The organism is Vibrio sp. 10N.222.52.B7, from assembly GCF_041474275.1.
Classification (GTDB): Bacteria; Pseudomonadota; Gammaproteobacteria; order Enterobacterales; family Vibrionaceae; genus Vibrio; species Vibrio crassostreae_C.
Genome location: NZ_JBFRTU010000010.1, coordinates 1 through 54,621 on the forward strand (window position 1 = coordinate 1; position 54,621 = coordinate 54,621).

At 45.0% G+C, this 54,621-nt stretch carries 41 protein-coding genes, 2 pseudogenes and 1 other annotated feature; of the genes and pseudogenes, 21 read left to right on the plus strand and 22 right to left on the minus strand.

The window, feature by feature from the left end; translation table 11 throughout:
• Positions 1 to 321 precede the first annotated feature (321 nt).
• A complete protein-coding gene (gene mutH / locus AB4512_RS03870) occupies positions 322 to 987 on the plus strand; it encodes a DNA mismatch repair endonuclease MutH (protein WP_048606845.1) in 666 nt (221 codons plus the stop codon).
• Positions 988 to 1,075: 88 nt separating this feature from the next.
• Here mutH and AB4512_RS03875 read toward each other — a convergent pair whose 3' ends face one another.
• From AB4512_RS03875 to xerD, 8 genes are all read right to left on the minus strand, one after another.
• Entirely contained in the window at positions 1,076 to 1,387 is a 312-nt protein-coding gene (locus AB4512_RS03875; RefSeq protein ID WP_004735016.1) for a DUF6482 family protein, read from the minus strand.
• A gap of 204 nt (positions 1,388 to 1,591) precedes the next feature.
• Complete coding sequence (locus tag AB4512_RS03880; protein ID WP_008224444.1) at positions 1,592 to 1,843, minus strand: hypothetical protein; 252 nt, start codon at positions 1,841 to 1,843, stop codon at positions 1,592 to 1,594.
• A 567-nt stretch (positions 1,844 to 2,410) separates the two neighbouring features.
• Positions 2,411 to 3,745, minus strand: coding sequence for a cyclic-di-GMP-binding transcriptional regulator VpsR (gene vpsR, locus AB4512_RS03885; RefSeq protein WP_017062873.1), 1,335 nt, complete (start codon positions 3,743 to 3,745; stop codon positions 2,411 to 2,413).
• 271 nt (positions 3,746 to 4,016) lie between these two features.
• On the minus strand, positions 4,017 to 5,549 hold the full coding sequence (gene lysS, locus AB4512_RS03890) for a lysine--tRNA ligase (protein WP_017059330.1): 1,533 nt from the start codon (positions 5,547 to 5,549) through the stop codon (positions 4,017 to 4,019).
• Positions 5,550 to 5,647: 98 nt separating this feature from the next.
• Positions 5,648 to 6,746, minus strand: a protein-coding gene (gene prfB, locus AB4512_RS03895) for a peptide chain release factor 2 (RefSeq protein ID WP_100208942.1) whose coding sequence is annotated in 2 segments (ribosomal slippage) — positions 5,648 to 6,670 and positions 6,672 to 6,746 — 1,098 coding nt in all. Because the reading frame shifts where the segments join, the coding sequence is not laid out codon by codon here.
• Between the two features lie 235 nt (positions 6,747 to 6,981).
• Complete coding sequence (gene recJ / locus AB4512_RS03900) at positions 6,982 to 8,718, minus strand: single-stranded-DNA-specific exonuclease RecJ (protein WP_017059329.1); 1,737 nt, start codon at positions 8,716 to 8,718, stop codon at positions 6,982 to 6,984.
• 80 nt (positions 8,719 to 8,798) lie between these two features.
• Positions 8,799 to 9,578 carry a thioredoxin fold domain-containing protein gene (locus AB4512_RS03905; RefSeq protein ID WP_017062874.1) on the minus strand — a complete coding sequence of 260 codons (780 nt, stop codon included), beginning with the start codon at positions 9,576 to 9,578 and terminating at the stop codon, positions 8,799 to 8,801.
• A 26-nt stretch (positions 9,579 to 9,604) separates the two neighbouring features.
• Positions 9,605 to 10,519: a site-specific tyrosine recombinase XerD gene (gene xerD, locus AB4512_RS03910; RefSeq protein WP_017059327.1), complete on the minus strand. Its 915-nt coding sequence runs from the start codon at positions 10,517 to 10,519 to the stop codon at positions 9,605 to 9,607.
• A 150-nt stretch (positions 10,520 to 10,669) separates the two neighbouring features.
• On the opposite strand from xerD, the gene fldB reads away from it, so the two are divergent.
• The gene (gene fldB, locus AB4512_RS03915) at positions 10,670 to 11,191 is read left to right on the plus strand and encodes a flavodoxin FldB (RefSeq protein WP_372174468.1); all 522 of its coding nucleotides are present in this window, start codon (positions 10,670 to 10,672) and stop codon (positions 11,189 to 11,191) included.
• A 146-nt stretch (positions 11,192 to 11,337) separates the two neighbouring features.
• Here fldB and brnQ read toward each other — a convergent pair whose 3' ends face one another.
• Entirely contained in the window at positions 11,338 to 12,651 is a 1,314-nt protein-coding gene (gene brnQ / locus AB4512_RS03920) for a branched-chain amino acid transport system II carrier protein (protein ID WP_136973918.1), read from the minus strand.
• Positions 12,652 to 12,965: 314 nt separating this feature from the next.
• On the opposite strand from brnQ, the gene AB4512_RS03925 reads away from it, so the two are divergent.
• Complete coding sequence (locus AB4512_RS03925; RefSeq protein ID WP_017062876.1) at positions 12,966 to 13,694, plus strand: tRNA1(Val) (adenine(37)-N6)-methyltransferase; 729 nt, start codon at positions 12,966 to 12,968, stop codon at positions 13,692 to 13,694.
• Positions 13,695 to 13,801: 107 nt separating this feature from the next.
• The gene (gene srmB, locus AB4512_RS03930) at positions 13,802 to 15,067 is read left to right on the plus strand and encodes an ATP-dependent RNA helicase SrmB (RefSeq protein ID WP_017059323.1); all 1,266 of its coding nucleotides are present in this window, start codon (positions 13,802 to 13,804) and stop codon (positions 15,065 to 15,067) included.
• Positions 15,068 to 15,182: 115 nt separating this feature from the next.
• Here the strand turns inward: srmB and yaaA are convergent, their stop codons facing one another.
• Both yaaA and AB4512_RS03940 read right to left on the minus strand, forming a co-directional pair.
• On the minus strand, positions 15,183 to 15,959 hold the full coding sequence (yaaA, locus tag AB4512_RS03935) for a peroxide stress protein YaaA (RefSeq protein ID WP_017059322.1): 777 nt from the start codon (positions 15,957 to 15,959) through the stop codon (positions 15,183 to 15,185).
• Between the two features lie 208 nt (positions 15,960 to 16,167).
• A complete protein-coding gene (locus AB4512_RS03940) occupies positions 16,168 to 17,595 on the minus strand; it encodes a sodium:alanine symporter family protein (RefSeq protein ID WP_032545312.1) in 1,428 nt (475 codons plus the stop codon).
• Between the two features lie 709 nt (positions 17,596 to 18,304).
• Here AB4512_RS03940 and AB4512_RS03945 point away from each other — a divergent pair.
• Positions 18,305 to 18,493, plus strand: a complete 189-nt coding sequence (locus tag AB4512_RS03945) for a DUF3545 family protein (protein ID WP_017059319.1) — start codon at positions 18,305 to 18,307, stop codon at positions 18,491 to 18,493.
• A gap of 151 nt (positions 18,494 to 18,644) precedes the next feature.
• Here the strand turns inward: AB4512_RS03945 and AB4512_RS03950 are convergent, their stop codons facing one another.
• The 3 genes from AB4512_RS03950 to nfo form a co-directional block, all read right to left on the minus strand.
• Positions 18,645 to 19,196 carry a hemerythrin domain-containing protein gene (locus AB4512_RS03950; protein WP_017070073.1) on the minus strand — a complete coding sequence of 184 codons (552 nt, stop codon included), beginning with the start codon at positions 19,194 to 19,196 and terminating at the stop codon, positions 18,645 to 18,647.
• Positions 19,197 to 19,282: 86 nt separating this feature from the next.
• On the minus strand, positions 19,283 to 19,963 hold the full coding sequence (gene ung, locus AB4512_RS03955; protein WP_102428207.1) for a uracil-DNA glycosylase: 681 nt from the start codon (positions 19,961 to 19,963) through the stop codon (positions 19,283 to 19,285).
• A 397-nt stretch (positions 19,964 to 20,360) separates the two neighbouring features.
• A complete protein-coding gene (nfo, locus tag AB4512_RS03960; protein WP_102319761.1) occupies positions 20,361 to 21,269 on the minus strand; it encodes a deoxyribonuclease IV in 909 nt (302 codons plus the stop codon).
• A gap of 325 nt (positions 21,270 to 21,594) precedes the next feature.
• Here nfo and grcA point away from each other — a divergent pair, with 325 nt between their 5' ends.
• The gene (gene grcA, locus AB4512_RS03965; protein WP_017059315.1) at positions 21,595 to 21,972 is read left to right on the plus strand and encodes an autonomous glycyl radical cofactor GrcA; all 378 of its coding nucleotides are present in this window, start codon (positions 21,595 to 21,597) and stop codon (positions 21,970 to 21,972) included.
• 77 nt (positions 21,973 to 22,049) lie between these two features.
• On the opposite strand, the gene thrC is transcribed toward grcA, so the two are convergent.
• From thrC to thrA, 3 genes are read right to left on the minus strand one after another with little or no spacing between them, the layout of a single operon-like run.
• Positions 22,050 to 23,333, minus strand: a complete 1,284-nt coding sequence (thrC, locus tag AB4512_RS03970; RefSeq protein ID WP_017059314.1) for a threonine synthase — start codon at positions 23,331 to 23,333, stop codon at positions 22,050 to 22,052.
• Positions 23,330 to 24,286 carry a homoserine kinase gene (gene thrB, locus AB4512_RS03975; RefSeq protein ID WP_032545653.1) on the minus strand — a complete coding sequence of 319 codons (957 nt, stop codon included), beginning with the start codon at positions 24,284 to 24,286 and terminating at the stop codon, positions 23,330 to 23,332. Before thrB ends, thrC begins: the two co-directional genes overlap by 4 nt.
• Before the next feature lie 17 nt (positions 24,287 to 24,303).
• Positions 24,304 to 26,763 (minus strand): bifunctional aspartate kinase/homoserine dehydrogenase I, encoded by a 2,460-nt coding sequence (gene thrA / locus AB4512_RS03980; RefSeq protein WP_050648721.1) that lies wholly within the window; start codon positions 26,761 to 26,763, stop codon positions 24,304 to 24,306.
• 29 nt (positions 26,764 to 26,792) lie between these two features.
• Positions 26,793 to 26,911, minus strand: a sequence feature (Thr leader region).
• A gap of 317 nt (positions 26,912 to 27,228) precedes the next feature.
• Here thrA and AB4512_RS03985 point away from each other — a divergent pair.
• Entirely contained in the window at positions 27,229 to 27,687 is a 459-nt protein-coding gene (locus AB4512_RS03985) for a hypothetical protein (protein WP_017070076.1), read from the plus strand.
• A 112-nt stretch (positions 27,688 to 27,799) separates the two neighbouring features.
• Here the strand turns inward: AB4512_RS03985 and AB4512_RS03990 are convergent, their stop codons facing one another.
• A complete protein-coding gene (locus AB4512_RS03990) occupies positions 27,800 to 28,285 on the minus strand; it encodes a putative 4-hydroxy-4-methyl-2-oxoglutarate aldolase (protein WP_017059310.1) in 486 nt (161 codons plus the stop codon).
• Between the two features lie 47 nt (positions 28,286 to 28,332).
• Between AB4512_RS03990 and AB4512_RS03995 the strand changes: the two are divergent.
• Both AB4512_RS03995 and arcA read left to right on the plus strand, forming a co-directional pair.
• Positions 28,333 to 28,434: pseudogene (locus AB4512_RS03995) on the plus strand (ribonuclease activity regulator protein RraA); the annotation flags it as partial.
• Positions 28,435 to 28,863: 429 nt separating this feature from the next.
• Positions 28,864 to 29,580 carry a two-component system response regulator ArcA gene (gene arcA, locus AB4512_RS04000; protein WP_004741534.1) on the plus strand — a complete coding sequence of 239 codons (717 nt, stop codon included), beginning with the start codon at positions 28,864 to 28,866 and terminating at the stop codon, positions 29,578 to 29,580.
• Positions 29,581 to 29,716: 136 nt separating this feature from the next.
• Here the strand turns inward: arcA and AB4512_RS04005 are convergent, their stop codons facing one another.
• The 4 genes from AB4512_RS04005 to AB4512_RS04020 all read right to left on the minus strand — a co-directional run bounded on the left by AB4512_RS04005 (position 29,717) and on the right by AB4512_RS04020 (position 35,508).
• Positions 29,717 to 30,160, minus strand: coding sequence for a hypothetical protein (locus AB4512_RS04005; protein WP_050644351.1), 444 nt, complete (start codon positions 30,158 to 30,160; stop codon positions 29,717 to 29,719).
• A gap of 7 nt (positions 30,161 to 30,167) precedes the next feature.
• Positions 30,168 to 32,537: an aerobic respiration two-component sensor histidine kinase ArcB gene (arcB, locus tag AB4512_RS04010; protein ID WP_017062885.1), complete on the minus strand. Its 2,370-nt coding sequence runs from the start codon at positions 32,535 to 32,537 to the stop codon at positions 30,168 to 30,170.
• Positions 32,538 to 32,711: 174 nt separating this feature from the next.
• Positions 32,712 to 34,463, minus strand: a complete 1,752-nt coding sequence (locus AB4512_RS04015) for a diguanylate cyclase domain-containing protein (RefSeq protein WP_017059307.1) — start codon at positions 34,461 to 34,463, stop codon at positions 32,712 to 32,714.
• Between the two features lie 91 nt (positions 34,464 to 34,554).
• Positions 34,555 to 35,508: a TIGR01212 family radical SAM protein gene (locus AB4512_RS04020; RefSeq protein ID WP_372174469.1), complete on the minus strand. Its 954-nt coding sequence runs from the start codon at positions 35,506 to 35,508 to the stop codon at positions 34,555 to 34,557.
• 530 nt (positions 35,509 to 36,038) lie between these two features.
• On the opposite strand from AB4512_RS04020, the gene gltB (AB4512_RS04025) reads away from it, so the two are divergent.
• The 12 genes and pseudogenes from gltB (AB4512_RS04025) (at position 36,039) to AB4512_RS04080 (ending at position 54,452) form a co-directional block, all read left to right on the plus strand.
• Positions 36,039 to 40,586 carry a glutamate synthase large subunit gene (gene gltB, locus AB4512_RS04025; RefSeq protein ID WP_372174471.1) on the plus strand — a complete coding sequence of 1,516 codons (4,548 nt, stop codon included), beginning with the start codon at positions 36,039 to 36,041 and terminating at the stop codon, positions 40,584 to 40,586.
• Positions 40,586 to 42,055, plus strand: a complete 1,470-nt coding sequence (locus AB4512_RS04030) for a glutamate synthase subunit beta (protein WP_372174473.1) — start codon at positions 40,586 to 40,588, stop codon at positions 42,053 to 42,055. The genes gltB (AB4512_RS04025) and AB4512_RS04030 overlap by 1 nt, the downstream gene beginning before the upstream one ends.
• Before the next feature lie 428 nt (positions 42,056 to 42,483).
• Complete coding sequence (gene gltB, locus AB4512_RS04035; RefSeq protein ID WP_372174475.1) at positions 42,484 to 46,947, plus strand: glutamate synthase large subunit; 4,464 nt, start codon at positions 42,484 to 42,486, stop codon at positions 46,945 to 46,947.
• A 16-nt stretch (positions 46,948 to 46,963) separates the two neighbouring features.
• Positions 46,964 to 48,376, plus strand: a complete 1,413-nt coding sequence (locus AB4512_RS04040) for an FAD-dependent oxidoreductase (protein ID WP_372174476.1) — start codon at positions 46,964 to 46,966, stop codon at positions 48,374 to 48,376.
• Positions 48,377 to 48,547: 171 nt separating this feature from the next.
• A complete protein-coding gene (locus tag AB4512_RS04045) occupies positions 48,548 to 48,976 on the plus strand; it encodes a DUF1499 domain-containing protein (protein ID WP_372174478.1) in 429 nt (142 codons plus the stop codon).
• Between the two features lie 126 nt (positions 48,977 to 49,102).
• Positions 49,103 to 49,798 (plus strand): 5'-methylthioadenosine/S-adenosylhomocysteine nucleosidase, encoded by a 696-nt coding sequence (gene mtnN, locus AB4512_RS04050; protein ID WP_012603226.1) that lies wholly within the window; start codon positions 49,103 to 49,105, stop codon positions 49,796 to 49,798.
• Positions 49,799 to 49,808: 10 nt separating this feature from the next.
• Positions 49,809 to 50,762 (plus strand): cobalamin biosynthesis family protein, encoded by a 954-nt coding sequence (locus tag AB4512_RS04055; protein ID WP_372174480.1) that lies wholly within the window; start codon positions 49,809 to 49,811, stop codon positions 50,760 to 50,762.
• Between the two features lies 1 nt (position 50,763).
• Positions 50,764 to 51,633, plus strand: a complete 870-nt coding sequence (gene btuF / locus AB4512_RS04060; RefSeq protein WP_017066512.1) for a vitamin B12 ABC transporter substrate-binding protein BtuF — start codon at positions 50,764 to 50,766, stop codon at positions 51,631 to 51,633.
• Between the two features lie 74 nt (positions 51,634 to 51,707).
• On the plus strand, positions 51,708 to 52,325 hold the full coding sequence (locus AB4512_RS04065; RefSeq protein WP_017062893.1) for a TRIC cation channel family protein: 618 nt from the start codon (positions 51,708 to 51,710) through the stop codon (positions 52,323 to 52,325).
• A gap of 247 nt (positions 52,326 to 52,572) precedes the next feature.
• A pseudogene (locus AB4512_RS04070) lies at positions 52,573 to 53,082 on the plus strand (IS5/IS1182 family transposase); the annotation flags it as partial.
• Between the two features lie 669 nt (positions 53,083 to 53,751).
• On the plus strand, positions 53,752 to 54,027 hold the full coding sequence (locus tag AB4512_RS04075; protein ID WP_136978401.1) for a hypothetical protein: 276 nt from the start codon (positions 53,752 to 53,754) through the stop codon (positions 54,025 to 54,027).
• A 113-nt stretch (positions 54,028 to 54,140) separates the two neighbouring features.
• Complete coding sequence (locus AB4512_RS04080) at positions 54,141 to 54,452, plus strand: hypothetical protein (RefSeq protein ID WP_372174482.1); 312 nt, start codon at positions 54,141 to 54,143, stop codon at positions 54,450 to 54,452.
• The last annotated feature ends 169 nt before the right edge of the window (positions 54,453 to 54,621 follow it).

Below are 54,621 nucleotides of genomic sequence, written 5' to 3' on the forward strand. Positions count from 1 at the left end.
ATTAAAATAACATTCTAGTTTTAAAAAACATTAGAAGTGTAAAAGATCTTTCAGAAACCTGACATGGTTAAAGATCAACCACTCCGATGTTTATCCACACTACTAAGTGAAAGATTCATTTTGAACCCCATTTGGCAAGCATTTTATCCACCATAAACCCCTGTTTATTTATCCACTAAATTAATATTTCAATTAATTACCTTTATGTCCTGTGGATAACCCTGAGTTTGATCCCTTTTCTCGCAAGGAGATCATTTCTTAACCAGTCGTCATTTGGTGATAACTTCTGATAAAATCATTTTTTTGATCATGCCTTTTATTATGAAACCAGAACCACAAACACAACAAGAGCTGTTAGAGCGCGCGTATGCCATCGCCGGAATGACCTTTAAAGAGCTCGCTGACGAAGCTGAGATGGTGATGCCAAACGACCTTAAGCGTGATAAAGGCTGGGTTGGGCAGCTATTGGAATGGCACTTGGGTGCACCTGCAGGCAGTAAGCCAGAACAAGATTTTGCCAAACTAGGCATCGAGCTAAAAAGCATTCCGATTGGCTACTCTGGCAAGCCACTCGAAACCACCTTTGTGTGTGTTGCTCCTTTGATGGGTGTGCAAGGCATAACTTGGGAAACCAGCCACGTTCGAAACAAGCTGTCTAAGGTGTTGTGGATCCCTGTCGAGGGAGAAAGAGAGATCCCGCTAGCAGAGAGGCATGTAGGATCCCCATTATTATGGACACCTAGCCAAGCTGAAGACGAACTCTTGAAGCGAGATTGGGAAGAGCTGATGGAGTTGATCGTTTTAGGCAATGTTGAACAGATAACAGCAAGACACGGTGAAGCACTGCATTTACGTCCGAAGGCTGCTAACAGTCGTGTGTTAACGGAAGCTTACGGTGCAAGCGGAAAACCTATCAAAACTAAACCACGTGGTTTCTATCTGCGAACTCAATTCACCCATAAATTACTGACAACACATTACGCATAGATCGTTTAATCGAGCCTCGATAGCCAAAACTATCAGTGCGTTAAAAAACAGTCTGGAATTAGAATCAATATCTCGCTACCAACGCCTCTTAATGAGGTTTGAGCGCCAGTTCAATATCACAGTAGCTTTGGCTTGGCTCATTACCAAACTCATCATAGGCGTTGTGTAAGCGAAGATACGCCTTTTCAAAGCCGAGCCGGAGTAACTCCTCTTTCACTTGATCCAAGGATCCAAAGTGAAGCGGCTCGCCGTCTTGCTTTACCGGTTCTAGCTTATGTTTGTACTCCACCGCCAATAGATATTCTGAAATATCAGAACAGCCAATAACGTACACTTTGGGTGTTTGATAAGAGTCTTTGTGCTCTCCATGTAACCACATGTCTAACTGATGCTTTTGCATAACCGGCCTCCCTTGCTCTCTATAGCTTAGTAGAACTCTATTTCTTTACTAGGGCACGTTGATTTTTCTCGATTAAAAAAACAAAAAAGAGAAGCCAATGCTTCTCTTTTTTGTCCAGTTCTAGTTCAAAAGCGCTCACTTTTGACACCTAACTATCACCGTCAATGATTTAGGGGGTTGAAAGGTGCGATCAACCCCGAAAGATTACGTCGGTATTCGCGCGCTAAGAACACGACGAAGATGACGAACGCGACGTTCAATGGTGACAACTTCAGGCTCAGAGAAACCAATTGGACGACCATCGGCTTCAAGGCCAATATCTCTTAGCAAATGAGTGTTGTGCCAAGGTAGGTCTAGTGAACTACGACGTACTTTTCGCTGCCATTCCCGCTCTTCACGACGAAGATCGGCACGGATAAGGACTGTTGCTAATTTTAAATATACTGAGTGACGCATAATAACTCTCCAGTTGTTGAGTCAACTGAGGAAAAATAGCGTGTTAGATAGTATGAGGGCTTCTCACTTAGCTGCTATTTTTCCGCAGCCAAATAAGGATACGGATCTATTAGTTAGGTTTATCTTGGGTGTTTCGATCGGCTATGGCTGATGTGAGTGACATATCAGTCACCATGTCAGTACACGGATCAAACGACGCGCAAATATGCTGTATAAAATCGAAATGTTTCATTTGCGCCTCCAAGCTAACTAAAAAATCCAAAAAAAATGGGGAAGTAAAAGCAGACAAGTCTTTGTTAAATCGTTGCTTTAACGGTTAAAGTCTAACCAAGTGAGTATATTATTCAACCGCTAATTGATTAACATTTTTAAAACAATGCATTCGCCTGAAATATTAGTTGCATATTCATTTACATATAACATATTCACTATGATTATATAAAATCACAGCATATCTCTCTTAGGGTCTAACTAGAAAACAACGGACTACCCTTCAGAAACAAAAAAGCCACGTAGATACATGGCCTTTAATTTACGGTGACTGAATAAAGTCATGTAGAGAAGAGTCTAAACAACACCTTCAGAGATTAGGCTGTGTTTATTCAGCAAGCGGTACATCGTCGCTCGTGATACACCGAGCTCCTTAGCCGCCAATGAAACCTGACCACCGTAAGATTCCAATACAATCAGTAACGCATCGCGCTCTGAGCGCTCTCGAATACTCTTCAAGCTTCGGCGTTCATCATTCTGTTTTGGTAAATCCAGTTGGTGATCCTCAATGATCACAGCATCAGACATCAACACAACACGCTTAATCTGATTCATCAGCTCACGCACATTTCCAGGCCAATGGTATCGATTCATCGAACGGATAGCATCGTCTGAGAAGCTCTTCGCTTGAGCATTAAACTCTTTCGAGTACTCACGCAGAAAATGATTCGCCAGTACTGAAATATCGCTCACACGTTCTTTTAAGCTTGGAACATGAATACGCAGAACATTGATATAGTGATAAAGCTCTTCATTGAAGTCGCCCTCGATCAACGCCTTCTCGATATCAGAGGAGTTCGCGGCCAGAATACGCACATCGACAGATTTAGGTCCATTCGCAGTTTCAATCTTACCTTCTTGTAGAAAGCGCAACAGGTTCAGTTGTTGATTGCGTGGCATCGCTAAAACATCATTAAGCAAGATGGTTCCGCCATCGGCTTCTTCCAACATACAAGGCGCAGTCGCTGACTGTGCTGATATGCCAAACACCTCGGCCTCTATTCTCATTTCAGACAAGGCACGACAGTTAACCGTTAAAAATGGTTTCTGTGCTCGCGACGAATTTTGATGAATCGAGCGTGCAATCGTCTCTTTACCAGCCCCACTCTCGCCATAAATCAAGATACTGACATCAGTCGGCCCAATACGCTTTACTTGGTCTCTCAAGCGCTTCACGGCCACAGAATCGCCTAGCAGTCCCATGTTGTTATTGATGCCGTAGTTTGGCCATACCTTCTGCTCAAGCTTAAGCATACCCAGTTGGTGACCAATGGTACTCAGCAATTGAGCATCTGGGATTGGTGCCGTGAAAAAGTCGATACAGAAGTTGACGATAAACTGGCAGATCGTATCAGAGCTTAATTGAGATTCACGGATAAAGGCGAGCCATCTCACCTGCTTGTTATTGCTCACAAGGTTAGCAATACCGTTGAGACTGAACTCATCATGACTAAGATCGACAATACCAATACATGGGCCAATATCAGCAATCAAGGCATCGGCTTTTCGTAAATCTGCACACTGGGTACACTGCCAACCCACTTGTTCTAACACTGATAACCAGGGTTCGTACGCACCACCAACGACGATAAGAGAACCTGGTAAGGAATCCATCTTAAATTGAGTTCCCATCCTTCTTCCTTATTCTATTTTTATTTAAATCAGACTAATACGAGTCACTGCTTCATCGTTCGACAAAATGCCGCGAGAGCGTATTCAGCGCAGAGACGTATAGTAGTGAGACTATCTTAGATTTTATGTCTCAATAGTAAGACTATGTCAGAAATAACGATTTTTCGAATCAAGAGTGCGGTACAGACTAGGTTTTGAAGCCCCAAAACAGAAAAAGCCACCCGAAGGTGGCTTTTTAATTACATATGCTGTTACGCCCTATAAACGAGAATTACGCCTGTGGACGCATTGCCGGGAACAAGATCACGTCACGGATTGTGTGCGTATTTGTAAATAGCATTGCTAGACGGTCGATACCGATACCTTGACCCGCTGTTGGCGGTAGGCCGTGCTCTAGTGCAGTAATGTAGTCTGCATCGTAGTACATCGCTTCGTCATCACCCGCGTCTTTCGCGTTAACTTGCGCTTTGAAACGCTCGTCTTGGTCTTGTGCATCGTTAAGCTCAGAGAAACCATTCGCAACTTCACGGCCACCGATGAAGAACTCAAAACGGTCTGTGAAGAACGGGTTGTCATCGCTACGACGAGCTAGAGGAGAGATGTCCGCTGGGTAGCCAGTGATGAACGTTGGTTGAATTAGCTGAGGCTCAGCCGTTTCACCAAAGATCTCTTCTAGAAGCTGACCACATGTCCAGAACGTTTCTACGTCTACGTGTACAGATTTTGCGATAGCAACCATCTTTTCACGGTCTTGTAGGTCTGCTTCTGTTAGCGCTTGAATCTCAGCGTGCTCAGGGTTGTAGTGTTTGATTGCATCGAACATGCTCATGCGAGCGTAAGTGCCACCGAACTCAACCGTTTCGTCACCGTAAGGCATAGAAGTAGAACCAAGAACGTCCATTGCTGCCGTGCTTAGCATCTCTTCTGTCAGATCCATAAGGTCTTTGTAGTCAGAGTACGCTTGGTAGAATTCCATCATTGTGAATTCTGGGTTGTGACGTGGAGATAGACCTTCGTTACGGAAGTTACGGTTGATCTCGAATACACGGTCAAAACCACCCACCACTAGACGCTTAAGGTAAAGCTCTGGTGCAACACGTAGGTACATGTCGATGTCTAGTGCATTGTGATGAGTGATGAACGGACGTGCAGTTGCGCCACCCGGGATCACGTGCATCATTGGCGTTTCAACTTCTAGGTAGCCTTTCGCGCTCATGAAGTTACGGATTGAAGATACAAGCTTAGAACGCACGATGAATGCATTACGAGAATCTTCGTTCACGATTAGGTCAACGTAACGCTGACGGTAACGCATCTCTTGGTCAGTTAGACCGTGGAACTTCTCTGGTAGAGGACGAAGTGCTTTAGTCAGCAATTCAAACTCTTCCATGTTCACGTAAAGGTCGCCTTTACCTGATTTGTGAAGCGCACCTTTAACACCGATGATGTCACCGATATCTAGGCCTTGGTACTTCTCTTTCAGTACTTTTTGAACGTCTTTCGCTGCGTATGCTTGGATACGACCAGAAGTTTCTTGAATCGCAAGGAATGGACCACGCTTCGCCATAACACGACCAGCGATCGCAACGATGTGGTTAAGCTCTTCTAGCTCTTCCTTAGTCTTCTCACCGAATTCCGCTTGAAGATCGCCAGCTAGGTGCTCACGACGGAAGTCATTTGGGTGACCGTTAGCTTTGCAGTTTTGGCGGATGTGATCCAGCTTGCTGCGGCGCTCAGCGATTAGTTTGTTCTCTTCAGGTGAAGAAGCTTCTTGTGCGTTTTCGTTTTGAACAGCATCAGTCATTAGAGATGTACCCTGCTTTTAAAATTTGGACCGCTATATTTTTGCAAATATAGGCATTTTTACCAATATTATTGGTAAAGCTTAATAGTTGATAAAGCTTACAGACCTGATTTCAGGCTAGCTTCAATAAACTTGTCTAAGTCACCGTCAAGAACCGCTTGAGTATTACGGTTTTCGATGCCGGTGCGTAAATCTTTGATACGAGAATCATCCAGCACGTAAGAGCGGATTTGACTGCCCCAACCGATGTCTGATTTCGTCTCTTCGCTCGCTTGTTTTTCAGCATTTTGTTTTTGAATCTCAAGTTCAAAAAGCTTAGCACGTAGCTGCTTCATCGCTTGATCTTTGTTCTTATGCTGCGAACGGTCATTCTGACACTGAACCACAGTGTTAGTCGGAACGTGAGTAATACGTACCGCTGATTCCGTGGTGTTTACGTGCTGACCACCAGCGCCAGAGGCACGGTATACGTCAATACGTAGGTCAGAAGGATTAATGTCGATCGTAATGTTGTCATCAATCTCAGGATAGATAAACGCAGATGCAAATGAAGTATGACGACGACCACTTGAATCAAATGGTGACTTACGAACTAGACGGTGAACACCAGTCTCTGTGCGTAGCCAACCGTAAGCATACTCACCAGAAATACGTACCGTTGCGCCTTTAAGGCCAGCAACATCACCATCCGACACTTCGATAACTTCAGTCTTGAAGCCTTTCGAATCTGCCCAACGTAAGTACATGCGCAACATCATTGAAGTCCAGTCTTGAGCTTCTGTACCGCCCGAACCTGACTGTAAATCGATGTAGCAATCTGATGCATCGTGATCACCAGAGAACATACGACGGAATTCCAGCTTCTCTAGCTTAGCTTCAAGCTCGGCCAGTTCTGGTTCAATTTCATCGAACGTTTCTTGATCTTCTTCTTCAACCGCAAGCTCTAATAGGCCATCAACATCCTCAACACCTTGGTCAAGTTGGTCGATCGTTTCTACTACCGCTTCCAATGCAGAACGTTCTTTACCTAGCGCTTGAGCACGCTCAGGTTCGTTCCATACATCCGGTTGTTCTAATTCTGCGTTTACTTCTTCTAGACGCTCTTTCTTAGCGTCATAGTCAAAGATACCCCCTCAGGATATTTGTGCGCTCAGACACATCCTGCAGACGGTTTTTTATAGGATTGATTTCAAACATTTTAGCTCATCATTTATGAGTAGAATTTAACCGAAGAATTGTACTCAAAAGTGTGACGGAGATACAGAATTTTTTAGAGTGGTGAACCAAGATTCAACAACTTAATGGGATATAAAATTGACAGGCATAAAAAACACGTAAATTTTGTAAGGGCAGGAAGGAAAACAAGCCCTGTTTTTGAACAGAGCTTGTTGAATTTGGCACTATATGATGAGCATTATTGAGCCCAAAATCACTATTTGGCTTCGATATGATCAATCATCAGCTGCAACGATTGGTTGCCGCGAAATTCGTTGATATCGAGCTTAAATGCAAGATGAACGGTTTTTACTGATGCATCAGGCCAGCGACGTAGGTCGACGTTAAAGGCAATACCGTCAATCATCACATTGGTTGGGTGGCCTTTGTAGAGCGGCTCAAGCATCAGCTTAAGGTGCTTTTCACCCACCAGCTTTTGGTGCAGCACTTTAAACTCACCATCGAAGATTGGCTCAGGGAAAGCTTGTCCCCATGGGCCACCTGAACGCAGCGTTTCAGCGGTGTGCATCGAGAACTCTTCTGGTAACAGCTCACCATCAGACAAGATAATGCCCTTCAGTGCTGTTTCTCCAAGTTCATTCTTCACCACATCATTGAACAGCTTGCTGAAGCGTTCAAAGTCCTTTTCCATGATGGTTAAACCAGCCGCCATTGCGTGGCCACCAAATTTAAGAATCAAGCCAGGGTTTTGAGTATCAATTCGGTCCAATGCATCACGCATGTGCAGACCCGGAATTGAACGACATGAACCTTTGATACTGCCTTCGCCGCCATCTGCAAACGCAATCACTGGGCGGTGGTATTTGTCTTTGATACGCGAAGCCAAAATACCAATCACACCTTGGTGCCAATCACGTTGGAATAGTGCCAAGCCAGAAGGTAGGTCGTCTTTACCAAATTCAAGGCGCTCACAAAAAGCCATCGCTTCTTGCTTCATACCCTCTTCGATCTCTTTACGTGTTTGGTTCAAGCCATCTAACTCACTCGCCATTCGACGAGCCGCATGGATGTTGTTACTCATTAGCAGCTCAACACCAAAAGACATGTCGTCTAATCGACCAGCTGCATTGATACGAGGACCAAGAGCAAAGCCAAAGTCAGACGCCACCAAACGCTTAGCGTCTCGCTTAGCAATTTCGATCAAGGCTTGAATGCCCGGACGAGCTTTACCCGCACGAATACGTTGCAAACCTTGATGAACTAAAATTCGGTTGTTTTCATCGAGTGGAACCACGTCGGCAACCGTACCCAGCGCCACAAGGTCAATCAGTTCCATCAACTTAGGTTCTGTCATGCCGCGCTCTGCAAACCAACCCAATTTACGCATGTGAACACACAATGCCATCATCAGGTAAAAAGCGACACCAACCCCCGCTAGGGCTTTCGAAGGAAAAGCACAACTTTCAAGGTTTGGGTTAACCATAGCATCGACCATTGGCAGTTCATTGCCCGGCAAGTGATGATCGGTAACCAGAACCTCTAGCCCTTTCTCTTTAGCAAAGCGAACACCTTCAATTGAAGATACACCGTTGTCGACCGTCATGATCACTTCAGCACCAAGCTCGATTGCCTGTTCAACAACCTCAGGGCTCAAGCCATAACCATCTTCAAAACGGTTTGGTACCAGATAGTCGACGTTAGAGCTGCCGAGCATACGTAACGCTAAAACAGACAGCGCCGAGCTGGTCGCGCCATCGGCATCAAAGTCACCAACAATGATGATGCGTTTTTGCTGCTGAATAGCTTTGAACAACAGCTCAACCGCAGCATCAATGCCGCCCAGTTTTTGATAAGAGTGCAAGCCTTTCGCTGCTGTCTCTAGTTGGTCGGCACTGTCGATTCCACGACTCACATAAATGCGCTTTAACAAGTCAGGTAAGTGAGCAGGTAAGACTGAAATGTCGACCTCAGGACGGCGTTGGATCTCTATCATATAAAAATGGGCCCGATATCAATCAGGCCACTCCTTAAATCAAAAACATGGGGGATAAATTGGCAATACAGAAAACGAGATTATTGCTCTAAACGTTGAAGAAGTTGTGCTGGCGGTAAGTAACCACTCACCAACTCACCACTTGCTAGCACGATAGCCGGTGTGCCATTGATGCCAAGCTCACGACCTAATTGGTACTGTTTAGCAATGATCTGCTTTTGCTCTGCTAGATCTTTACCAGACGCTGGCATTTGACGATTTACTTTAGCGTCATGCATCGCTGTTTTTGGATCATCTGAAGCCCAGATTGCTGCCATTTGATCGGCAACTTGCCCTGTCGCACCTTGGCGTGGGTAAGCCATGTAACGAACGGTAATACCCAGATCGTTGTAGCCCTGCATTTGGCTGTGCAGACGAACACAGTAGCCACACGTAATGTCAGTAAATACCGTCACAACATACTTTTCGTTATCGGCTTTGTATTCAATAACCGTATCCGACATCGCCGCGACTTTTTCAGCATTCAGCGGAGCTTGACGCTCAGCCAAAACATCACTGAACTTACCGTTTTCATCTAAAGAGTAAAGTGTACCGGCTAGAAAGTGATCGCCCTCTGGAGAAGAAAATATAATGCCGCTGTTGGTTTGAACTTCTAACAAACCATCGATATCCGAAGGAACAATCTTATCGACCTTAATACCGATTTTTTCAAAACGCTTAGTTAACGCAGCTGTATCAATAGCTTGAGCTGGAGCAGCTTCTACGGCTGTTGATGTTGTTTCTACTTTCGCTTCTGATGCATTACATGCAGTAATCATAAGAGGAAGCGCTAGTAGAGGAAGACGGCGTAATACGCTCATTAAGTTCACCTTAAAAATAAATGGATTTAAGCACGTGGGTGATGCTGCGCATGAATTTGTTTGAGCCTTTCAGTCGCCACGTGAGTATAAATTTGGGTTGTCGATAAGTCACTATGCCCAAGTAACATCTGTACGACCCTGAGATCTGCGCCATAGTTCAGTAAATGCGTCGCAAAAGCGTGTCTCAATACGTGTGGTGACAACAATTCTGTGTCGATACCAGCGACGACCGAGTAGTGCTTAATACGATACCAGAACGTCTGACGGGTCATTTGCTTGGCGCGTTTACTCGGAAAAACCACATCAGAACTGTTTTCGCCAAGTAGATGTGGACGACCCTGTTCAATAAAAGTCTCTATCCAATCCACCGCATTTTCGCCCATTGGTACTAAGCGCTCTTTGCCACCCTTACCAATAACACGCACCACGCCCTGTCTTAGGCTGATGTTTTCCATCGTCAAGCTAACCAGTTCTGTCACACGCAAACCGGTTGCATAGAGTAACTCAAGCATCGCCTTATCGCGAAGCTCAATCGGATCGTTCGGATCTGGCGCATCGAGCAAAGCATCAACCTGTTCTTCGCTCAAATCTTTCGGCAAGCGTTGCGGCAGCTTCGGGCTGATCAACAAGGCACTTGGATCATCGCCTCTGATTTTCTCGCGGTGCAAATATTGGAACAAGCGACGAATCGCCGACAACATACGGGCACGAGAGGTCTGCTTAAAATCGGCGTCGGCTAACCAGCCTTGATAATCCTGTAAACCTGAAAGGCTAATGAAGTCGAGGCGGTAATTGTTCTTTTCCATCCACGCTAATAACTTGGACAAATCGGTACGGTACGAGACAAGCGTATTCTCCGATAATCCTCGCTCCATCCACATAGCATCTAAAAACTGCTCAACGAGACCGTGGTCTGCGCTCTGCCCTTGAGGCGACTGCATAGTGTTACTCACAATATTGGAAACTGTTTTGAGAGTATGCCAGAGCAAATATGAATGCCATAAAAATTACGACTTGAGCGGATAATCGCTGCAATCGAAGTCGATTTATGGTTAGAATTCGCCATCTGAAATTAAAATCGAACGTTTGCTATGAAAATTGGATTATTTTACGGCTCAACCACCTGCTACACAGAAATGGCAGCAGAGAAAATTCGCGGCATTATTGGTGAAGACCTAGTTGATATCCATAACGTGAAAGAAAGCCCTCTTTCATTGATGGCGGACTACGACCTTTTATTGCTGGGCATCTCGACTTGGGACTTCGGTGAAATCCAAGAAGATTGGAATGAACTGTGGGAAGACATCACAACCACGCCTATGAAAGGCAAGGTTGTGGCTCTGTTTGGTTTGGGTGACCAAGAAGGCTACGGCGAATGGTTCCTAGATGCGATGGGTCTATTGCATGATGAACTGAAAACCGCGGGTGCAGAGTTTGTTGGCTTCTGGCCAAACGATGACAGCTACGAGTTCGAAGCGTCTAAAGCGTTAACCGAAGACAAATCTCAATTCGTTGGTTTGGCGCTTGATGAAGATTCACAATACGAGCTAAGCGACGACCGTATCGCAAGCTGGGTTGAGCAAGTACTGGTTGAGTACAGCGAAAAGCTATAACCAAACAGAAGTACTCCCGGCTAAGTAGCTAACCAAGTAACTAGCTGGATATAAAAAGATCACAGAATACAAAAAGGCCTCATTACTGCGAAGTAATGAGGCCTTTTCTATTTCATCTCGAAGGACAATCTAATCTCGACGGAAGATTAAACAGTCTCTTCAGCCATCTCTTGTTCTGTTGACTTGCCAACAAAGAACATACAGATGATTGCAGCCGTTGTTGGAAGCAACCAACCCATACCGATCTCAAACAGTGGCAGCATCTTAAGTGCAGACACGTCTACACCCGCTACTTTAGCTCCATCAATAAGAGCAAACAGCAGTGACACTAATACCACTACGCGGTAAGCCGCTTTTGGATTAGGGAAACGGCTACGTAAGAATGTCAGAGCAACCAACGCGATAGCGACTGGGTACAGTGCAAACAGTACTGGAACAGACAGAGAAATCAGTTGAGAAAGACCAACGTTCGCAACGGTTGCACAAGCTACACCATTGATGATTACCCAAGTCTTGTAAGACAGAGGCGTTAGCGAGCTGAAGTAATCAGAACATGCTGACACAAGGCCAATCGCCGTAGTTAGACATGCTAATAGTACGATCACAGAAAGCACTAGCTGACCAGAAGGACCAAACAACGATTGAACGTATAGGCTTAAAATAGCACCGCCATTGTCTGCACCAGCTGCGACTGTTGCACTTGTTGCGCCTAGGAAAAATAGAGAGATGTAAACAAACGCCAGACCCGCTGCGGCAATACAACCCGCGCTAATTAGGTACTTAGTCGTCGCTGCACGGTCAGTAATGCCCTTGCTACGAATCGCATCAACAATCAGCATACCAAACATCAAAGAAGCAAAAGTATCCATGGTGTTGTAGCCTTCAAGGAAACCTTTGGTCAGTGGTTGAGTGATGTACTCACCGTGAGCCGCAAGAACGTCGCCTTGAGGGTTAACGAATACAGCGATCGCCAGTACAACCAAACCAACGAACAGTGCAGGTGTTAGTACCTTACCAATGACGTCAATAAGCTTACCTTGCGACCATGAGAAGAACATCGCTACTACAAAAAATGCAATCGAAAAGAGAGTTAGGTGAGCTTGAGAGGCATCGATGAAGAACGGTTTCACCGCCATCTCATAGGCAACAAGGCCAGTACGCGGTGCAGCAAATGCAGGACCGATAATAATAAAGATCAGTACAGCCATGATGGTTGCTGCTTTCTTAGGAAGATCTTTAGTTAAGTGACCCCAAGAGCCACCAGCCACTGCGACCGCGACGATAGTGATTAAGGGCAGACCAACGGCAGTCAGCAGAAAACCAGACATCGCTGGAAGGAAGTGATCACCGGCTAATTGGCCAGCTAGAGGTGGGAAGATGATGTTACCCGCACCCAAGAAAAACGCAAAAAGCATAAAGCCCAATGCCATTATATCTGTTAGTTTTAGACTCTGTTTCACAGATAATCCTTAATTATATTTATGAATTTATGTTGTGCTTACATGAATGTTACAGCTCAAAGCTGCCAATCAATCTATAAAATAGTCGCGCATAATGACGAAACAACTGGCTAGCTGCAAGTCACCACACAAAAACACCATATAAATTTGCATATGAGAACAAAAAGCAGTGGATTCCACTAGCTATAGAAAAATAGCCACAATTATAAACTAACCATAATGCACAACAATATTTTTTCAAGCAGAACATTGACTCATACAAGCGGTTAACATTAGAGCTAATCACTTAAAATATCTCGATACTCAGAACATTAATGAAAGACAAAACAGTGCAAACTAAAAGCTTCAATTTTAAGCAATTCTCAATTTACGGCGGGAAAAGCGGTATGCCAGTCAGTACCGATGGCGTATTACTTGGCGCTTGGGTAAGCCTGCCACAAAGATCATGTGTACTCGATATTGGAACCGGGACAGGTCTGCTGGCTTTGATGGCTGCGCAGCGTTTTGAAGATGCTTCAATCTCTGCGATAGATATTGATCAACACGCTATTGATGCTGCCACTGTCAATATTGAGCAGTCGCCTTGGCAAAATCGTATCTCCCTTGATCACGGCAGCGTGTTAACAACCGACTTTCCACAAAGGTTTGATGCGATCATCTGTAACCCGCCCTACTTCAACTCTGGAGAACAGGCGCAGCAAAGCCAAAGAGCCACCGCCAGGCACACCGACAGCTTGGATCATTTAGCGCTTGCCCAGCGTTGTTTCGAGATAACAACCGACGCCGCGACTGCCAGTTTCATCCTACCGACGCCTGAGGGGGAAGGTTTTATCAAGCTTGCCGAGCAATGTGGTTGGTATCTAGCAAAACGCCTTGATGTAAAAACAACAGATAAAAAGCCAGCTAGCCGAATTTTATTCGAGTTATCTAAAGATCCTGCTTGCGAGCAAGATTTGCAGCGCGAATCGCTTACAATTCACCATCAAGGTGGTTATAGCGAAGCATTTATTGCGCTCACTAAAGATTTTTATCTCAAGATGTAGCAAATACCATGTGATCCTAATCACTAATGCTTCTATAATGTCCGACTACTCTTTTTTATCGTCTGCTTTTTGAGGCAGAAACATTTATTGCTTGTGGAGAAACAACAGTGATCAGAACCTTTGCAGAACTCGATCTAAACCAAGAGCTGCTTAAAGCAATTGACGAAATGGGCTACGAACGTCCAACACAGATACAAGCTGAAGCAATCCCACAAGCGTTAGATGGAAGAGACGTTTTGGCTTCTGCGCCAACAGGTACTGGTAAAACAGCATCATTTGTATTGCCAGCACTGCAATACCTACTGGATTTCCCACGTAAGAAATCTGGCCCTGCACGAATGCTTATCCTGACGCCAACGCGTGAGCTAGCAATGCAGATCACCGAACAAGCACGTGAGCTTGCTAAATACACCAGCCTAAATATCTTCACGATCACGGGCGGTGTTATGTACCAAGAGCACGCAGATATCTTAAGTACAACTCAAGATATCGTAGTAGCAACACCTGGCCGTTTGATGGAATACATTGAAGGCGAGCGTTTTGACTGTCGTGCGATTGAATGGCTGGTTCTAGATGAAGCCGACCGCATGCTAGACATGGGCTTTGGTCCTGTTGTTGACCGTCTGTCTGCAGAGTGTCGCTGGCGTAAACAAACTTTACTGTTCTCAGCAACGCTAGAAGGTAAAGGCATTGAAGGCTTCACTGAAGATCTACTGAAAAACCCAGCGGAGATCGATGCGAAATCATCACTTCGTGAGCGTAAGAAGATCACTCAGTGGTACCACCGTGCAGACACAGCAGAGCACAAGCTGAACATCCTAAAGCACGTCATCACAGAGCAAGCTGAGCGCAGCATCGTATTCTTGAAGACGCGTGATCGTCTAGGTGATCTACGAGCTCAACTTGAAAGCGCGCAAATTCCATGTGCGTGGATCCAAGGTGAAATGCCTCAAGATCGTCGTAACAACGCGATTGCTCGTTTCCGTGACGGCTCTGTAAACGTACTACTAGCGACTGACGTTGCTGCTCGTGGTATCGACCTTCCAGACGTAAGCCACGTAATCAACTACGACATGCCACGTACTGCTGACGTATACCTACACCGTATTGGCCGTACTGCTCGTGCTGGTAAAAAAGGTAACGCGGTTTCTATCATTGAAGCGCACGATCAACTAATGATTGAGCGTGTGGCTCGTTACACAGACGAACCAATCAAAGAACGCTTTATTGAAGGCATGCGCCCTACGCATAAGAAAGCGGCCGTGACTAAGAAGAAGAAGCCGAAGAAAGAAGATAAGAAAGCGGTAGAGAAACAAAAAATCGCGAAGAAGAAAAAAATCGCGAAGAAAAAGAAAGCAGCAAAGAAGAAGTAATCTACCAGCTTCAACGATTCAATAAAAAAGCCCCATGCAGTTCGCTGCATGGGGCTTTTCTCTATCTGGTCTGTTATCAGGCTAAAACCGAGAGCTACTCGTTAGCCAAGGACTACTAGTTTTGCTCTTCGCGCTTAAAGACAAGCTCTTTCGCGTTCGACTCTTCTTCAACGAAGTAGTAGCCCGCCGTATCAAACTGGGTCAGCGCCTCAACCGAGTCGATCTTGTTCTCGATGATGTAGCGAGCCATCATGCCACGCGCTTTCTTCGCGTAGAAACTGATCACCTTGTACTGACCGTTCTTGCAGTCTTTGAATACAGGGGTAATCACTTGGCCATCCAAGTTCTTCGGCTTCACGGCTTTAAAGTATTCGTTAGACGCCAAGTTGATCAACACATTGTCGCCTTGAGCATTCAACGCTTCATTCAGCTTGTCTGTGATGATGTTGCCCCAGAACTGGTACAAGTTAGTACCACGAGCATTGGCTAAGCGTGTACCCATCTCTAGGCGGTATGGCTGCATCAAATCCAACGGCTTAAGCAAGCCATATAACCCAGAAAGCATGCGCAGGTGGTCTTGTGCGTAGTCAAAATCTTCATCCGATAGCGTTTCAGCGTCTAGGCCAGTGTATACATCGCCTTTAAAGGCTAGGATTGCTTGGCGTGCGTTGTCTTGGGTAAAGGTCTCGCTCCACTGCTCAAAGCGCGCTACGTTCAACCCTGCGATTTTATCGCTGACTTTCATCAGTGCAGAAATATCTACTGGCGTCAGTTTGCGGCACTCTTCAATCAGCTCAGCAGAGTGTTCAACAAACTCAGGCTGACTAAAGCGTTCCGTCGCTAATGGTGATTCGTAATCAAGTGTTTTGGCTGGAGAAACGACAACTAACATAACTTTACCCTAATCGGTTATCTAACTGGATGCTGCTAGAGTATAGAAAAAACATCAACTTGTCTTTATGACTCTTCCTATTACTTCGATAGGGAGAATGAGCTTCGATAGACAGAATGAGACAAATGACAGGCAAACAAAAAGGCTAAGGTCGAAACCTTAGCCTTTCTAATCACTTTAGGATGAGCCGTTTATCGCTCCAACAAGATTACTTCTTGTTGTTGTCCCAAATACCGTCTTCCAGCTGAGACTTAAGCTCTGGGAAGTCATTCGAATCGAATGTTGGTACTTTACCCGCGTCTAGTTGGCGGTTGTAGTCTTTCGCTAGCTTAATCACAATACCTGATAGCAGGATAATCGCCACCAAGTTAACAATCGCCATTAGGCCCATCGATACGTCAGCCAGTGCCCATACCGTTGGTAACGTCGCTAGAGAACCGAACATAACCATACCCAGAACAACGATACGGAACAGCACTAGGCCCTTCTTGTTGTTGTGCTCAAGGAAGATAAGGTTCGTTTCAGCGTACGAGTAGTTTGCAATGATTGAAGTGAAAGCGAAGAAGAAAATCGCTACCGCTACAAAAATGCCGCCCCATTCGCCCACTTGTGCTGTTAGTGCACGTTGCGTTAGTTCGATACCCGTTACTTCACCGTGTGGTACATACTCACCAGACATCAGGATGATTGCGACTGTTGCTGAACAGATAACAATGGTATCCATGAACACGCCTAGCATTTGCACGTAACCTTGTGATGCTGGGTGCGGTGGGTAAGGCGTAGCAGAAGCTGCTGCGTTTGGCGCAGAACCCATACCCGCTTCGTTCGAGAACAAACCACGTTTGATGCCGTTAATCATCGCTTGTGCGATTGCGTAACCTAGGCCACCCGCTGCTGCTTCTTGCAGACCGAATGCACTCTTGAAGATAAGAGCCAGTACTTCAGGCACTTTCTCGATGTTCGCGAACATCACGTACATAGCGATCGCTAGGTAAGCCAATGCCATGATTGGAACGATGATTTCTGCTGTGCGTGCAATCTTACGGATACCACCGAAGATAACGAACGCAGAGATGATTACGATACCAACACCAACGTAGCTACGCTCAAGGTCGAATGCCGTATTCATTGCGCTTGCAATCGCGTTCGCTTGAACCGCGTTGAATACAAGACCAAATGCAATGATGAGGAAGATAGAGAATAGAACCCCCATCCAACGCATGCCTAGGCCTTTCTCCATGTAGTATGCAGGGCCGCCGCGGTAGTTACCGTCGTTATCACGCGTTTTGTATAGCTGTGCCAGTGTGCTTTCTGCAAACGATGTTGCCATACCTAGCATTGCGATTAGCCACATCCAGAAGATAGCACCAGGGCCACCAGCGGTTAGTGCTACAGCAACACCTGCCATGTTACCCGTACCTACACGAGCAGCGAGACTAGTACAAAGAGCTTGGAAAGAAGAGATACCAGCACTGTCTGCTTTACGGCTGTTTCTAAGAACAGAGAACATGTGGCCGAAATGGCGGAATTGAATGAAGCCTAGTCGTACAGTGAAGTAGATACCCACACCAACCAGTAAGTAAACTAAGATAGATCCCCAAAGGAGATCGTTCATCAAATTGATTAAGTCTGTCACGTGAACCTCGTAATTGAGTTTAAGCACCGATCATGCTTCCTAGCCTTCCTCTTAATCGCCTATGCCTCTGTCAATGTTGTGTCGGCACTCTTGTTATATTCTTGCGGCGATTGAGACTGTAAATGTCGCTTCATGCATCCATTTTACGTATCAGTGTATTTTTTGACGGGCGGATAATGCAGCGAGACGGCCTAAAAATCAATATGCAAATACACTTATATTAAAATGACATTTCACTAATAACACACCTTTTGTTAACACAACTTTCAACAATGCAGCCCAATAAAAGTCACATTATCGGGACATAATATCAACAACAGCCACGGCACTACCCCAACAAGAACACCATCCTATAAAAATGACGTCAGCCTAGGTTTTACAAGGTATAGTGAAGATCTTCGTTTTTTTCTAGGCCAATGAGATCCCTATACCGCACGGTACTATGTGCACTTCAATGCATTGTAGTCAAAACGCTATTCCATTCGCACAATGAATTAACATTCAATAACCCCCAATTTAATCGTTTACTTAGGTTTGTTTGCCTGTTTTTTATACATAATAATTCTCACAATGTGTGAGCATGCATAAGAAAATAGAACAAAAGCTTCATGGATTTGAAACAAATGAGAAACAAATCAAAGTTATTGTGAACCTAAATATGATATTTATTGGTTCGTAAGAACTAGTCCCACGGAAGGAGATATGGCTTATGGATAGCTTTCAATTCGATGAAGTATCAGAACTAGAAATGCCTCGTGTAACTCAAAAATCACGCTCGAAACCACTCAAGCGTAAGTGGCGTGAAATCGAAGCCATCAACGATCGTAGGCAGCTTGAGAAAGAGCTGAGAGAGATGAACCTAGGTCTTGATTTTAGCCTTGACGATATAAAACTTTAATCAGCACGATAAGAAATCAGATAGCAAAAGGCACCTATATAGGTGCCTTTTTTATTTTTTGAGGTAGTTAATCCGCTCAAAGCGCCATTTGGAAACCAACCCTCTAATATAGAGGACACCTAAAATAGGTGCACCTCAACATTACAACGGGCTAAACACACTCTTGTTCATTTTGTCGAACCCGAGCCGCGAGTTGGCGATATTGATCGGCGATGGTCTCTCCAAAAACAGGGTCATCTTCCGGTTGAAGCCATTGAGACTCCACTTCTTGCCAATCTTTCACCGTGAACGCCTCAACAATCATGGGTAGCACATGCTTCTCTTCATATTCCATGTGCTTTCGCTGAGCCTTAACAAACGCTTCAAGCTGCTCAATAAAGACTTGCTGAGGAACCACCGCATCTTGAAGGATCATATCGACCAAACCTAAAAAGTCCGCCGTTTTCTCAGAAAGCAATTGATGCTCTAACTCCAAGTCTTCAATCGCTTGCTCGCTGCCATATTGCTTAAGATAGTAGCGATAAATGACGTCTTCTTTAGGGTGATGCACTTTGTCTGAATGGTTCATAAGGTAATGAACCACCTCTGCGATCAGGCTATAGTTTATTTCTCGCTCCTGTTTCAGAAACTCTAACTTACTGTTGAGTATCGCGAGTAAACGAGCCATATAGCCATGCTCTCGTCTTATCCTTTCAATCATCATAGTATTGCACTCCATTACACCTACTATTTATAAGTGTATACGAATATGCTGATTTATGATTTGACCCTGCTCAGAAAACCACCAACCTACACTTCTGTTGGTAAACGCCAGTCAATAGGTTGTTGATCCATAGAAGAAAGCAGCTTGTTGGTTGTAGAGAAATGCTGACAACCGAAGAATCCACGGCGTGCCGATAATGGCGATGGGTGAGGTGCAACCAACACATGATGCTTGTCGTCATCAATCGCTTGACCTTTCTTCTGGGCGTGTGCGCCCCACAACAAAAAGATGATCGGTTCAGAGCGCTGATTGAGCTCAGCAATAATGGCATCGGTAAAGGTTTCCCAGCCACACTTAGCATGTGAGTGTGCTTTTGCCTCTTCGACTGTAAGGACTGTGTTCAACATCAACACCCCTTGCGATGCCCAAGAATCGAGATAACCATGACTAGGAATCTCAAAGCCCTCTATATCTTGTGCAAGCTCTTTGTACATATTGCGTAGAGAAGGTGGGATTTTCACACCAGGAAGCACTGAGAATGCTAAGCCGTGAGCTTGGTTAGCACCGTGATAAGGATCTTGCCCTAAGATAACCACTCGCACGGATTCGAAAGGCGTCATATCAAAGGCACTGAACACCTGTTCTTGTGGCGGGTAGACGGTTTTACCACTATTACGTTGCTGTTCAACAAACGCGAGGACACTCTGAAAGTACTCTTTATCACGTTCATCATTAATAATTGATTCCCAAGTCTTTGGTGCGCTCATCGTTTTACTTCCCAATCATCAAGGTTTCTAGCGGCTTTCGCCAGACAAAAAAATAGCTGTATCGGCTAACTGTCCTAAATAAGGCTCTAGTTATACCTCATACAGCTATCAATAAACATGATGTGTAGGGTTCACTTGTTGATGAATCATAATAATCAGTTCAAGTTGTGCTTATCTCGATTAACCACTTTTCTGCTGTGTACGATGGTGGCCGTGGTTATGCACGTGACGGTTTGGTGTAGGTAAACGGCGTGCGACAGCAATAGTTGAAGTTTGGGTGATTGAATACATAAAGGCACCTCCTCTAAGACATCGTGAACTACATATTCACTTTAATACTATGAAAGAAAGGTGCCAATTTTTAGAAATAGACGGAAATAAATTTCCCCCTCTATTATTACGCTTGTTCGCTCGCTAGCGTTGCTGAGCGATGAAACATTCTAAGTTGTTGAATTTCCTCTTTCCAGATCGTCGAATCAATGGTTTCCAAGATAAGAGGGATACCATTAAAGCGAGAATCAGAGGCAATATACTCAAAACAATCCCAGCCAATTTCGCCTTTTCCTAAAGAATGGTGTCGATCGACTCGGCTCGCGAACTCAGCTTTTGAATCATTGATGTGCATTGCTCTTAGATAGTGCATACCCACGATGCGGTCGAACTCAGCAAAAGTATGCTCACACGCCTCTTTTGTACGTAAGTCATAGCCAGCAGTAAACGTATGGCAGGTGTCTAAGCACACACCCACACGTGACTTATCTTCTACCTGCTCGATAATCTCGGCTAGATGTTCAAACTTCCAACCCAGATTAGTGCCCTGCCCAGACGTATTCTCGATCACTGCGATTACGTCAGGTACCGCTTGATGAGCTAGGTTGATCGATTCAGCGATCTTCGCCAAACATTCGCTTTCTGAGATTTTCTTTAAATGACTCCCAGGATGAAAATTCAAAAGCGTTAGTCCAAGTTGATTACAACGCTCCATTTCATCAATAAAAGCCGCGCGTGATTTCTCTAGCTTCTCTTCTTCTGGCGCTCCTAGGTTAATCAGGTAGGAGTCATGAGGAAGAATGTGCTCAGCACCGTAGCCCAACATTTTGCAATTGGCTTTAAAGGCACTAATGGTTTTCGCTTCTAGTGGTTTTGCCGCCCACTGTCTCTGGTTCTTGGTAAACAGTGCAAACGCATTGGCACCTATTTCACGTGCACGCATAGGCGCCTGATCAACACCACCAGCAGCCGACACATGAGCGCCAATAAACTTAATATTTGTTTCCGGTTTTGAGGATGAATTATTGTTTGTCATTAAATCACTTTACACTTTCAGAATGCTTAATAAATAAAGGGTCGTATCGGTTGTAGTTCAATAAAAACACAATAAATGTAGTAAACTTACAACAAATATGCTGTTAAATATTTTTTATACTTTAAAATATTTTGTAATTACTTTGTTTTCAAAGGTTTTATTGATTTACCTCAATATAATCACCTTTGTAAAAATATGGTTTTTGGTTGTTTTTTGACTTAAATCAATGTTAACCTTACTAATATTAGGTATACATTACCCAGCTCAATAAAAATCGAAAGTTAACACCATAATCAAACCACATTCAGTGGACTAGGAGATAGTTATGATCCAAGGTATTCAAATTACTAAAGCAGCAAACGATGACCTACTAAACTCAATCTGGCTACTAGATAGCGAGAAGAATGAAGCTCGTTGTGTTGTTGCTACTGCAGGTTTCGAAGCTGACCAAGTTATCTCAGCTGCAGACCTAGGCGAGTACGAAAGCCGTGAAGTTGCAATCGAAGCAGCACCACGCATCGAAGGTGGTCAACACCTAAACGTTAACGTTCTTAAGCGTGAAACGCTAGAAGACGCAGTTGCTCACCCAGAGAACTACCCACAGCTAACTATCCGTGTATCGGGTTACGCTGTACGTTTCAACTCTCTAACAACTGAACAGCAACGTGACGTTATCGCACGTACGTTCACTGAGTCTCTATAATTTTTAGAGCTTAAATTAGAATACAAAAACGGCGCTCATTGAGCGCCGTTTTTATTTGTTCGAAAAACAAATGGACGTTACGGTTGAACTCGACGAAGCACAGCTTTTAGCGCTTCAAAATCGTTATCAAGATCTTCAGACAACAATTCCATCGCCGCGTGTTTTGCTAGCGGGCCAGGCAGTTCGATATCAGAACCTAGGATGTCATCAACCACTTCTTTGAATTTCGCTGGGTGTGCTGTACACAGGAACAAGCCAGTTTCGTTCTCTTGCAGTTGCTCTTCCAGTAGACGGTAAGCAATCGCACCATGTGGTTCACATAGGTAACCTTGTGCTTTTAGGTCGCGAACTGACTCAGCGCTCTGCTCGTCAGATACTTTACCTTTGCCTAGTGTATCTAAGCCCCAACCTTTCAGTTGGCAAAGCTCTTCGATACGAGGCCAGTTGTTTGGTTGGCTTACGTCCATCGCGTTCGATGTTGTCGCAACAGTCGGTTTTGGATCCCATTGACCTGTTTCTAGGTAACGAGGAACAGTGTCATTTTCGTTAGTTGCTGCGATAAAACGCTTAACAGGTAGACCTAGCGCTTTAGCCAATAGACCAGCCGTTAGGTTACCAAAGTTACCACTTGGTACAGAGATAACGAGGTTTTCACGTTGCTCTTTAGTCAGCTGAGAAGCCGCCTCAAAGTAGTAACAGATCTGAGCCATTAAACGGCTGATGTTGATCGAGTTTGCCGAATTAAGACCGATCTCTTTACGCAGTTCAGCGTCATCAAATGAGTCTTTAACTAGAGCCTGACACGCATCAAAGTCACCATCAATCGCCACAGTGTGGATGTTCTTGCCAAGCGTACAGAACAGCTTCTCTTGCAGTGGGCTGATCTTGCCTTTCGGGTAAAGAATCACAACATTGATGTCTTCCATGCCGTAGAAAGCATGCGCAACCGCCGCACCAGTATCACCTGATGTTGCCGTTAAGATAGTGATTTGACCACCATCAGAAACAGCTGCTAAAGATTGAGCCATAAAGCGGCCACCGAAATCTTTAAACGCCAGTGTTGGACCGTGGAAAAGCTCAAGCGCGTAAACGCCGTCTTTTACTTGGTTGATTGGTGCAGGGAATTGGAACGCTGCATCCACCATTTGGTCGATCTGTTCTTTTGGTAATTCATCACCAATCAATGCTGACAGAATCTTTGAGCTACGAGGGACAAAGTCCTCTGCTAGCAGCGCATCGATATCATCAAACTTTGGCAGTTCAGATGGGAAAAATAGACCTTGATTACGGCCTAAGCCTTGACGAACGGCTTGGCCAAAAGAGACTTGTTCATCATTTTCTTTGATGTTGTACAGTTTCATAACTCACTTCCTGTAACGATCGAACCCTGCTTATCTAGGCGACAAACGTGAACGAATCCTTCTTCATTTTGTACGTAATTTTGTTCTAACCAGCGTGCAACACGCTCGGCGACATCTTGTTCTTTGCAAATGCTAAATAGAGTTGGACCACTACCAGAAATACCAGTAGCCAGTGCCCCAGCTGACAGCGCGTATTTACGAGCATCAGCAAACCCTGGAAGCAGTTTCTCACGATATGGTTCAGCGATCACGTCTTTGATCATCTTCGCCGCCAGTTCAGGTTGACCTGAATGACACGCGTGGATAAAGCCCGCTAAGTGACGACCATGAGCAATAATATCCTGACGACGATATTGAGATGGTAGGATCTCTCTCGCTTCAGCCGTTGAAACCTTAATACCCGGATAAGCCATTACCCAGTACCAGTCGTCAAAACACGGTACTTCTTGGCTGATGATGCCTAGCTCTTCAAGCATGAGCTGCACACCACCAAGGTAACATGGCGCAACGTTATCGTAGTGGATACCACCTGAAATCTTGCCTTCCATTTCACCCATCAGAGCAAGCAGTTCAGTTTCATTCAGGGGCTGACCGTGAAAACGGTTTAGCGCATCCAGTGCCGCGACGATTGAACATGCACTAGAACCCAAACCTGAACCGATAGGCATGTTCTTTTCTAGTGTCATTTCTAAAGGCTTTAGCGTAACGCCTTTTTTATCAAGCTCTCTCGAGAACACCACCCAGCAGTCGTAAACGATGTTTTCTTTTGCTTCAGTTGGCAGCTTAGAAACAAAGCTGCCTGCAGTTTTAAGTGAGAATGGTTCATCACCGGCTTTAACCATAACTCGGTCACCTAGCAGCGTGCCATCCACTGGAGACACAGCGGCCCCCAACACATCAAACCCTACACTGACATTACCGATTGATGCAGGAGCATAAACGACAACATCCATATCACTTGAACTCATTCTTAAACTCCTAATTTCCAACCAAGAGTACGCATCACATCAGAGAATACGCCAGCAGCTGTTACTTCAGTACCCGCGCCGTAGCCACGCAGTACTAGAGGGATTGGTTGGTAGTAACGGCTGTAGAATGCTAATGCGTTCTCGCCATCTTTAATCTTGAACATTGGGTCGTCGCCATCAACAGCAGCGATACGAACCTTACACTTACCTTCAGCGATTTCACCCACATAACGAAGTACTTTACCTTCTTCTGCTGCGATAGCTGACTGCTCTTTGAAGTAAGCATCCGCTTCTGGTAGGCGAGCCATGAACTCTTCAACCGTACCTGAATCATCAAAACCCGGTGGCAGAGCTTGGTCTACTTCAACATCTTCAAGTTCAAGCGCCATGCCTGCTTCACGAGCAAGAATAAGCAACTTACGCGCCACATCCATACCAGATAGATCATCTCGAGGATCCGGTTCAGTGAAGCCGTTATCTTTTGCAATATTGGTTGCCTGGCTCAGTGTCATACCTTCATCAAGCTTGCCGAAGATGTAAGACAGTGAACCTGAAAGAATGCCGTTGAACTTCTCAAGTTCATCACCTGCAGAGATAAGGTTCTGTAGGTTTTCGATTACTGGTAGACCTGCACCTACGGTTGTTTCGTACATCAGCTTACGACGTGAGTTACGTGCAACTTCACGAAGCTGATGGTAGTAAGCCATGCTTGCTGTGTTTGCTTTCTTGTTTGGTGTTACCACGTGGAAACCAGCCGCTAGGAAATCAGCGTACTGCGCAGCAATACCTTCGCTAGACGTACAGTCAACTAATACTGGGTTGATGATGTGGTTACGTTGAACAAGAGCCGCTAAGCGAGCTAGGCTGAATTCTTCAGTCGCACTCGACATACGGTCACGCCACTGCTCTAACGGTAGACCATCGCTGTCTAGCAACAAACCTTTACTGTTTGCTAAACCACATACGCGAATCACGATGCCTTTTTCAGCCAATTTACCTTGCTGACGTTGGATCTGATCAACAAGTTCGCCACCAACGCCGCCGACACCCACAACGAATACGTCTAGGAAGTGCTTAGAGTTAAATAGGTTCTCGTGACACGCTTTGATTGCTTCAGAGATTTTATCTTCAGGGATAACCGCTGAAATAGCGCGCTCTGAAGAACCTTGAGCAATAGCAACAATGTTGACGTTCACTTCAGCTAAAGAAGAGAAGAACTGAGATGCTACGCCACGTGAAGTGCGCATACCGTCACCCACCAGCGTTACAATCGCAACGTCATCCATGAACTCAACCGGCTCTAACAGGCCATCTTTAAGTTCAAGTTCAAACGCGTCTGACAACACTTGTTTCGCTTTCACCTTATCAGCCGATTCAATACAGAAGCTGATGCTGTACTCAGAAGAAGATTGAGTAATAAGGACAATAGAAACGCCAGCAGAAGACATCGCGCCGAATACACGACTCGCCATACCTACCATGCCCTTCATGCCTGGGCCTGATACGTTAACCATGGTTAGGTCACTTAGCGTCGTAATACCTTTGATTGCTAGGTTATCTTCGCCAGTGTCTTGGCCAATCAAAGTACCTGCGCCTTGTGGGTTGAAGCTGTTTTTGATCAGACAAGGAATGTGGAATTGCGCAATAGGAGCAATGGTTTTCGGGTGTAGAACCGAAGCACCAAAGTAAGAAAGCTCCATCGCCTCTTGGTAGCTAAGAGACTTAAGAAGACGAGCATCATCCACTAAACGCGGGTCACAGTTGTAAACGCCGTCTACATCTGTCCAGATCTCACAGCAATCAGCACGTAGACATGCCGCTAGAACTGCAGCTGAATAATCAGAGCCGTTACGGCCAAGTGTGACTAGCTCACCTTTATCGTTACCTGCTGTAAAGCCCGGCATGATATTTACGTGACCTTTAGGCAGTGGCGACTGACGGAAGTTCTGAGTTGAAACGTCCACATCGACCATAGCTTCAAGGTGATCACCTTTAGCGTATAGGTATTGAACTGGGTCAATCAGGCTTGCTGGTTGGCCTTTCGCTTCAAGTACCGCTTTCATCAACTGGATTGAGATTCGCTCACCTTTACTGATGATGCGAGCATTAACATGGTTCGGGCACATACCCAATAGGTTAATGCCGTTTACGAACTGTTTTAGCTGAGCAAGAGAAGTATCAACCTGCTCTTGGAACGCAGAACCATCAATAGAAGGAACAACAGTTTGAATATCTGCAAACAGTGCAGCGAATGAGGATTCGATCTCTGTAATCTGTGCGTCTGCTTCACCATTTTTAAGTGCAGCTTCAATTACAGCAACCAACTTATTGGTTGTTTTTCCTGGAGCCGATAGTACAACGGCTAGCTCTTCTTGCTGGGCATTATTAGCGATGATATCAGCCGCTCGTAAAAAACGATCTGCATCAGCTAATGATGAACCTCCAAACTTTAAAACGCGCATCCCTTTCTCCATAAGTCATAAAAATGGTACAAAAAAAGGCCTGTATCTTGTTGGATACAGGCCTTTTTTTTAAAATCCGTTACTTAGCAGCCTGCCCCAACAATGTTAATGTCGGTAATAATAATGGTTGTGGTCATTACTAGGTGGCTTACGTGCTGCATATCAAATTCTCTGCTTGTGCTTTACTCTACGTGTATCAATTTTTACCACTGGACGTCAATGAAAAGTTGCGTTTTTTTTACATTCGCACCGTTTTTCAGAGCAAACCGTCATTTAAGGGATAAAACACCCTGCATAAACCTTCACTTAAGATACTGGATTTACTCATTGAACAGGCAAGAGTAATCAATTGCATATATAGTCATAACAAAATGCTATATCGATTGTGCAGCGAACGTACAAGTTCTGTGCTTTAATTGAACGATAACGTTCGAAGAACAATAATAATGACATCAGGGGTGGCAAATGAAGAGATTACTTATTCTTTTGGCTTTTGCTATGCCTGTTGTTTGTTCAGCGAATAGCTTGCCTCTACTACCCAGCCAGATCGATAGTTCTTCTCATAAATTCTTTATCTCCACACAAAACGCGTCGAGTGAAAGCTTCGATACTTGGAAGATAGACAGTGGCTACTCTTATAGCTTGTTTTCAGATGTGGATCTTTACGTCGGTACACGTATCAATAGTGCGGCACTGAAACAGGAAAGTGGATTCTTGAGTGGTGTCAGTTATCAGTTCTCAGAAAGAGTCTCTTTTAACAGTTCTCTACACACCTATAAAGACGAGACCGAAGACAATGAGAAATCGGTAGCCGCAGAGGTTTCCAGCCGAGTGCAACTAACAGATAACCTAGATTTGCATGCCACCCTTGATTATGAAGAGTGGCAGCAAGGTGTTGAAGTGGGACTAGGGTTTCGCTTTTAGTCTCTTTAGCTTGTTCTTTATTAACAGATTAGTGCGGATTGAGATCCAAACTTTTAGTACATCACAAACCATTCCCCGTTCTAATCTATCAACGGCATTCAATTTGAGTCAGTTACGATTCAATTAACAGCTCAGATGAAATTAACACGCCATTCCAATCGGCATAAATATAGTCACCAGGCTGAATCAGTTGATTATGTATAGAGAGTGTCACATTCACTTGGCCGACACCGCGTTTCTCTGTTTTGAATGGCGATGCACCTAACGCCTGAACGCCAAGGTCCATTTGCGACATCATGCCTACATCACGCACCGCACCGTTTACAATCACGCCTTCCCAACCGTTTTCTATCGCGAGAATAGCGAGTTGATCGCCAAGCAGCGCCTTCTGGCATGAGCCATTTCCGTCAACGACAAGCACTTTGCCACAGCCGTCGGTCTCTAAAACCTCGCGAACCTTGGAATTATCGTGATAACAACGAACTGTTACAATTTTTCCAAAGAACGCACCACGTTGGCCGAAGTTCTGCAATGGCATGTTCAGTAGGGTGACTTCGCTTTCAAACTCATCACACAAGTCGGGTGTTATATCGTGCATATATCCTCCGTGAGTAAGGCGTTACCAGTTATGTCAGGCTAGCCTCTATGCTTTTATATGTTATTAAAATTAATCCTTTGTTTTCATTGTTCTATGCTCAATTTATTACTCAATAAAGGTTGATTGAGCATATTTATCTACTAGACTCTTAAGACAGCTTTCAGCTTCCTTGGTTCATAATCCGGTCTTTAGCAGGCAAGATGTGCGAAGCATCTCGAATAATCATTCTTGTTTTGGTGCTAAATAGTCACCATAACATTGGTTAAGTTGTAGCCATACTATTAAAGTTTGTTGCGATACGGCAATTGATGTAAATCAACAAAGTGAATGGAATTAACATTCTCGCGTTGTTAGCATGCTGTTAACATTATAGAATCCACTCCAATCACTAAAAGAATGATTGAAAGGCGTACTGGATCTACGTTATTGGGCAATACTTCAAGGAAGGCAGATAGCTGGAAGTAAGTGTTTTTTTGAAAACTTTAAGTTATCATCAAAAATACATTACCTGTATGTTATGTTTTTGCCTAGAATTTATTCTATTAGCACAGTTTCGTCACAAATTTAGGTACCGCCAAATGCAAACCCCGCAGATTCTTATCGTTGAAGATGAGCAAGTAACTCGTAACACTCTAAAGAGTATTTTTGAAGCAGAGGGATATGCTGTTTTTGAGGCTAGCGACGGTGAAGAGATGCACCAAGTGCTATCTGACAACCAAGTTAACCTTGTAATTATGGACATCAACCTTCCAGGTAAGAATGGCCTACTACTTGCACGTGAACTACGTGAGCAAGCAAACGTAGCGCTTATGTTCTTAACTGGTCGCGATAATGAAGTTGATAAGATCCTTGGCCTAGAGATCGGCGCTGATGACTACATCACTAAGCCTTTCAACCCTCGTGAACTGACTATCCGTGCACGCAACCTTCTGAACCGTTCTATGAGCACAAGCTCTGTTCAAGAAGAGAAGCGTAGCGTTGAGAAGTACGAGTTCAACGGTTGGGTACTAGATATCAACAGTCGTTCTCTGGTTAGCCCAGATGGCGAAGGCTACAAGCTACCTCGTTCAGAGTTCCGTGCTCTACTTCACTTCTGTGAGAACCCAGGTAAGATCCAAACACGTGCAGACCTTCTTAAGAAGATGACTGGCCGTGAGCTTAAGCCACACGATCGTACTGTAGACGTAACAATCCGTCGTATTCGTAAGCACTTTGAATCTGTTTCTGGTACGCCAGAAATCATCGCAACGATTCACGGTGAAGGCTACCGCTTTTGTGGTGACCTAGAAGACTAATTCGATTCGCGCTTCTTACCATTTAGCACTACTCACCAGTAAGTGTTATTAACAATAGAAGCGTCATCAATAGTTATTAAAAAGGGAGAATGCCAACGCATTCTCCCTTTTTTATTGTTCTTAATTGGATAAGGTTTTAGTAAACCGTATCCACCTTAACGTCTTTCTCTACTAACCACTTCACGGTTTCGCCATCTTTAAGTTCAACCGCTACATCAACAGGCTTGTCGCTGTCGATCTCTAGCTGCCATACAAACGCGACTTCCCATTGAGTTTCACTGTGTGTTCTTAAATCAAGATCGTCAGCCGTTACCAACAAGGTGTCTGCACCCTGTTTAACCGTAACACTCTCAACCGCAAGCGTTGCTGGCAGTTGTGAATCTGACTCTAGGTAGATAGAACCATGCAGGGTCTTATCTTGAGTCTCGCCAATCGTTGGCATCTTGTTGTGCCAAAGGTTGCTTTTCATGGTAACTGTTACTGCAGATACTTCGACTTGATTATCTTGCTGCCATTCTACTTGTGGCGCAGAACAACCCGCTAATGCCACTACACATGCGGCGAATGCTAATTTTTTCATTATTCTTCTACCTTTGATTTAACCAACTCTTTAAAACTTCAATGTCATTCTGGTATTCGTTATTTATCTCATCAACCCAATCTGAAATGTTCTCCCACCACGCAGGCAAATCTGGAGATTGAGCTTTCTGGGCAACTTGTTGGATGCGTTTCAGACCAATAGAACCTGCAGCACCTTTAATCTTATGTGCCTCAGAAACGATACTGGCTTTATCTTTCGCGACCATGTTGGAGTTCAATATTTCCATATACTCCGGCATCATATCTTCGAACATCGCGATGCTATCCAAAACCGGTTTCGGTCCAACAATATCAACATAAGACTCTAGCATATCAATATCAAGCAAAGTGGTATCAATTTCTGAAAGAACAGGCTTACTCGCGTCGACTTTATCAATGCTCTCAACCTTATCGGTGCCCGCTACCTTCTCAATTACCTCTGGTGCATCTTCGATAAGTTCACTGATGACATCTTGGATAGCTCGAACCGACAAAGGTTTACTGATCGCTTCGTCCATGCCTTTCTGGAAGTACTCTTGCTTGTTGTTTAATACGTTCGCAGTTAACGCCACCAAAGGCGGTAGCTGGCTGTATTTCTCGCGGTAGTATTGAGCAATATCGAAACCCGTCATATCTGGCAGTTGGATATCCAACAACACCAAATCATAGTCTTCAGGATTGAAAGCAATTTGCGCCTCTTTACCCGTCATCACGACTGTCACTTCATGGCCAAGGCTTTCAAGTAGAGAGCGAGCCACTGTGATATTGAGTTCAATGTCTTCGACCATAAAGATCTTAAGATTCGACTGTTTTCTTGGCGTTTTGATCAGAGCCTGAGTATCGTGATTCACTGGAACTCGAATCGAAACCGTAAAGGTACTGCCAAAGCCCTCTTCACTGATGACTTCAATGTGGCCATCCATCATATTAATTAGCTGTTGAGAGACAGCGAGACCAATACCCGTGCCGACAGCGTGCAAGTTGTCCGTGCCCGATTTCACCTGATAGTACATCGCGAAGATCTTCTCGATTTCACTTTCAGGGATACCAATACCAGTATCTTCCACTTCCATCGTAATGTTGGCAAAGTCACCATCAATGTCGGCGCTGACTGTCATCACCACTCCACCATCTTTGGTGAACTTCATCGCGTTACTAACAAGGTTCCACAGTACCTGTCTAAGACGAGTACCATCCACCTCAACAGCAGCTGGAAGATCAGACAATCTTTCTAGATCGAACCTTAACCCTTTCTGCTCAGCCATCAACGCAGAGATACTTTCGATCTCGACAACGAAATCTTCAAAGTTAATAGGCGTAGGGAAGAGTTCAAGCTTACGGCGGTCGAACTTATCCATATCAATAATATCGTTGAAGATATTACCCAGTGTCACCGCGCTCACCTTGATGGTTTGCATCTGCTTGCGCTGTTCGGTGGTCAGTTGGCTATCAAGCAGCATGCGGCTCAAGCCAATGATGCCGTTGAGCGGCGTTCTTAACTCGTGGCTAATAGTTGAGATAAAGGTGGTCTTATCGCGGCTGGCTTTTTCTAACGACTCTTGATGCTCTTTACGTTCAGTAATATCGCGGCCAAAACCAACCAAGCCCAAGTGACGACCATCTTTGCTGTAGAAAGGCACTTTACGCAGTTCGAAGTAACTCTTGCGGCCATCTGGGTATTCAAGCCATTGGTCATAAGTCAGTGCTTGGTTGTCAGCAAATACTTTCTTATCGGTTTCAACAACTTGCTGAGCGACCTCTTTACTGTAAACATCCCAAGGAGTTAAACCAACTAGCTCTTTTTCTGTTTTACCAGTGAGCTCTTCAACCGCACGGTTACAACCAGAGAACACACCATCTTCATTACGGTAGTAAATAAGGTCAGGCGAGGCATCGATAAACGAGCGTAACAGTGCAGTACGTTCTGCGAGTTCAAGCTGAGTACGCTCGCGCTGGAACACCTCGTTTTCGAGATCTTGCATTGCTTCTGCGCGCGCTTCTTCCGCTTTTTCACGCTCTTCAATTTCTTGATTAAGCTTCTCGATATTGAGCTGCATTTTATTGTTGAGTTCTTGGTCTCGCTCACGCATGTCGCCAAGTTTAGAGACCAATTTCGCTAACCTTTGACGTGATTCTTCCAACTGGTCCACGACCACTGACAGAAAATAAACCGCCCAAGGCGTGATCACTAAACCGAAGAAAACTGAACGGACAATGTCGATGTCATCAACATTGCCTTTGAGTGCAAGGGTGATACCGACTTGCACAACAACAGCGAGGGCAACAAGCGCTAGGGCGAGTAAGATAGAAAAGCGGACAATCCCCAGTTTTACGAGTAGATCCACGTAATACTGGGCAAGATTTTTCATGGGTTTCATTTAGCGCTCCATGCGATAAGACTAGCAACATTCTACCTTGTTTGAAGATGGGAGGTAAGCTAGCTACATCACACGCAGCAAGTGTTCAGCGGTAATTTCGAAGGTTAATTAACCAATACAAATACTAACTAAGCAAAAATAGCCGGGGATAATCAAATTGCCAATTTTATAGCGTTAGCGAATTGAGTATGGATGCACCATTGAACGGTTGCGACCGTCTGATTTCGCTTGATACAACGCACTATCAGCCAAGGCAACAGCCGATTCCATTTCATCATCAGGTGTAGGAATGTAAGAGATAATACCAATACTCACCGTGATGAATTCAGAGACTGTCGACTTCTCATGCGCAAGTTCCAATTTTAGGACTTCATCATGAATACGCTGCGCCACCAGCTGAGCACCTTCGGTCGTTGTATTTGGCAGAATAAAGCCGAACTCTTCACCACCATAACGAGCCACACAATCAGATGAACGATTCAACACCTGCTTAAATGCCTGAGAAACCTGAATCAAAGCATCATCGCCTTGTTGGTGTCCGTAAAAGTCGTTGTAGCCTTTAAAGAAGTCGATATCACATAGCATGATCGTCAGTGGCAGCTTCTCACGCACATGATAATGCCACAGTGTAGAGAGCTGTTCATCGAAACGACGTCGGTTAGACACTTTAGTCAGGCTATCCATAAAGCTGAGGCGTTCAAGTTCAAGGTTGGCTTCTTCAAGCTTTTGTTCTGCTAGATAACGCTCTGTAATATCACGCGCCATGATCAACACACCATTAGTGCTCGATGCTGGATCTCTAAACGGTGATTTGACTACATCATACCAAGTAAATGTTCCATCACTTGAGACCACTTTGTCGATATAACGCAGTGATTTACTTTGATGAAGCACTTGATGATCGGTTTCTGATATTCGCGTATAGATGCTATGTGGCACCACATCTTGTAAACGTTTACCGATCAAGTCACTGACTTCAGAGATACCCAGCGCAGCCACAAATGGTTTATTACACGCTTGATAAACCATGTTTTCATTAAAGATACCAATCGAGTCTGGGCTGGCCTCCAGGAGGTTTTGCAAGATGGTGTCACGCTGCGCAAGTGCCACTTCGGTATCTTTTCGCTTCTCCATCTCGCCACGCAGTTTCTGCTGCATGTCATGCCAATCGGTCACATCATGACTAATAGAGAGCGTGCCGATGGTTTCTCCATCTTGGGAAAGCAGCACACTTTGGTAGGTTTCAAGCAAGCAGCTTTTTCCATCTTGATCTGTAGTCCAAGAGCGTTCACTTACACGACCTTTTAATACTCCACCAGAAACACTCAGGGTGCCCTCTTCAGCACGACCATGCCAAAACTTTTTAAACGAGCGATTACTCGTCACTAACTGACCTTTCTGATCTTTCACGTAGATCAGCTCAGACAAAGAATCCAAAGCGGTACGAGCAACATTCAGTTCTCGAACTTCTTGGGACAGTTCTTCGTTAGTGTTTTTATAAGGTGAGGCGTGAATCATCCAAGCCTGCTTATTTCTAAAATGGATCTTACGACCGATCAAGTTGATCTTGAACGACTCAAATTCAGAAAGCGCCCACAGGGAGACCTGCTCGAAGGCTCGAGAGTTGATGTGGTTGGTTAAGTAGTGACGAAAGCTGTTCTCGCTTTCCACAGTAGGAAAGCGAAAATTAACACCGATTTGGCGGATACCAAGCAACTGCATGGCTTGGCGATTGGCATAGAGTATTTCGCCACTTCGAACATCAACAAAGTAGAGTGGCGACGGGGTAGCAAGTAGAAGTGTTTCGATATGCGACTGATAACGAGAATAGAGATGCCAGCAGATGAGAGCAATCAGCAATACAACAACGATATAAATACCGTAGCCATACGCCCTGTCCCACAACCAAGTCATTACCAGTTCCATTTACTCTCAATCTATACCATAAAATCTATTAGGGAAATGTTACCACTATTTATTGGTTTTATCTGCTGTTACCTACAGTCACCTATTTCTATTAATTGGCCGCGTTTAAAACAGGCAACGTGTACTCGAATGCAGAGCCCGTTTTGATGCCTTGAGCACCGGTTTTATCCAACGAACGACCTATTTCAGTCATCGCTAACCAGCGGTTCTCACACCATAAAGGAGAAAGTAAGGTTGGGCGTCTCGCCGCTGAAGAAACACGGTGATAAACCACGTCCGCAGGCGTGCGTTGAATGATCTCACTCGCGATATCGATGTACTCTTCGAGGCTTGGGGCTTCTAGCTTTCCTGCCTTCCACGCCTTAGCCATGGTACTGCCCTCTACTATATGAAGGCCGTGCAGCTTAATACCATCGGTGCCAACGGCTAATACCTTGTCTAAGGTTTCAAGGTTATCCGCTTTGGTTTCTTTTGGTAGGCCAACAATCAGGTGGGTACACACCTTGATGCCTAAAGCGCGTGCACGCAGGGTGATCGTTTCATACACCGCAAAGTCGTGTCCGCGGTTAATTCGCTTGAGAGTTTTATCATTGGCGGTTTGTAGGCCAAGCTCGAGCCAAATCTCATAGCCTTGTTTAACATAGCCCGCTAACAACTCTAATACCGCATCAGGCACGCAGTCTGGTCTTGTGCCAACACAAAGGCCGACGATCTCTGCACCAGGTGCTTTTAACGCCTCTTCATACATATTCTTAAGCACTTGTACCTCAGCATAAGTGCTGGTGTACGCCTGAAAGTAAGCTAGATACTTCTTGGCACGAGCAATCTCACCCGCGCGATCTTTTAACTGGTCAGCAATACTTTGAATTTGAGTTTGTTCATCGGCAAAGGAAGCCACGTTACAAAACGTACAACCTCCACGACCAATGGTCCCGTCTCGGTTTGGGCAGCTGAAACCACCGTGAAGCGTCAGCTTGTGGACTTTCTCGCCATAACGGCGTTGAAGGTCTTGGCCGATAGTATTGACCAACTCGTGTAATTGCATATTTTCAAAGCACTCAAGTAAATAAGAATGAATATCAGTCTTTTTTTGAAAAAAAATTACATCCCTGCAAAATTCGACCAATTAGTTTACTCAAGGCTTTTTGCGAGCAACCTAACGAATATCAATAAACATGCAAAAAATCTGCTCTATTTGCCTAATGTTGCACATTTGTTAGACATTAAATTCAAAATAAAACGAAAAAAATGGTCTACATGGTTCAACTTTCATTGCAATTCGCCTAAACAAAATTGTAGGATACTTACACATATTGGCTATTTTTGAGTATTTACTTACAACTAAAACTTGCTAATAAGTCGGTGATATCCATATCCCACCTATATAAACCACTAGTTTGTGGTTAAAAATAAACGGATATCACTAAGGATTGTTTTTCTCGCAATACTTTTCCTGCGAGATACGGAAAGGATTCAAACCGCCAGCATAGGCAGGTTTAGACCCATAAATATAAAAGGACAAGGCTGACTTTATACAAAGAAGTTGCGCCTAGATTTAACTGGAAGGATGTATCTATGGTAGATCAAGAGCAGAACTCACAGGGTCTGTATACTCCTGAATTGGAGCATGACGCTTGTGGTATCGGTTTTGTTGCGCATCTAAAGAATCGCAAATCTCATGATGTAGTAACTCAAGCACTCGATATGCTTGCACGTATGGAACACCGTGGCGGCCAAGGCTGCGATCCGTGTTCTGGTGATGGTGCAGGTATCCTGCTACAGAAGCCGCACGAATTCTTACTAGAAGAAGCCGTAAAGCTTGGAATTAAGCTGCCATCTTTTGAAAAATATGGTGTTGGTGTTGTACTTTTCCCTAAAGATGAACACAAACGTGCACAGTGTCGTGACATTCTAGAACGCAATGCACAACGCCTTGAGTTAGAAGTTATCGGTTACCGTGAACTTCCAACTGACAATTCAATGATTGGTGCTGACCCACTAAGCACTGAACCTCAATTTGAACACGTATTTATTTCTGGCGGCCCTGGTATCACACCAGAAGAGCTTGAGCGTAAACTGTATGTTCTACGTAACTACACAGTTCGTGTATGCCTAGAAAGCGTTTCAAATATCGGTGATGACTTCTACATCAACTCTATGTCTTACAAGACATTGGTGTACAAAGGCCAGCTAACAACTGAACAAGTTCCTCAATACTTCCTAGACCTGCAAAACCCAACAATGGTGACAGCTCTAGCACTGGTACACTCTCGCTTCTCTACCAATACATTCCCACGTTGGCGTCTAGCTCAGCCTTTCCGTTACATCGCGCATAATGGCGAAATCAATACGGTTCGCGGCAACCTGAACTGGATGAAAGCACGTGAAGCGATCCTTGAATCGGATCTGTTTACACAAGCTGAAATCGACATGCTACTGCCTATCTGTCAGGAAGGTAGTTCGGATTCATCAAACTTCGATATGGCGCTTGAGCTACTTGTTCTTTCAGGTCGTACTCTGCCACACGCGTTGATGATGATGATCCCGGAAGCATGGCAAGAAAACAAAAACATGGATCCAACTCGTCGCGCGTTCTACCAGTACCACGCGAACGTTATGGAACCATGGGATGGCCCAGCATCTGTATGTTTCACCGATGGTGTTCAAGTAGGTGCAACACTTGACCGTAACGGTCTGCGTCCTTCTCGCTACACAGTGACAAAAGACGACTTCCTAGTAATGGCGTCTGAGTCTGGTGTTGTTGAGATCGCACCTGAAAACGTTGAGTACCGTGGTCGTCTACAGCCAGGTCGTATTTTTGTTGCTGACCTTGAGCAAGGCCGCATCATTTCTGATGAAGAAGTGAAAGATAGTATTGCTAAAGCACAACCTTACGAAAAGTGGGTTGAAGAGAACCTTCTGAGCTTGAAAAAGCTACCAGATGCGAGCAACGAATTTAGCCAACCTTCTCCAGAGAAACTTCTCCACAAACAGCAATCGTTTGGCGTGAGTTCTGAAGAAGTGAACGAAATTATTCTACCTCTTGCGAAAACAGGCTATGAGCCGCTTTCTGCAATGGGGGCTGACTGGCCGCTAGCGATTCTTTCTCACCAATCGCAGCACCTTTCAAACTACTTCAAGCAGCTGTTTGCACAAGTAACTAACCCACCGATCGACCCGATTCGTGAGCGTATGGTTATGTCTCTAAACACTTACCTAGGTAAAGATCAGAACCTACTTGCTGAAACACCTGAGCACTGTCAAAAGGTAGAGCTTGAGTCTCCAGTACTTTCTAACTCTGAGCTAGAAAAGCTGCGTGCAATCGATAACGAGCACCTTCAAGCGAAGACGCTAGATATCGTATTCCAAGCAAACGGCGACCAAGGTAAGTTAGAGCGCGCACTGAAGCGTATCTGCCAATATGCAGAAGACGCAGTGATTGATGGCTACTCTATCATCCTACTGACTGACCGTGCGGTTAACTCTAACCACGCCGCTATTCCAGCAATGCTGGCGGTTGGCGCGGTTCACCACCACCTAATCCGTAAAGGCCTACGTGCTAAGTGTGACATCGTTGTTGAAACAGGTGATGCTCGTGAAACACACCACTTTGCAACGCTTATCGGTTACGGTGCAAACGCAGTTAACCCATACTTAGTTATTGAAACGATTGTTGAACTGCAACGTACGAAGAAGCTAGATCCAAACGTACACCCACGTGAGTTATTCGATAACTACCGTAAAGGTGTTAACGGCGGTCTACTTAAGATCTTCTCTAAGATGGGGATCTCTACGCTGCAGTCTTACCACGGTGCACAAATCTTTGAAGCACTTGGTGTTAGCAAATCAGTGGTTGAAAAATACTTCACAGGTACGGTTTCTCGTATCCAAGGTCTAACGATCGACGATATCGCACGTGAAGTACTGGTTCGTCACCGTGTTGGTTACCCAGCTCGTGAAATCCCAGCTCAGATCCTTGATGTTGGTGGTGTTTACCAGTGGAAACAACGTGGTGAGAAGCACCTATTCAACCCAGAAACGATTTCTCTACTTCAAGAATCGACGCGTAACAAAGACTACGGTCAGTTCAAGAAGTACGCAAAAGCAGTCGATGACCAAGGCGACAACGCAGCAACGCTACGTAGCCAACTGGATTTCATCAAAAACCCTGCAGGCTCTATTCCTCTAGCAGAAGTAGAACCAATCGAGAACATTCTTAAGCGTTTCGCTACTGGCGCAATGAGCTTTGGTTCAATCTCGCACGAGGCTCACTCAACACTGGCTGTTGCAATGAACCGCATTGGCGCGAAATCAAACTCAGGTGAAGGTGGTGAAGATCCAGCACGTTTCGAACGTAAAGAAAACGGTGACTGGGAACGCTCTGCAATCAAACAAGTGGCTTCAGGTCGCTTTGGTGTAACGTCTTACTACCTATCTAACGCTGATGAGCTGCAAATCAAGATGGCTCAAGGTGCGAAACCTGGTGAGGGTGGTCAACTACCTGGTGATAAGGTTGATGACTGGATCGGCGCAACGCGTCACTCGACTCCGGGCGTAGGTCTTATCTCTCCACCGCCACACCACGATATCTACTCAATCGAAGATTTGGCTCAGCTGATCTACGATCTGAAAAACGCGAACCGTAACGGCCGTGTCAACGTGAAGCTAGTATCGGAAGCGGGCGTAGGTACGATTGCATCGGGTGTAGCAAAAGCGAAAGCTGACGTAGTACTTATCGCAGGTTTTGATGGTGGTACGGGTGCATCTCCGATGTCTTCTATCCGTCACACTGGTTTGCCTTGGGAGCTTGGTCTAGCGGAAACGCACCAAACACTACTGAAAAATGGCCTACGTAACCGTATCGTTGTTCAGTCTGATGGTCAGATGAAAACACCACGTGACCTTGCAGTAGCAACACTACTTGGTGCTGAAGAATGGGGCGTAGCAACAGCAGCATTGGTTGTTGAAGGCTGTATCATGATGCGTAAGTGTCACAAGAATACATGTCCTGTTGGTATCGCAACACAGAACAAGACTCTACGTGAGCGTTTCGACGGCCGCGTAGAAGACGTAGTAACCTTCTTCCAATACATGGCTGAAGGCCTACGTGAAGTAATGGCTGAACTTGGATTCCGCTCTATCGATGAGATGGTGGGTCAATCGCACAAACTTAAAGTTCGTGACGACATCGGCCACTGGAAGTACAAGAACCTAGATCTAACACCTGTACTGCACATTGAGCAGGCTCGTGAAGAAGATGGTATCTACAACCAGACACAACAAAACCACAACCTAGAAGATGTTCTAGACCGTAAGTTGATTCAAGCTGCGATTCCTGCACTTGAGAAAGGCGAAGCCGTAAATGCGACCTTCCCTATCATCAACACGGACCGCTCTGCGGGTACCATGCTGTCTAACGAAATCTCGAAGGTTTACAAAGACCAAGGTTTACCACAACCAATGAACGTTAAGTTCCACGGTAGTGCTGGTCAATCTTTCGGTGCGTTCCTTGCGAAAGGTGTTAAGTTCGAAGTAGAAGGCGACGCGAACGATTACTGGGGTAAAGGTCTATCGGGCGGTACTTTGGTACTGTACCCAGATGCGAAATCTTCTATCGTTGCTGAAGATAACATCGTGGTTGGTAACGTATGTTTCTACGGTGCGACCTCAGGTGAATCTTTCATTCGCGGTATGGCAGGCGAACGTTTCTGTGTTCGTAACTCAGGTGCGAAGGTTGTTGTTGAGGGCGTTGGTGACCACGGTTGTGAATACATGACTGGTGGTGTTGCCATTATCCTTGGTTCAACAGGTCGTAACTTTGCTGCGGGCATGAGTGGCGGTGTTGCTTATGTTTGGGACAAAGCGGGTGACTTCGAAACCAAGCTCAACCCTGAACTTGTAGACCTAGATCCAATTGAACAAGAAGATAAAGATCTTCTACTGGATATGCTAACTAAGCATGTTGAATTCACAGGAAGTGAAGTTGCTCAATCTTTCCTAGACAACTTTGAAGCAAGTGTTGCATCGCTAGTTAAAGTAATGCCACGCGACTACAAAGCTGTTCTTGAAAAGCGTAAAGCTGAAGCACAACAGGCACAAACGGAAGAAGTGGAGGCAGTATAATGGGTAAGCCTACTGGATTTTTAGAACACGGTCGTGAGCTTCCAAAGAAGCTCGACCCGTCAGTTCGAATTGAAGACAACAAAGAGTTCGTACTTAACGAAGAGTTTGGTGAAAAGATCAATACTCAAGCCTCTCGTTGTATGGACTGTGGCGTACCTTTCTGTCACAACGGCTGTCCGATTGGTAACATCATCCCAGAATTCAATGATGCGGTTTACCGTGACAGCTGGGAAGAGGCTTGGAATATCCTAAGCTCTACCAACAACTTCCCTGAGTTTACCGGTCGTGTTTGTCCTGCTCCTTGTGAAAGTGCCTGTGTTCTTGGTATCAACCAAGACCCAATCACTATCTGTAATATCGAGAAAACGATTGTCGAAACTGCGTACCGTGAAGGGTACGCAAAACCTAAAACACCACGCTCTCGCACAGGTAAAACTGTCGCAGTTATCGGTTCAGGTCCTGCTGGCTTAGCCGCAGCGGAGCAGCTAAACAGCGCTGGTCACTCGGTAACGGTATTTGAACGTGACGAGAAAGTCGGTGGTCTACTTCGCTTCGGTATCCCAGACTTCAAACTGGGTATGGACGTGATTGATCGTAAGATCAACCTAATGGCTGAAGCGGGCGTTGAGTTTAAAGTTAACCAACACATCGGTGTTGATGTTAACGCTCAGCAGCTACGCCAAGAGTTTGATGTGGTATTGCTAACGGGTGGTTCTACGGTTCCACGTGACTTGCCAATCCCTGGTCGTGAGTTGAAAGGCGTTCACTTTGCCATGGAATTCCTTGGTCAAAACAACCGCCGTGCTAACAACCTAGATCTTAAAACAGAAGAGATTCACGCTAAAGATAAGCACGTTGTGGTTATCGGTGGTGGTGATACTGGTTCTGACTGTGTGGGCACATCAAACCGTCATAAGGCAGCGAGCATTACTCAGGTTGAGATCATGCCGATCCCACCAGAGAAGCGCCCTGCAAACATGCCTTGGCCTCAATACCCAATGATCATGAAAACCACCACTTCTCACGAAGAAGGTTGTGAACGTCACTGGAACATCTTAACCAAAGAGTTCATCGGTAACGAGCAAGGTCAAGTGACGGGTCTACGTATTGCTGACATCGTTTGGCAAGATGCGAAACCAGGTGAGCGTCCAGGCTTTGATGAAGTCGTGAACTCTGAACGTGTTATTCCTTGTGACATGGCATTCCTAGCAATGGGCTTCTTACACCCGGAGCCAACCGGCGTGCTTGCTCAACTAGACATTAAACTGGACGAGCGCGGTAACGTCGCTTCTGAAGGTTTTGCAACGAACCAGAAAGGCGTTTTCGCTGCTGGTGATATGCGTACTGGTCAATCTCTAGTTGTACGTTGTATTAATGAAGGTCGTGAATGTGCAATTGCCATTGATGACTTCTTAATGGGTAACTCAAACTTAGAAGCGAAAGCTGATTCACTCATGCTTTCCGCATAATATTTCTCGGGCTAACGTCAATTACGTTAGCCTAGAGGAAAAGCAATACCCTTCCTAACTTTTATATTTGGCTAGCACTCGATGCTAGCCTTTTTTCTATCTGGCATTTGTCGTTTTCAAAATCATCCTGTTGTATATGTTAAATCTCGTTAACATTCACCTTATATATCTCATTGATATCCATCGACTATTTTAGATTATTAAGTGGCTAATCGCGTTTATGCATGATAATTAACCATGAACTTGACCTTAAACACAATTAGCTATACGTTGTAAAGCTGATGAAAATAAAATCAATCGGTTTTGTTAACACAACCAATAACGTTTTAACTGGCTAAAGCAAACTATCAGTTTATAAAAAACAACAAGTATATGAATAGTTAGTCATTTACTGTCTGGATGACAGAGAAGCAAAAGGGAGAATTGCAATGGCTCTATATGATCCTAGTCTTGAAAAAGACAACTGTGGATTTGGTTTAATAGCGCAAATGGAAGGCCAACCTAGTCATAAGTTGGTAAGAACTGCTATTTCAGCCCTCGATCGCATGACACACCGTGGTGGTATCGCTGCGGATGGTAAAACCGGGGATGGCTGTGGCTTATTACTACAGAAGCCTGACTCTTATCTCAGAATTATTGCTGAAGAGAATAACTTCAAGCTCGGCAAGCAATACGCTGTCGGCATGATTTTCTTCAGCCAAGATCCAATCAAAGCGCAATCCGCGCAAGACATCGTCAATAAAGAGCTCGCTCAAGAGACCTTAACGGTTGCAGGTTGGCGCGTAGTACCGACCAACACCGACGTATTAGGTCCGATTGCCAAAGATTCAGTTCCCAATATTCAGCAAGTGTTTATCTCGGCCCCCGCGGGTTGGCGTGAACGCGATATTGAACGACGCCTTTATATCGCTCGTCGCAGAATTGAAAAACAGATCACCGAAGACAAAGATTTCTATATTTGTAGCCTTTCGACACAAGTCATGGTTTACAAAGGTCTGTGTATGCCGGCCGATCTTCCGCGATTTTACCTCGATCTTGCAGACTTACGCATGGAATCGGCGATATGTCTGTTCCACCAGCGTTTCTCAACCAATACTCAGCCACGTTGGCCACTGGCTCAACCATTCCGCTATTTAGCGCACAATGGTGAGATCAATACCATTGAAGGTAACCGACAATGGGCTAAGGCTCGTGCCTATAAATTCTCTTCGCCGTTGCTGCCAGATTTACAAACCGCCGCACCCTTTGTGAATGAGACAGGCTCAGATTCATCAAGCCTAGATAACATGCTCGACCTGTTCCTTGCCGGTGGTATGGATGTGTTCCGAGCGATGCGCATGCTTGTGCCGCCCGCTTGGCAAAACCACCCAGATATGGACCCAGATCTACGTGCATTCTACGACTTCAACTCCAAGCACATGGAACCGTGGGATGGCCCTGCAGGTATCGTACTTTCTGATGGTCGTTACGCTGCGTGTAACCTCGATAGAAATGGCCTGCGTCCTGCGCGTTATGTCATCACCAAAGACAACCTGATCACCTTGGCATCTGAGGTCGGTATCTGGAACTACGCGCCAGATGAAGTGGCAGAGAAAGGGCGTGTCGGCCCAGGTGAATTACTCGTCATAGATACGCGCCGCGGTAAATTGTGGCAATCTAACGAGATCGACAATGACCTTAAAGGTCGCCATCCTTATAAAGAGTGGATGGAAAAGAACGTTCACAAACTCACACCGTTTTCCGATCTGCCCGATGAGCAAGTCGGTAAGCGCAGCTTTGACGATGACACGCTCAAGACCTACCAAAAACAGTTTGCGATGAGCAACGAAGAGTCCGACCAAGTGCTGCGTGTGCTTGGTGATATGGGGCAAGAAGCAGTAGGCTCAATGGGCGACGACACGCCAATGGCTGTGCTCTCTTCAAAAGAACGCTTGGTCACTGATTACTTCCGTCAAAAGTTTGCACAGGTCACCAACCCACCGATTGATCCATTGCGTGAAAAACACGTGATGTCTTTGGCGACCAGTATTGGGAAAGAGATGAACGTGTTCTGTGAAACAGACGGTCACGCCTATCGTGTCACGTTTGATTCACCAGTACTGCTTTACTCAGACATGCAGCAGCTTCTGCAGTTGAGTCAAAAACATTATCGTCATGTCATTCTCAGCATGCACTACGACCCGAATAACCAAGATCTAGAACAAGCAATCAAAGCAGTATGTGATAGCGCCGAACAAGAAGTCAGCGAAGGTGCGGTTTTAGTTGTGCTGTCGGACAAAGGTTTAGAGAAAGGAAAACTGCCGATCCCTGCAGCCATGTTGGTTGGTGCGGTGCAAACAAGGCTTGCTGATACCAACCTGCGTTGTGATGCCAACATCGTTGTTGAGACAGCAACTGCGCGCGACCCACACCAATTTGCTGTGCTGCTTGGCTTCGGTGCAACCGCGGTTTACCCATACCTCGCTTATGAAGCGTTAGGTAAAATGTTGGATGATGGCTCTTTAGATAAAGATTATCGTGCCGCAATGCAAAATTACCAAAACGGCATCAACAAAGGTCTGTACAAGATCATGTCGAAGATGGGAATTTCAACCATTGCCTCTTATCGCTGTTCACAGCTTTTCGAAGCCGTTGGCCTTCATTCCGATGTTGTTGAGCTCTGTTTCCGCGGAGTTACCACTCGAATCCAAGGCGCAAGCTTTAGCGATTTCCAACAAGATATCTATAACTTATCGCGTAAAGCCTGGACTAAGCGTAAGCCAATCGAGCACGGTGGTTTACTCAAATACGTACACGGCGGCGAATATCACGCCTATAACCCTGATGTGGTTGGCACTCTGCAAACTGCAGTAAAAACAGGTGAGACATCGGATTATCTCTCTTTTGCTAAGCAAGTAAATGCTCGTCCAGCTGCGATGTTACGCGACTTAATGAGCCTCAAAAAAGCCGATCAGCCTCTACCACTAGAGCAAGTCGAGCCTAACAGCGATCTGTTTAAACGCTTCGACTCTGCGGCAATGTCGATCGGTGCTTTGAGCCCAGAAGCGCATGAAGCATTAGCAATGGCGATGAACCGCTTGGGTGGTTACTCAAACTCTGGTGAAGGTGGTGAAGACCCTCGACGCTTTGGTACTGACCGTAACTCTCGTATCAAGCAGATAGCTTCCGGTCGTTTTGGTGTGACGCCACATTACTTAACCAATGCGGATGTTTTGCAGATCAAGGTCGCGCAAGGTGCGAAGCCTGGAGAAGGTGGTCAACTGCCCGGCCATAAAGTTACCGCAGAAATCGCTAAGCTGAGATATTCAGTTCAAGGGGTGACACTGATCTCCCCTCCTCCACATCACGATATTTATTCTATCGAGGATCTAGCGCAGCTGATTTTCGACCTTAAACAAGTGAACCCTAAAGCCTTGGTTTCAGTAAAGTTAGTATCGGAACCGGGTGTAGGCACGATTGCAACTGGTGTAGCGAAAGCCTATGCCGATCTGATCACCATTTCTGGCTACGATGGCGGTACCGCGGCAAGCCCTCTAACCTCGGTAAAATACGCAGGTTGCCCTTGGGAGCTTGGCTTAGCAGAAACTCAACAAGCACTGGTTGCTAACGGGCTTCGTCATAAGATCCGCCTGCAAGTCGATGGTGGTTTAAAAACTGGCCTTGATGTGATTAAAGGTGCGATTCTCGGTGCAGAAAGCTTTGGTTTTGGTACCGCGCCAATGGTCGCAATGGGTTGTAAGTTCTTACGAATTTGTCACCTAAACAACTGTGCGACGGGTGTTGCGACTCAAGATGAAACACTACGCCGCGAATACTTCAAAGGCCTGCCAGACATGGTGGTGAACTACTTTACAGGCCTAGCCGATGAAGTTCGCCAATACCTTGCAGAACTCGGCGTAGAAAAACTCACGGACCTGATTGGTCGTACTGACTTACTTGAAGCCGTTCAAGGCCTCACCGCGAAACAGAACAAGCTCGATCTCTCTTCAATACTCGAAGCTCCGGTATCTCCAGAAGGTCACCCACTGTTTTGGACCGAGCCAAACGCACCATTTGATAAAGCTCAGCTCAACCAGCAGATTCTGGATGATGCACTCGATGCAATTGAGAAACGTCAATCCACCAGCCTTTACTACAACGTGATCAACACAGACCGCTCGATTGGTGCTCGTATCTCTGGCGAAATCGCGAAACGCTACGGTAACCAAGGCATGGCGGGCTCACCAATTAAGTTGTACCTCGATGGTACAGCAGGCCAATCTTTTGCGGTTTGGAACGCCGGTGGCGTCGAGTTATACCTAACGGGCGATGCCAATGACTATGTTGGCAAAGGCATGGCTGGCGGCAAAGTGGTTATCAAGCCTCACCAAGGCACTGCATTTGTTTGTAACGAAGCGACCATCATCGGTAACACCTGTTTGTATGGTGCAACCGGAGGCAAGCTATTTGCAGCAGGAACTGCCGGCGAGCGATTTGGCGTGCGTAACTCAGGTACCGTCGCTGTGATTGAAGGCGCAGGCGACAACGCCTGTGAATACATGACAGGCGGTATTGTAGCGATTCTTGGCGCAACTGGAGTGAACTTCGGCGCAGGTATGACAGGTGGTTTTGCTTATGTGATGGATAAGAATGAAGACTTCCAAGGCCGTGTGAACAACGAATCGGTTGAGGCACTTTCTCTGTCAGACTTATTTATCCACCAAGAACACCTACGCGGCTTGATTGCAGAGCACTTAGAAGAGACAGGCTCAGTACACGCTGAAGCGATTCTGGCGAACTTTGATGAATGGATTCCGAAGTTCTACCTAGTGAAGCCGAAGACGGCGGACCTTAATACCTTGCTCGGTCATCAAAGCCGCAGCTCTGCTGAACTTCGTGTTCAAGCGCAATAATTGGAAGGAGCCAATAATGAGCCAGAATGTATACCAATTTATTGATGTGAATCGCGTAGATCCAGCGAAGAAACCAATCAAAATTCGTAAGATTGAGTTTGTAGAGATCTACGAACCTTTCACTAAACAACAAGCTAAGGCGCAAGCTGACCGCTGTTTAGACTGTGGTAATCCTTACTGTGAATGGAAGTGCCCAGTCCACAACTACATCCCTCAATGGCTCAAGCTTGCCAATGAAGGGCGCATTATCGAAGCGGCTGAACTTTCCCACCAAACCAACAGCTTGCCTGAGGTTTGCGGACGAGTTTGTCCTCAAGACCGTTTGTGTGAAGGCTCTTGTACCCTCAACGACGATTTCGGCGCAGTAACCATCGGCAACATTGAAAAATATATCAATGACAAAGCGTTTGAGATGGGTTGGAAGCCAGACATGTCGCATGTCGAATGGACTGATAAAAAGGTCGCAATCATCGGTGCAGGCCCCGCAGGTCTTGCTGCTGCTGATATCTTAGTTCGAAACGGTGTGAAGGCCGTAGTATTTGACCGCTATCCGGAGATCGGTGGCCTGCTCACGTTTGGTATCCCATCGTTCAAACTAGAGAAAGGCATCATGGAAAACCGTCGCCGTATCTTTAGTGGTATGGGTGTCGAATTTAAGATGAATACCGAAGTCGGTAAAGACGTTCAACTACAACAACTGGTCGATGACTACGATGCTGTCTTCTTAGGTGTCGGTACCTATAAAAACATGCGTGCTGGGTTAGATAACGAAGACGCACCGGGCGTTTATGATGCACTGCCATTCCTTGTTTCCAATACCTACAAGGTCATGGAACTGGATAACCCAACCCCATTTATCGATATGCAAGGTAAGAAAGTCGTCGTGCTTGGTGGTGGTGATACGGCGATGGACTGCGTTCGAACCTCTATTCGTCAGAATGCGGCAGGTGTGGTGTGTGCTTACCGCCGAGATGAAGCCAACATGCCAGGTTCTCGCCGTGAGGTAAAAAATGCACGTGAAGAGGGGGTGAAGTTCAAGTTCAACCTACAACCTATCGGCTTAGAGCTTAACAGCGCTGGTCATGTGGTTGGCGTTAAATTCGTGAAAACCGCTTTGGGTGAACCTGATGAAGCAGGCCGTCGTCGCCCAGAGCCTGTCGAAGGCAGTGAACATGTTCTTGAAGCCGATGCTGTGATCATGGCATTTGGTTTCCAACCTCATGCGATGGAATGGCTAGAACCCTTCGGTGTGGAACTCGATCAGTGGGGTCGTATCAAGGCTCCCGGTAAACAAGAGTTTCAATACCAAACCACCAACAGCAAGATCTTTGCAGGTGGCGATGCGGTTCGAGGATCTGACTTGGTAGTAACCGCTATCGATGAGGGCCGTAAAGCCGCAGAAGGGATCTTGGATTACCTAGAAGTGTGACTAATCTAAGGTTTCCTTTATTACTCAGGCCGTTACTATAAAAAAGGGATCCAATGATGGATCCTTTTTTGAATTAGATACGTTTATCACAAGCATAACGAAAATACGTAAAACAATCGCAAACAAGCCAATACCTATAACTACAATTAAAACAACGCCATAGGAAACATTATGAAAAAAGCAGCTCTCCTCTCGTTATCACTTTTAACGTTAACCGCTTGCAGCCAAGGAATCACGGACATGAAAGACAGAACTTCATCACCTTGTGGAGACAAACCAAACTGCGTATCAACTCAAGATGATCGTGAGCAACATGCATTGGCCGCGTTTGAGTTGTCAGATTCAGCGAGCTTAGATGCGATTGAGCAGGTTGTGCTAACCTTACCGGGATCAAAAACCGCGAGTAAAACAGAAGATTATCTGCGTGTTGAATGTACTTCGCGCATCATGCGTTTTGTCGATGACTTAGAACTTAAAATCACGGATGGCAAACTGATCGTGCGTTCAGAGTCTCGTACTGGCCATTCTGATTTTGGCGTAAACCGAAAACGAGCTGAACAACTTCGTGCTAGCTTGAAAAGCGAAGGCCTAATCAAATAGATAAAAGAATACGCAGATAAATCGCTACTATTCGGATGAGAAGTGCTTCAGGGCTGTCGCTCGACACTTCTCATCCATGCTACAATTTCGCTCTACTGTTTAAATATTTTTATTAAGAGACTACACATGAAAATCGGCATCATTGGCGCAATGGAGCAAGAAGTTGCGATCCTAAAAGCAGCAATTTCAGACATTACTGAAGTTAATAAAGGCGGTTGTACCTTTTTCTCTGGTCAGCTAAATGGTGTTGACGTTGTTTTGCTTCAATCAGGCATTGGTAAAGTAGCAGCAGCAGTTGGTACTTCAATCCTACTAAGCGAATACCAACCAGATGTCGTTCTAAACACTGGCTCTGCTGGCGGTTTTGATTCAACACTGAACCTTGGCGATGTTGTTATCTCGACTGAAGTTCGTCACCACGATGCAGACGTAACGGCTTTCGGTTACGAAATCGGCCAAATGGCAGGTCAACCTGCAGCGTTCAAAGCTGACGACAAACTGATGGCTGTTGCTGAACAAGCTCTAGCACAAATGGAAGATAAGCATGCCGTTCGCGGTCTAATCTGTACTGGCGACGCATTTGTTTGCACAGCAGAACGCCAAGAGTTCATCCGTAAGCACTTCCCATCAGTGGTTGCTGTAGAGATGGAAGCATCGGCTATCGCTCAAGCTTGTCACCAATTCCAAGTACCATTCGTGGTTGTTCGTGCAATCTCTGATGTTGCAGACAAAGAATCACCAATGAGCTTCGAAGAGTTCCTGCCACTAGCAGCGCAAAGCTCTTCTGAAATGGTTATCAAGATGGTTGCCCTACTAAAGTAAGCGACTAGACATGCAAACACTGTTTGATCAGGTATTTGCAAATGGCGTGCTCCTTGTGATGTGGGGAGCACTGCTTTTTCATTTAATTTTACCTATCCCCCATGCCGCACACCTCACGACCTTATGGCATAAGTTTGCTGAGCTTTTAGCAAGCAAGGTTAATAACAACCACAACTATTCCCAAAGTTTAATCTCAGGCACATTAGCCTGGGGGTTAATGGTACTGCCAACTCTGGTTATTCTATTGGCACTGCAACCATTGGTTTGGCAATCTCAACTGTTTGAATTGGCACTGTTATTACTCGCGATTGATTGGCGCAATAATGAAAAGCTGGCTAACCAACTGATCAAAGTACTTGGCCGAGAAGATAAAGCGGCCGCTCGTCAGTTACTGGCTCCGATTGTCAATCGTCAAACCGAATCACTTTCGTCACTTGGCCTCGGCAAAGCCGCCACAGAAACCATAATCATGGGTTACGCTCGTAACGTAGTTTGTGTGTTGTTCTGGTACGCCATTGGTGGTGGAATCGCTGCGTTAATGTATCGCCTTGTGGTCGAGTTAGCTCGAGCTTGGTCGCCAAGTCGCAAGCAGTTTTCTCCTTTCGGCTCAACGGCAATCAAGATCGTCGCTATCCTAGAACTTATACCAATGCGCTTATTTGCCTTGATGATCGTCTTTGGTGATAAAGCAACGCACACATTTAAGATGATGCTAGTCCAAAGTCGCTCTTGGCCACTACCCGGCCCAGCCTGGTTAATCACGGCTGTTGGCAACAAGCTGGAGTTATCATTAGGTGGCCCTGCGATTTACGACAACACTAAAGCCATTCGCGCGAAATTAGGCGGAAGAATCGCACCGTCAGCTCTGCATCTATCTCAGGTTCAGAAACTACTCTTTGGTCGCATCGCTATCTGGATATTTTTACAAAGCCTAGCCTTACTATTTATTCACCAAGGGATTTAGAGTGAAACCTTCAGCACTTGTTACAAGCCTTACTATTTTGTCTTCCAGCTTATGGCTGCCTTTATCATTTGCAGAAGAAGCACCACGGACTCAAGAACAAGTACAGCCGGCTCAACGCGTAGTCAGCCTTGCTCCTCATGCCACTGAACTCGCGTACAGCGCTGGTTTAGGCAACAACCTTGTTGCCGTAAGTGAACGAAGTGATTACCCACCACAAGCCGATAAGCTTGAAAAAGTGGCAAACTATCAAGGTATCAAGGTTGAGAAGATCATCGCACTTCAGCCTGATTTGATTCTTGCGTGGCCAGCGGGAAACCCGCCCAGAGAGCTCGCGAAACTAGAGCAATTTGGTTTTAATATTTACTACTCCAAGACCAAAAGCCTAGACAGTATCGCAACCAATATTGAACAACTGAGCGAATACGCTAGCGATCCAAGCATTGGCGAAAATAACGCTCAGCAATACAGAGAGCAGCTCAACGCGTTGAGACTAGAATACAAAGATGCCGAGCCAGTAAACTACTTCTACCAGCTCAGTGAAAAGCCGATCATCACTGTTGCTCAAGGACACTGGCCAAGTGAGGTGTTTGAGTTTTGTGGTGGACACAATATTTTTGAAGACAGCGCCTCGCCATATCCGCAAGTTGGTATTGAACAAGTTGTATTAAGAAAACCGCAAGTGATTTTCACTTCTCAGCACGCGATTGAGAATGGAACCATGTGGCAAACATGGGAAGATGAAATCCCAGCAGTCGCTCAAAATCAGATTTGGTCCCTCAATTCAGACTGGATTAATCGCCCGACAACGAGAACTTTGAAAGCGATCCAACAAGTGTGCGATTTCTTCGATAGAGCTAGGCAAAATCACTAACTATTTGCTGCGTTTTTTCGTACAATTCGCCACCGACCTGTCCCTACAATTTTAACTATAAGAGCACCAGTATCATGGACTCCATGCTGCTTTATATTATCGATTTATTTGGCACTGCCATCTTTGCCGTCTCAGGCGTATTTGTCGCTGGCCGTCTTAAGATGGATCCCTTTGGCGTCGCCGTTCTAGGCAGTGTAACCGCGATTGGCGGCGGCACAATTCGTGACATGGCATTGGGTGCAACTCCCGTGTTTTGGATCACCGATACCACCTACCTTTGGGTCATCATCATCACCTGTTTGCTGACCATGATTATTGTAAGACGCCCGAAACGTCTGGCTTGGTGGATATTGCCGGTATGTGATGCGATTGGCCTAGCGGTGTTTGTTGGCATTGGTGTAGAAAAAGCACTTATCTATCAAGATTCAGCACTAGTGGCGATCATCATGGGTGTCATCACCGGCTGCGGTGGCGGTATTATCCGCGACGTACTTGCCCGTGAAGTGCCTATGATTCTAAGAAGTGAAGTCTACGCGACCGCTTGTATCATTGGTGGTACTTTCCATACCATGGCGATCAGCATGGGGCACGATTCAGAAACTGCATTTCTGGCCGGCGTGTTCTCAACACTATTGATAAGGCTTGGCGCTATTCGTTGGCATTTATCATTGCCGACCTTCGCCATCAAATAAGCTAACGTTACAAAGTGAAAGGCTCCGTAAAGGAGCCTCTATCATCTACATTTTAGTGTGAACTAAGCAGCCTTCACGAAATGACCTGCTACGAAATACCAATCCCTTCCAATTTTCATCATTGATTTGTGTGCGTTTACTCGCACACGTTTAAGAGGCCTCTCTCGTACACAAATTGCAAAATATCTCCAAGTCAGTCGAACCAAGATAAATAAGTGGGGGGATTGAGGTTAGCCCCCCCCCCTTTAATTACACCTGTATAAGCTATCGCTCACAAACGGTAAAGTTAAATATTGGAATAAATATAAAGGTGCTGCTCACCACATAGCCATAGACTCAACAGAACTCAGGACCTTTAGAGAGAGTGAGTAAAAGATGAAAAACATGGCTCGAAAAGCAGAGAACATAGCGTAAGCTTTGACGTTGATATCCACGAAGCCATTAGTTATTAGATTAGCCTTGTAAAGCTTGGCGATAATGAGGTGATGCCAACATTATTTATTTCTTTACGTAGAAAGATCCGCGCCGTCTCAGAGGGGGGAGACTTACGACACAAAAATTCAGCACTTTGGAAAGACGGACATCCCAGAAATGAAAGAGTAACAGCTCTGAAAAATGGGATTATAACGGAGTGGAAAGCCAAGCTTGGTTATCACTACCTGAAATCGCAATGCCGCGATATAAAGGGCTATTCAGTGGTCAATTAAGCTTGAGATATTACAACGTTCAAGGGGCAAATCTTGTCGTTAATATATGATTATATTGAAATTCACCTCATTATCACGCCGAAAAACTGGTTAAGTTCGAAGATTACAAACCTCAAATTGCAACAAAAAGAATCAATTAGACACTCTCTCACAAAAAAACTTACCATCTGGTTAGTAAAAAAAGTGACCGCCATCAAACTTTCTAGTTAAAGTTCCTTATCTACAACCATAAGCTCACTCAATCAAAATAAACCCATCGATAAAAATCTGAACAAACATCACAAAAATGGAACGCTCATCGGCACTAATAAATTATGTTACAAATGGTTTCTAGTGCAAACTCAATTTGCGCATGGCTACAATGACGCGCTCAAAAGTCAATCAGACATAAGTGTTCGAAAAAGCACTTTTAAAACTCAACTAGCCCATAGAAACTGAGTTTATAGAAACAGTACGCATCTGCTTGGTGGTCAATTATTGAGCAATTGAGATGGTTATTAACCTTTAATCACGAAATAGAAATCACCCAAAATAAATTATTGACATTGGAATGGTTGTACGTAAAAAACCTGACAGAACTTTTTATTACAAATATAATTTATTACACTTCCATGACAATTAAACAAAAATGAAATAAAAGTGAAACAATTAATGCATTTGACTTAATTGTTCTACGTGGATTAACCTTTTAGAACACAAACACTAATTAAGGGATTGAAATGAACGACTCAATTAAAGAAGCTAGACTTAAGAACAACATGAAGAACCCAATTGTTGCCTTAGCACTTGGCTTCTTTATTCCAGGTGCTGGTCAAATGTACGCAGGAAGCGTCATGTGGGGTATTATTAATCTAATCATTGCTTTTGTATGTGCAATTACCGTGATTGCATCTCCAATTAGTTTCATCATTTGGGCTGTAGCACTATTTATGGGTTACAAAGGCACAAAAGAGTTTAACAACAAAGTATTGGATACAGCGGAAAGCCAAGCCTAGTCTTTGCAAGAGCAATCGCACAATATATACACTCAATAGTTTGATTTAGTGGCTAGTCAAAGCCAAACTGACGACTTAAATAAAGACCTTTAACTAATATTAAAGTTACCATAATGACGATTAGAATCTTCACCATTAGCCTTGCTACTATTCTTATAACTGGCTGTGGCAACGACTCGAAAAAAGTTGAGTCTCTTGTTGAACAAGGCATCATTGAAACAACTGGAGCTACTATGGGGCTTGTAGAAACGACCATCGATAAAATCAACTGCTCAAAGAAAAAACACCCTAATGTTAGAAATACATCATACTTTTGCGATGTATCTATCACAGTAGCAAATAAAGACTTTGGCATTGAAGAGGCAATTTCTGAATCAGGTTATTTTGACTTTGATGGTAAAGAGACAATTACCCCTCTCGACTAATTTCAACCTATTAATTTAAAACACAAAATAGAACAATCGATTATCAAATGACATAGTTCAAGCTGTTTTATCAAAATTTAAATAACATATGGTGACCAAAATTATCTAAATTATTTTTGGTCACTATCTATTGCTATGAAAAATATATTTAAAAAGATCACCGTAAATC

Excerpts from the sequence above, each read along its gene's own strand:
- mutH (WP_048606845.1), top strand. The coding sequence starts at position 322 with ATGAAACCAGAACCACAAACACAACAAGAGCTGTTAGAGCGCGCGTAT.
- AB4512_RS03875 (WP_004735016.1), bottom strand. The coding sequence starts at position 1,387 with ATGCAAAAGCATCAGTTAGACATGTGGTTACATGGAGAGCACAAAGAC.
- AB4512_RS03880 (WP_008224444.1), bottom strand. The coding sequence starts at position 1,843 with ATGCGTCACTCAGTATATTTAAAATTAGCAACAGTCCTTATCCGTGCC.
- vpsR (WP_017062873.1), bottom strand. The coding sequence starts at position 3,745 with ATGGGAACTCAATTTAAGATGGATTCCTTACCAGGTTCTCTTATCGTC.
- lysS (WP_017059330.1), bottom strand. The coding sequence starts at position 5,549 with ATGACTGATGCTGTTCAAAACGAAAACGCACAAGAAGCTTCTTCACCT.
- recJ (WP_017059329.1), bottom strand. The coding sequence starts at position 8,718 with ATGATAGAGATCCAACGCCGTCCTGAGGTCGACATTTCAGTCTTACCT.
- AB4512_RS03905 (WP_017062874.1), bottom strand. The coding sequence starts at position 9,578 with ATGAGCGTATTACGCCGTCTTCCTCTACTAGCGCTTCCTCTTATGATT.
- xerD (WP_017059327.1), bottom strand. The coding sequence starts at position 10,519 with ATGCAGTCGCCTCAAGGGCAGAGCGCAGACCACGGTCTCGTTGAGCAG.
- fldB (WP_372174468.1), top strand. The coding sequence starts at position 10,670 with ATGAAAATTGGATTATTTTACGGCTCAACCACCTGCTACACAGAAATG.
- AB4512_RS03925 (WP_017062876.1), top strand. The coding sequence starts at position 12,966 with ATGAAAGACAAAACAGTGCAAACTAAAAGCTTCAATTTTAAGCAATTC.
- yaaA (WP_017059322.1), bottom strand. The coding sequence starts at position 15,959 with ATGTTAGTTGTCGTTTCTCCAGCCAAAACACTTGATTACGAATCACCA.
- AB4512_RS03945 (WP_017059319.1), top strand. The coding sequence starts at position 18,305 with ATGGATAGCTTTCAATTCGATGAAGTATCAGAACTAGAAATGCCTCGT.
- AB4512_RS03950 (WP_017070073.1), bottom strand. The coding sequence starts at position 19,196 with ATGATGATTGAAAGGATAAGACGAGAGCATGGCTATATGGCTCGTTTA.
- ung (WP_102428207.1), bottom strand. The coding sequence starts at position 19,963 with ATGAGCGCACCAAAGACTTGGGAATCAATTATTAATGATGAACGTGAT.
- nfo (WP_102319761.1), bottom strand. The coding sequence starts at position 21,269 with ATGACAAACAATAATTCATCCTCAAAACCGGAAACAAATATTAAGTTT.
- grcA (WP_017059315.1), top strand. The coding sequence starts at position 21,595 with ATGATCCAAGGTATTCAAATTACTAAAGCAGCAAACGATGACCTACTA.
- thrC (WP_017059314.1), bottom strand. The coding sequence starts at position 23,333 with ATGAAACTGTACAACATCAAAGAAAATGATGAACAAGTCTCTTTTGGC.
- thrB (WP_032545653.1), bottom strand. The coding sequence starts at position 24,286 with ATGGATGTTGTCGTTTATGCTCCTGCATCAATCGGTAATGTCAGTGTA.
- thrA (WP_050648721.1), bottom strand. The coding sequence starts at position 26,763 with ATGCGCGTTTTAAAGTTTGGAGGTTCATCATTAGCTGATGCAGATCGT.
- AB4512_RS03985 (WP_017070076.1), top strand. The coding sequence starts at position 27,229 with ATGAAGAGATTACTTATTCTTTTGGCTTTTGCTATGCCTGTTGTTTGT.
- AB4512_RS03990 (WP_017059310.1), bottom strand. The coding sequence starts at position 28,285 with ATGCACGATATAACACCCGACTTGTGTGATGAGTTTGAAAGCGAAGTC.
- arcA (WP_004741534.1), top strand. The coding sequence starts at position 28,864 with ATGCAAACCCCGCAGATTCTTATCGTTGAAGATGAGCAAGTAACTCGT.
- AB4512_RS04005 (WP_050644351.1), bottom strand. The coding sequence starts at position 30,160 with ATGAAAAAATTAGCATTCGCCGCATGTGTAGTGGCATTAGCGGGTTGT.
- arcB (WP_017062885.1), bottom strand. The coding sequence starts at position 32,537 with ATGAAACCCATGAAAAATCTTGCCCAGTATTACGTGGATCTACTCGTA.
- AB4512_RS04015 (WP_017059307.1), bottom strand. The coding sequence starts at position 34,463 with ATGGAACTGGTAATGACTTGGTTGTGGGACAGGGCGTATGGCTACGGT.
- AB4512_RS04020 (WP_372174469.1), bottom strand. The coding sequence starts at position 35,508 with ATGCAATTACACGAGTTGGTCAATACTATCGGCCAAGACCTTCAACGC.
- gltB (WP_372174471.1), top strand. The coding sequence starts at position 36,039 with ATGGTAGATCAAGAGCAGAACTCACAGGGTCTGTATACTCCTGAATTG.
- AB4512_RS04030 (WP_372174473.1), top strand. The coding sequence starts at position 40,586 with ATGGGTAAGCCTACTGGATTTTTAGAACACGGTCGTGAGCTTCCAAAG.
- gltB (WP_372174475.1), top strand. The coding sequence starts at position 42,484 with ATGGCTCTATATGATCCTAGTCTTGAAAAAGACAACTGTGGATTTGGT.
- AB4512_RS04040 (WP_372174476.1), top strand. The coding sequence starts at position 46,964 with ATGAGCCAGAATGTATACCAATTTATTGATGTGAATCGCGTAGATCCA.
- AB4512_RS04045 (WP_372174478.1), top strand. The coding sequence starts at position 48,548 with ATGAAAAAAGCAGCTCTCCTCTCGTTATCACTTTTAACGTTAACCGCT.
- mtnN (WP_012603226.1), top strand. The coding sequence starts at position 49,103 with ATGAAAATCGGCATCATTGGCGCAATGGAGCAAGAAGTTGCGATCCTA.
- AB4512_RS04055 (WP_372174480.1), top strand. The coding sequence starts at position 49,809 with ATGCAAACACTGTTTGATCAGGTATTTGCAAATGGCGTGCTCCTTGTG.
- AB4512_RS04065 (WP_017062893.1), top strand. The coding sequence starts at position 51,708 with ATGGACTCCATGCTGCTTTATATTATCGATTTATTTGGCACTGCCATC.
- AB4512_RS04075 (WP_136978401.1), top strand. The coding sequence starts at position 53,752 with ATGAACGACTCAATTAAAGAAGCTAGACTTAAGAACAACATGAAGAAC.
- AB4512_RS04080 (WP_372174482.1), top strand. The coding sequence starts at position 54,141 with ATGACGATTAGAATCTTCACCATTAGCCTTGCTACTATTCTTATAACT.